The following is a 57671-nucleotide window of genomic DNA, read 5'->3' as shown; positions in this document are numbered from 1 at the left end:
CCGTTGTTTATTGACGAGGAAGATTTCCGTGCGGTACACGCGTGCTGGGATGGTGAACTCATCGAACAATTCAAACAGGTGCAGGGCGGTGCCTGTATCGATGAGGACTTTCTTCACGCCTCTGCCGCCATTGATTCTTTCGCGGGGCAGGTCATGGATACGCTGTTAAGGGGCACAGATTTGCGCCTTCCTCAGGGTATGAAAATCGAAGGACGCGACGGCTATGTTCGTGAGTTTTTCCGCACCAAGTTCTGGGCGGATAACCCCCACTCCTACGCCGATGTGGTTTTTCAGCCAGACCCCTTGCCTCCAGAGGTGGCGAGCAGAGCGCTCACTGCGGAGGATCGCAAGCAGCTGATCAGTTATCCGCTGGATGCACCTCCTGTGTTCGTTGGCCACTACTGGATGGACAGCGAGCCGGCCCCGCTGAGATCCAACGTTGCCTGCATTGATTTCAGTGCCGTCAAATACGGCAGGTTGGTGGCGTACCGGATGGACGGGGAGAAGGTACTTTCCCGCGATAAATTTGTCTGGGTTAACGTGGCTCGTGATCACCACGATTCCCCGGATTACCCTACCAGCGAAGACAGCGTCGCTCGCTAGTGCAGCTGTGTGAACGAGCGTCTGAATTTTCCACGAGGCAAGGTCGATTGTGTACCGAGTAAAGCAATTGGATGCGAGTTTGGATCTTGGCGGTTTTAGCCAGTGGTTAAGAAGCCAAGGCGTTCCTCACAGAATCAGTGAGGAGGGCGATTTCCAGGTGTTGTGGCTGGAAAATCAGGAACATGCCGAGCCGGTTCTGGAAGCCCTGGATCGGTTCCTTGCCGAGCCCGAGATCCGTCAAGCGGTTGAGAATCAAAATCGCTCGCCGGTTTTCGTGACGGGGCGCTGGCAGCCCTCTCCGCGCCACGCGCCGCTGGTGTTGGGAATTATTGTGCTGGGCGTCCTGATGGCCTGGTTTACCAGTCTGGGCAGCAATCAGTTCACTGCTAACTTGCTGATCATTGATCCCCGGGCTTACGGCTGGGGCAGCATGGCAGAGCGCCTTGATGCGCTCTCTGCAACACTTGCCAGCGGCCAGGTCTGGCGGCTGTTTACGCCCGATTTTCTGCACTTCAGCTGGACTCACATTATTTTTAATTCCGTGATGCTGTGGTTCCTGGGCAGCCAGATTGAATGGTTTGATGGCCGTACCCGGCTGGTTGTGCTTTTTATCGTTACCAGCCTGGTCTCCAATGGCTTGCAATATATGGTCTCCGGGCCTTTTTTTGGCGGCCTTTCCGGGGTCGTTTATGGCATTCTTGGCTATTGTTGGCTGAGCCAGCGAACGCTTCCCCGATTCCAGTTCCCGCCAGCGCTCGTTACCTTTGCAGTGGTGTGGATGGTGATCGGGTTTACGCCTGTGCCGGAAATGCTGGGGCTGGGGCGTATGGCAAACGAAGCACACCTGGGCGGGTTCGTCGCCGGCCTTGCGCTGGCAGCCATTTTGCCGGCTCGCAGAATACCGCAGGCATAAAAAAACCCCACCAGAGGTGGGGTATAAAGGAAGCAGAATATGCTTCTGATGAGAGAGACCAAACGACACGACCGTCGTCATTTGGTGAGGCAATGATAATCATTATCGTTTATGTCTGTCAAACGATTCACCCTATTTTTTATGAAGGTTTTTTCAGGAGAACCGGATGACTTACGAAGAACTTATCGAGCAGCTGGATCCTAACGTCTACCAGAACCTGCGCCAGTCTATTGCGCTCGGGAAATGGCCGGATGGCCGAAAGCTCACACCGCAGCAGCGTGAGATCAGCCTGGAGGCGGTTATCTATTACGAGAATCTGCATGGCATTCCAGAGCAGGAGCGGGTGGGTTACCTCGACCGGGGCGCCAAAGCCGGTACCGCATGCGATCCTTCCGTGCGTCGTGACCAGTCAGGCAATAATGATGTTGATCCCGACCAGTTTGTTGAGGTCAAGTCTTGAGCAACTTTGCTGATGTAACCGGACGCCTGAGAAAAATGCCCGCAGACGCCGGCAATCCCGTGTCTTATGTACTGGCGGTGGGCGATACTCGTGTGCCTCTGAACGAACTTATTGGCAAGCCATTGCGCTTCGATTTTGAAGGCGTGATCCGTTGTATTCATTGCGACCGGACAACGAAAAAGAGCTTTAACCAAGGGTTTTGTTATCCCTGTTTCCGCAAGCTGGCCGCCTGCGACAGCTGCATCATGAGCCCGGAGAAGTGTCATTACCATCTGGGTACCTGCCGTGAGCCAGAGTGGGGTGAGACCCACTGCATGATTGAGCATGTGGTCTATCTGGCCAACTCATCAGGCCTGAAGGTAGGCATCACTCGTGGCTCTCAGGTGCCAACACGCTGGATTGATCAGGGTGCGGTGGACGCCATTCCCATGCTGAGAGTAGCGACCCGTTATCTTTCCGGTCTGGTTGAAGTGGCCTGCAAAGCACACGTTGCCGACCGCACTAACTGGCGCGCCATGCTCAAAGGCGATGTTCCCGAGCTGGATCTCGTGCAGGAACGCCAGCGGATCCTGGCGCTGATCGCAGACGATATTAGCGCGCTGCGGCAAGAGCATGGGCAGAATGCCATCCGTGAGGTGGACGAGCAGGGGCTTGACCTGAGTTATCCCGTCCAAACCTGGCCGGAAAAAATCAAAACCCATAACCTGGATAAAACGCCGCAAGTGGAAGGGGTCCTCGAAGGCATCAAGGGCCAGTATCTGATCCTTGATACCGGGGTGATCAATATTCGAAAGTTCACCGGCTATGAAGTCCGTTTCCGGGTAATGGGTGACTAATTCACCCGTTTCCGTCCGATCTTATATTGCCTTTACAGCCTGCCTTCGACGAGTTGCAGGCTGAGAAATCTGGAGACAATCAATGCGCACCAATCAGCCCCAAACGATCTACCTGAGCGAATACAAAGTACCTGCATACCTGGTGGATACTGTCGAGCTTCGTTTTGAGCTCTTTGAAGATGGCGCAAGGGTGCATAGCACACTTTTCGTGCGTCGGAATCCGAAGTCCGCCGAGGGGGTCGCGCCTTTAGCGCTGGACGGCGACAGCCTGAAGCTGGAGCGTGTTGCACTGAATGGCGAAGAACTGGCTGAGGGTAATGACTTTGAAGAGATCGGCGAGCAGCTTGTTATTGCCAATGTGCCTGCCCAGTTCGAGTTAACGGTCGTGACCTGGATTGAACCCCAGAACAATACCCGCCTTGAAGGTCTGTATAAATCCTCGGGTATGTTTTGTACCCAGTGTGAAGCGGAAAGCTTCCGCTGTATCACCTATTTTCCGGATCGACCGGACGTGATGGCTCGTTACCGCACCCGTATTGAAGCGGATAAGGCCAGTTGCCCGGTGTTGCTGTCCAACGGCAACGACGTGGAGAGAGGCGATCTTGAGAATGGGCGCCACTTCGTCACTTGGGAAGATCCGTTCCCCAAGCCCAGTTACCTCTTTGCCCTGGTGGCAGGCGATCTGGTCGAAAAACAGGATACCTTCATAACCTGTTCCGGTCGGGATATTGATTTGCGCATCTACGTTGAGCCCCGGAACGCTACCAAATGCGAGCATGCGATGGATTCCCTCAAGCGATCCATGCGCTGGGATGAGGAAGTCTATGGTCGCGAATACGATCTCGACATCTTCATGATCGTCGCCGTCGACGACTTCAATATGGGCGCCATGGAAAACAAGGGACTGAATATCTTCAACTCTTCCTGCGTTTTGGCCAGCCAGGAGACAGCCACCGACCTTGCGTTCCAGCGCATTGAGGCCATTGTCGCGCATGAGTACTTCCATAACTGGTCCGGCAACCGGGTAACCTGTCGGGACTGGTTTCAACTGAGCCTGAAAGAAGGGTTTACGGTATTCCGGGATTCCACTTTCTCGGCCGATATGGGCTCACCAACGGTGAAGCGTATTGAAGATGTCACACTGCTTCGCACGGCGCAGTTCGCCGAAGATGCCGGCCCTATGGCGCATCCGGTCCGCCCGGCGTCTTATATGGAAATTACGAATTTTTACACGCTGACTATCTATGAAAAAGGTGCGGAAGTTGTACGCATGATTCATACATTGCTTGGGCCGGACCTGTTCCGCAAAGGCAGTGATCTGTATTTCGAGCGTCACGATGGTCAGGCAGTCACCACAGACGACTTTGTAAAAGCGATGGAAGACGCGTCCGGCAGGGATCTTACACAGTTCCGCTTGTGGTACGACCAGGCGGGCACACCGGTGCTGACGGTCTCGGATGCCTACAATTCAGCGCAAGGTAAATACTGCCTGACGATTCAGCAGTCTGTTCCGGATACGCCAGGACAAACTGGCAAAAAACCTCAACATATTCCGTTTTCCCTGGGCTTGTTGGGCGCCGATGGCGAGGCTTTGCCTCTCATGCTTGAAAGCGGCGGGAATGTTACGGGCGCGCCAACCGAACGTGTTCTTGAGTTGACTGAAGCGAGCCATACCTTCGAGTTCCACGGACTGACCCGGAAGCCGGCGCCCTCGCTGCTGCGCCATTTTTCAGCGCCCGTGCGGGTGGTTTATCCCTGGAGTCGCGAGCAGTTGGTGTTTTTGATGAGCCACGACCCTGATGGTTTCAATCGTTGGGATGCCGGTCAACGCCTCGCTGTTGATGTGATTCAGTCGCTGGTTGGCTCCTCTGATGCTGCGGAAATTGAGCCGCGTCTGGTTCAGGCATACCGTGCCCTGCTTGGTGACTCGACGCTTGATCAGGCATTGGTGGCAAAAATGCTGCAGTTGCCTTCCGAAGCTTATCTGATTGAGCTGGCGGATAGTCCTGATGTCGCGGCCATTCACCGTGCCCGTGAGCAAGTGTTAAACCACCTGGCAATGTCGTTGCGTGAGGAACTCATCACTTGCTATCACCGGAATTCGGAAACGGGTAGCTATGAGGTTACACCCGAGTCCATTGCCCGCCGCAGCCTGAGAAACACCGCGTTGGCGTGGTTGTTGATGATCAACGACGACACCGGTCGCGATCTGGCTCTGCATCAGCTCCGTGATGCCGATAACATGACAGATCGCATGGGTGCGCTGCGTGCTTTGGTCAACTCCGATTACGCGGCTGAACGAAGCAAGGCACTGGGCGACTTCTATGAGCGGTTCCAGGATGATCCTCAAGTAGTAGAGCAATGGTTTGCGGTTCAATCGTCCAGCGATCGCGCAGGTCAGTTGCCACAGATTCAGGCTTTGCTTGCGCACCCGGCATTTGACTGGAAAAACCCCAACAAAATACGCTCGGTTGTTGGTGTGTTTGCCGGCCAGAATCTGGCGGCATTTCATAACCCTGACGGCTCAGGCTATGTATTTTTGGCAGGCCAGGTGTGCCGCCTGGATGACAGTAATCCACAGATTGCGGCTCGTCTGGTGAGCCCACTTACGCGCTGGAAAAAGTTTGCGCCCGCCTACAGCTCTCTGATGCGGTCGGCTCTGGAGCGAGTTCGGGACAAGCCCGGGCTTTCCGCTGATTTGTACGAGGTGGTACATAAAAGCCTGGAAGGCTGACAGCTGGTAACAAAATCGCACTTTCGGTCGATAGACAACCTTGACGGATCGGTTAGTCTGGCGGGGAGCCTGGCTCTCTAGTCAGTTAATAATAAAAGCCTTCCCACAGGCATCCAGTCGAATTCAGGGTTATACAATGAACTATAAAAAGAGTGTGATACTCGGAGGGTTGTTCGCCCTCTCGATAGCATCCTCCTCTTCCTGGGCAGCGGTTTCTTCGGGTGAAGCTTCACGTCTCGGCCGGGATCTTACCCCGTTTGGCTCGGTCAAGGCCGGAAACGATTCAGGTACTATTCCTGCCTGGACCGGGGGGCTTACAGAGTCTCCCGCCGGCTATGTGGGTGCAGGCCAACACCATATCAATCCGTTTCCGACGGACGAGGTGCTGTTCACAATCAATGCCTCTAACAAAGACCAGTATACGGAGCACCTCACGGATGGCGTGCGGGCTATGCTTGAGACCTACCCCACCAGCTTCCGTTTGCCGATCTACCAATCCCGCCGCACTCATGCGGTCCCTGACTGGGTCGCCGTGAATACCCGTGAGAATGCTGTAAGCGCAGAAATTGTCGGCAAGGGCGAGGGCTTGAAGGGTGCTTATGGTGGTTACCCCTTTCCGATCCTCAGCGGGAATGACGAACAGAAAGCATGGCAGGTGATCTGGAATCATCTGACACGCTGGCGCGGTGTTTCAGGCACTCGTCGATCCAGTGAAGTGGCTGTACAGAGCAATGGTGATTACTCGCTGGTGACCTCTCAGCAGGAGGTCTTTTTCAATTTTTACAGCCCCGGCGGCAGTGAAGATGATCTGGATAACATCATTTTCTATTACCTCTCGTTTACCCAGTCTCCGCCTCGCCTTGCGGGGGGTGCCATTCTTATCCATGAGACCCTGAATCAAATCATCAATCCGAGGAATGGGTGGGGCTACAATGCTGGGCAGCGACGTGTGCGCCGGGCACCAAACCTGGGTTATGATTCGCCGATTGCGGCTGCGGACAACCTCCGGACGGCGGACGACACCGACATCTTCAACGGTGCCCTGGATCGTTACAACTGGACTTATGAAGGCTTGAGGGAAATCTACGTTCCCTACAATAATTATCTTATTGGCGAAAAAGGTACGCCTTATTCCGAAATTCTTGGTATCTCTCATCTGAATCCAGAACTGACTCGATGGGAGCTCCATCGGGTGCATGTAGTTGAAGCCACATTAAAAGGGAGCGAGCGCCACATTTATCACAAGCGCCGTTTCTACGTAGATGAGGACAGCTGGAACACAATTTTGCTTGATCAGTATGACGGCCGTGGTGAGTTATGGCGCGTTACCATGGGCATCGCCAAAAATTATTATGAACTACCGGGTGTGTGGACCGTTCTTGACGTCTATCATGATTTGCAGGCACGTCGTTATCACGTGCTCGGTCTGGATACGGAAGAGCCTAATACCCGGGTCTTCACTGAAGATGTTCCGAACAAACGTTATTTTTCTCCGGCCTCCCTACGTCGCAGAAGTGTCCGCTAGGGCAGGCATCTATCAGTAGTGGGCTTACACAGCTGTCAGGCTGCTGACATACCGGAAACCAATGGTGCCGGTATGTTTGGTTAGTGCCGGGCACTGCTGGTCAGTGACAAACAGTTAAAACAACATAATAGGCAATCTGAATGGCTAAAAGGTTGACGTGCAAAACTCTGGGGGCTGTTTGCCTTGGGCTTTCCATGGTCTGCTCCGCGCCGGCGGCGTTTGCGCTTGCGGATATCATCGAAACTCCGGCCCGACAAACTGACCTGGCTCCCGCTAACCTCCTTAACGACGCAGTGCGGACAGGTGATCGCATCGTCGCCGTCGGAGAGAGGGGGCACATCATTTACTCGGATGATGACGGGCAAACGTGGGTGCAGGGCAGCGTTCCGGTCTCCGTAACACTGACCGCCGTGGATTTTGGATCCGAGACTCATGGCTGGGCCGTTGGCCACAGCGGGGTGGTGCTTCACACTGAAGATGCCGGGGAGAACTGGAGCTTGCAGTTAACCGGCATTGGTGCTGCCAAGCTGGCAATCGCCAGTAAGGAAGATCAGATTGCGGCGTTGGAAGAGCGCATCGAAGAGGCACCCGAGTCGGAAAAAAGCGATCTGGAATGGGCGCTGGATGATCTGTTTTTTACCATGGAAAATATGCAGTCAGATCTGGATATTGGCCCTGTAAACCCGCTGCTGGGTGTTTGGTTTGAGAATGACCAACACGGGTTTGTTGTGGGTGCCTACGGCATGATCTTGCGCACAGAAGACGGCGGGGACACATGGTATGACTGGGCGCCAAAGATTGAAAATGCCCAGAACTTCCACCTGAACAGTATCACCCGTATAACCGGTGGTGGGCTCGTTATTGTGGGCGAGGCTGGGCAAATCCACGTTTCAGTAGATAACGGCGATACCTGGGAGCGGCGGGAAAGCCCTTATCAGGGTTCTTTGTTCGGGGTAATCGGAACGGGGGAGGTCAACGAGATTCTTGCCTTTGGTTTGCGGGGCAACATGTTGTTTTCAAACGACCTCGGGAAAAGCTGGCGCCTGGTTCCCAACAGTGCGGGAGCGACTCTTAATGACGGTGCTGTGGCTGATGACGGCCGGATAACCCTGGTTGGCAATGGCGGAACGGTTCTTATGAGTAGCAACGGCGCAGATTCGTTCCGGGAATATTTCCGCAATGATCGGGACGGTGTCATGAGCGTGATTCCGGTTTCGGGAACCAACCTTCTTATCGTAGGTGAAGGCGGCGTAAAAATTACAGACGCTCGCGGAAAGAACCTTCAATAACGCCCTGATGTGGCAACAACTGAAAAATAATAGAGGGGCTTTTGAATGTCCAACCCGAACCATGACAAGGGTGAGCACTACCTGACAACGCCCAAGGCAGAACCGTTTCTGGAACGTCTGATTTTTAACAATCGGGTCGTTATCCTGATCGGCTTTCTGCTGCTGACGGCGTTTCTGGGCTATAACGCTGTAAAGATCCAGCCAGATGCCAGCTTTGAGCGAATGATTCCGCTTGAGCATCCATACGTTATCAATATGTTGGATCATCGTAATGACCTGGAGAATCTTGGCAACTTTGTGCGTATTGCCGTGGAAACCAAAACCGGTGATATTTTCTCGCCCGAGTACATGGAGACGCTAAAGCAGGTCACCGATGAGGTTTTCTATCTTAATGGCGTCGATCGTTCTGGCCTGAAAACCCTGTGGACATCAAACGTTCGGTGGGTGGAAGTAACCGAGCAGGGCTTCCAGGGTGGTACGGTCATTCCGGATGGCTATGATGGCTCTCCTGCAAGTCTTGAGAAGTTGCGTCAGAACATTCTTCGTTCCAACGAAGTAGGGCGACTGGTTTCTGACAACTTCAAATCCACGATTGTGTATGCCCCGCTCTATGAAAAGAATCCGGAGACAGGCGAGCCATTGGACTACGGCACGTTCTCTCGACAGCTGGAAGAGAAAATCCGGGATAAATATGAAGCCCAGAATCCCAATATCGATATTCACATTGTTGGTTTCGCGAAAAAAGTTGGCGACCTTATTGAGGGTATTGGCTCTATTGCCTGGTTTGCGGGCATCACGATTCTGCTGACGACTCTGTTACTGTTCTGGTACTCCCGATGCATTACCGGCACGCTGGTGCCTGTATTTACCTCCATTGTTGCGGTATTCCTGCAGTTGGGCGCACTAAGACTGTTGGGTTATGGCCTGGATCCCTACTCGGTATTGGTGCCTTTCCTGGTCTTTGCTATTGGTATCAGCCACGGCGTACAGATTGTTAACGCCATGGCGGTCGAAGCCGGAAAAGGTTTTGATGCGGAGACCGCTGCCCGCCTTGCATTCCGCGCTTTGTATATTCCGGGCATGTTGGCTCTGATCTCTGATGCTTTCGGTTTCCTCACGCTATTCTTTATCGAGATCGACGTTATCCGGGATCTGGCCATAGCGGCTGGTTTGGGTGTGGCGTTCGTTATCCTCACCAATCTGGTGCTTCATGTCCTGATTATGTCCTACCTTGGTATTTCCAAGGGTGGTGTTCGTCATGTGCAGAATCTGGGTGAAAAGCAGGACCGCAAATGGCGTGTGATGTCTTACTTCGCGCACCCCGGGGTTGCTCCGATCTCGCTGCTCATTGCCGTGATCGGGTTGGGTCTTGGTCTTTACTACAAGCAGGGCCTGAAGGTAGGGGATCTCGACCAGGGCGCGCCGGAGCTTCGTGCCGACTCGCGCTATAACCTGGATAACGCCTATATCATCGATAATTACTCCACAAGCGCCGATGTGCTGGTTGTGATGGTCAAGACGCCGGAAGAGCAATGTACCCAGTACAATGTTCTGCGAGCCATGGATTCCTTGCAGTGGGAGCTGCAGAACACGCCGGGTGTTCAATCCTCCGCTTCGCTTGCCGACGTCTCCAAGATCGTGACCAAGGCTCTGAACGAGGGCAACTGGAAGTGGTATGAGATTTCCCGCAACCAGACCATTATCAACGCATCCATCCGTGAGGCCCCGACGGGCCTTATCAACACCAACTGTAGCCTGACCCCGGTTCTGGTGTTCCTCGAGGATCACAAGGCAGAAACGCTGCAAGCTGTGGTCGAGAGGGTTGAAATGTTCGCTGAGGCTAACAGCGATGAAAATCACACATTCCTGTTGGCAGCTGGTAATGCCGGTGTTGAAGCGGCGACCAATGAGGTTATCGCCAACGCCAAGGATATGATGCTTATTCTGGTTTACAGTGTGGTGAGCCTGCTGTGCTTTGCGACTTTCCGCTCCATTCGGGCTGTACTGTGTATTGTGGTCCCGCTCGGCCTGACGTCGATTCTCTGCGAGGCGATCATGGCCATGTCGGGTATCGGTATCAAGGTAGCAACTTTGCCGGTTATTGCACTTGGTGTAGGTATTGGTGTTGATTACGGCATCTATATCTACAGTAAGCTGGAAAAATACCTGCTGGAAGGCAAAACCCTTCAGGATGCCTATTTTGAGACCCTGCGCTCAACGGGTAAAGCTGTCATGTTTACCGGTGTGACACTTGGGCTTGGTGTGGTGACCTGGATATTCTCGCCAATCAAGTTCCAGGCAGATATGGGCTTCCTGCTGTTCTTCATGTTCCTCTGGAATATGGTTGGGGCAATCTGGCTGTTGCCGGCACTTGCGCGGTTCCTGCTGCGACCGGATCAGATGATTGCCAAAGCGCGGGCTGCCAAATAGAAATTGCAGTCAGCCACAAAAAAGCCCGCATTTCGGGCTTTTTTGTTTCTTACTCAATTGGTTAGCGACCTACTCCATACTTTATTTATCGTGTGAAGTGGTCTATGTTCTACTATGAGGGCGATGTTTGCCCGCGTGCTCAGGCGGGCAGTTGATTCCAACGATGAAAATAAGGAATGATTCACATGACACTGAAACTTAAAGCCTCCGCATTTGCAGTCGCTGCGGCTGTCAGCCTGGGTGCTGCCTCTACCGCTGTTTCTGCGCAGGAACAACGCTTTGTTACTATTGGAACCGGTGGCGTTACCGGTGTTTATTATCCTGCAGGTGGTGCTATTTGCCGCTTGGTCAACATGGACCGCAAAGAACACGGGATCCGTTGCTCTGTAGAGAGTACGGGCGGCTCCGTATACAACCTGAACGCAATCCGACAGGGTGAGCTCGATCTCGCGGTTGCCCAGTCTGACTGGCAATATCACGCCTACAACGGCACCAGCCAGTTCAAGGACGACGGCCCGAACGAAAAACTGCGAGCCGTATTCTCCCTGCACCCCGAGCCGTTTACCGTAGTGGCAAGCAAAGGCTCAGGCATCAAGAACTTCGAAGACCTTGCAGGCAAGCGTGTTTCTGTGGGTAACCCGGGTTCTGGCCAGCGCGCTACTGCCGAAGTGCTGATGAATGAAATGGGCTGGACCATGGACAAGTTCTCGCTGGCTGCCGAGCTGAAGGCTGCAGAGCAATCGCAAGCTTTGTGCGATGGCAACATTGACGCCTTCTTCTACACCGTGGGTCACCCATCCGGTGCCATCAAGGAAGCGACGACTTCTTGTGACAGCGTTCTTGTAAACGTCAATAACAAGTCAGCCAAAAAACTGATTGATGAGAACCCGTACTACCGGAAAGCGGTCATTCCCGGTGGCATGTACCGTGGTTCCGACGACGATGTGACCACTTTTGGTGTGGCAGCGACGTTTGTATCGTCTACCGATGTGCCTGACGAAGTGGTATACGAAGTGGTCAAGGCAGTGTTTGAGAACTTTGACAGCTTCAAGCGTCTGCACCCGGCTTTCGCCAACCTGAAGAAAGAAGAGATGGTGTCTGATGCCTTGAGTGCGCCACTGCACCCCGGCGCAGCCAAGTACTACAAGGAAGCTGGGCTGATCAAGTAAGTTTTACCCCGCCGCCGGCGCATCCCTCGGTGCCCGGCGGTCATTTCGCTTTCCCCATTATTCATTAACAGGATTATGCTATGACCGATAGCGAACCGAAAGGCGGGGGTGCCATCGACCAACAGGGCGTGGAACAATTCCTTCAAACCGAAACCGGGGGAAGGGCGGCCACTGGGTCGGCCGCCGTTATTCTGTTCACGGTGCCGTTGCTGTGGTCTCTTTTTCAGCTGTGGATAGCCTCCCCGCTGCCCTTTATTCTGGAATTCGGGGTCTTCAATTCTACCGAAGCCCGCTCTATTCACCTTGCCTTTGCGTCCTTTTTAGCATTTTCTGCGTTCCCCATGTTCAAGGGTCGGCACACCAATCACGTGCCCGTTTACGACTGGATCCTGGCTCTGGGCGCGGCGTTTACTGCCTCTTATTTGTATGTATTCTATGACCAGCTCGCAACTCGTCCTGGCGCACCCGAAACCCAGGATCTGATTGTTGCCCTGACGGGGCTGGTGTTACTGCTGGAAGCCACAAGACGCTCATTGGGCCTGCCGCTGGCGGTAGTCGCTGCGGTGTTTGTCATTTACGCCCTGGGCGGGCCATTCATGCCAGAGGTTATTGCCCACAAGGGTGCGAGCCTTAGCAAGCTGGCTTCGCATATGTGGCTTGGCACCGAAGGCGTATTTGGTGTGGCACTTGGTGTGTCCACCAGTTTTGTATTCCTGTTCGTGCTGTTTGGCGCACTGCTTGAGCGTGCCGGCGCCGGCAATTACTTTATAAAAGTCGCTTACGCCATGCTTGGTCACATGCGCGGTGGCCCTGCCAAAGCAGCCGTGGTGGCCAGTGGCCTTAGTGGTATTATTTCCGGTTCTTCCATCGCTAACGTTGTCACCACCGGCACGTTCACTATCCCGCTAATGAAGAAAGTAGGTTTTCCGGCAACGAAAGCCGGTGCCGTGGAAGTTGCAGCCTCGACCAACGGTCAGCTGACACCGCCGATCATGGGTGCCGCCGCGTTTTTGATGGTCGAATATGTCGGTATCTCTTACCTCGAAGTGATCAAGCACGCCATTTTGCCGGCGATGATTTCTTACGTGGCGCTGATTTATATCGTGCACCTGGAAGCCTGCAAGATGAACATGAAAGGCGTTGAGCGGCTCAACAAGCCGACCCTGGCTCAGCGCATGCTGGTGTGGGTGATGCTTTTGTTGGGGCTGAGTGCGCTTACCCTGGCGGTATACTACGGCGTTGGCTGGACGAAAGATGTCTTCGGCAGCGCGGCCATGTGGGTACTTACGCCACTCATGGTGGCGATCTACATTGCGCTTGTAGGTTATGGTTCGCGCTTCCCGGATCTGGAAGAAGACGATCCGGACTCGCTTATGGACAAGTTGCCCCCGGTGGGGGATACCGTGAAAACCGGCCTGTATTTTCTGCTGCCAGTGGTGGTTCTGGTGTGGTGCCTCACAGTAGAGCGTTTCTCACCGCAGCTGTCGGCCTTCTGGGCCACGGTGTTTATGTTATTTATCATCGTTACCCAGCGTCCGCTGAAAGCGTTCTTCAAAAACAGCGGTAATTACGTGAGCGGCCTGAAGCAGGGCGGAGCAGATCTGACCCAGTCTCTGGTTATCGGCGCCCGCAACATGGTAGGTATTGGTGTAGCCACCGCCACCGCTGGCATTGTGGTTGGTACGGTTACGCTGACAGGCATCGGCCTGGTGATGACTCAGTTTGTGGAGTTTATCTCCGGCGGTAACCTGCTGTTGATGTTGGGCTTCACTGCCATCATCAGCCTGATACTGGGCATGGGCTTGCCAACGACTGCCAACTACATTGTGGTGTCTACTTTGATGGCCCCGGTCATCGTCACCCTGGGTGCGGAAAACGGTCTGCTGGTGCCGTTGATTGCGGTGCATTTGTTCGTGTTCTATTTCGGCATCCTGGCGGATGACACGCCACCGGTGGGTCTGGCAGCCTACGCCGCTGCGGCGATTTCGGGGGCTGATCCGATACGAACGGGTATTCAGGGTTTCACCTACGATATACGAACCGCCATTCTGCCATTCATGTTCATCTTCAACACCCAGTTGTTGCTGATCGGGCTGACCGGCTGGTTCGACCTGCTGGTCACCGTGTTCAGTGCGGTAACCGCCATGCTGGTGTTCTCCGCCGCAACCCAGGGTTTCTGGTTTACCAAAACCCGCTGGTGGGAAACCATCGGTTTGTTGCTGATTACCTTCACCCTGTTTCGTCCGGGCTTCTGGTGGGACGAAATCTACCCGCCTACCAATGACCGCCCCGGCGTGGAGCTGCTGCAACACGTGGATGAAGTAGCGGCAGACCAGCCCATCGTTCTTCAGGCCTCGGGTATGTCGTTGTCTGGCGACGACACATCGAAGTATCTGCAGTTGCCCCTGCCAGCGGGCGATACGCCTGAGCAGCGGTTGGCCGCAGCCGGCTTGGAAGTTTCCGAGGCAGGAGAGGTGATGAACGTCGAGTTCGTCAACTTTGGCAGCGATGCGGAAAAAGCCGGGCTGAGCTTTGGCTGGACTATCGATACCGTGCAGGTAGCGAATCCGCGACCGCCGAAAGAGCTGATGTTCATTCCAGCACTGCTGTTGCTGGGTTTGCTTGCTTTCTTGCAGTTGCGTCGCAGGGCTGGTGAGCCCGAGCGACCGGACTTTGTGCCCTCGCGTTAAGCGGTGGGCACAGATATCGGTTCAGGCAAAACTCAAAGCAAAACCCGGCATTAACCCGCCGGGTTTTTTTCTGTTAAACTGCCTCCCTTCTTTGGCACCGTGGTTTGTATCGCGGCGGCTATTAACACAAGTGGTCTTTGGTATAGATCACCGCTGAGTTCTTTCCAGAGCACTCTCTGGAACACTCTTTTGGAGCGCACCATGCCCGTAGTAACCCTGCCTGATGGCAGTCATCGCAGTTTTGCCCAACCTGTCACCGTACACGATGTGGCAGCCGATATCGGTGCCGGTCTGGCCAAGGCCGCCCTGGCCGGTAAAGTCGATGGCAGCCTGGTCGATACCAGTCACCTGATCGAACAAGACGCAGAGCTCGCCATCATCACAGAGCGCGACCCTGACGGCCTTGAGGTTATTCGTCACTCTACGGCCCACCTGCTGGCCATGGCGGTCAAAGAGTTGTTTCCGGAAGCTCAGGTCACTATAGGCCCAGTGATAGATGACGGTTTTTACTACGATTTCAAATACGACCGCCCTTTCACCAATGAAGATCTGGCGCGTATCGAAAAGCGCATGGCGGAACTTGCCAAGCAGGATCTGCCTGTTTCCCGCTCCGTGATGTCCCGCAGCGAAGCCGTTGCGTTATTTACTGAAATGGGTGAAGAGTACAAAGTTCGCATTATTGAGGACATTCCCGGCGAAGAGGATCTGTCGTTCTACCGCCAGGGTGATTTTATTGATCTGTGCCGCGGCCCGCACGTGCCTAGCACCGGTAAAATGAAGGCTTTCAAGCTCACCAAGGTTGCCGGGGCTTACTGGCGTGGCGACACCGGCAACGAACAGTTGCAGCGGGTGTACGGCACTGCCTGGGCCAACAAGAAGGATCTGAAAGCCTACTTGCATCGCATCGAAGAAGCCGAAAAGCGTGACCATCGCAAAGTGGGCAAGAAGCTTGGCCTGTTTCATATGCAGGAAGAAGCTCCCGGCATGGTGTTCTGGCATCCGGATGGCTGGGCTGTGTACCAGGAGATTGAGCAGTACATGCGCGATATTCTGCGCCGCCACGGGTACCAGGAAATAAAGACACCTCAGATCGTGTCCCGCTCACTTTGGGAAAAATCCGGCCATTGGGACAAGTTCAAAGAGGGCATGTTCACCACTGAGTCGGAAAAACATGACTTCGCCATCAAGCCGATGAACTGCCCGTGCCATATCCAGGTGTTCAATCAGGGCCTGAAAAGCTACAAGGACTTGCCGCTGCGGTTGGCGGAATTCGGCTCCTGTCACCGCAACGAAGCCTCCGGTGCATTGCACGGGTTGATGCGGGTGCGTGGTTTTACCCAGGATGACGCCCACATCTTCTGTGAGGAAAATGCGATTCAGAAGGAAGTGTCCAGGTTTATTGACCTGCTGCATGAGGTTTACAAGGATTTTGGTTTTACCGAAATTTTGTACAAGCTGTCTACCCGCCCGGAAAAGCGCGTAGGCTCTGATGAAGTTTGGGACAAGTCCGAGGCTGCATTAGAGGAAGCTCTGAACCGTGAAGGCGTCGACTGGGAGCTTTTACCGGGCGAAGGTGCTTTTTATGGCCCGAAAATCGAGTTTTCTCTCAAGGATTGTATCGGTCGGGTATGGCAATGTGGCACCATCCAGGTAGATTTCTCCATGCCTGGGCGCCTGGGCGCGCAATATGTCGCTGACAATTCAGAGCGTAAAACGCCGGTGATGTTGCATCGCGCAGTGCTGGGCTCGTTCGAGAGGTTTATTGGTATTCTGATTGAGGAGTACGAGGGCGCATTCCCGACATGGCTGGCTCCGACTCAGGTGGCAATTCTCAATATTACCGATAATCAGCGTGATTATTGTCAGAATCTGGCGAAAAAGTTCGATTCTTTAGGCTTTAGGGTTAATGCTGACTTGAGAAACGAGAAGATCGGCTTTAAAATCCGCGAGCATACTATTAACAAAGTTCCCTACCTTGTCGTTGTCGGCGATAAAGAAGTCGAAAACAACGCCGTTGCGGTGAGAACCCGCAAAGGTGAAGATTTGGGAACCCTATCGCTCGAAGCGTTTGAGCAGCTTCTGCAGGAAGATGTTGAGCGCAAGGGCAGAATCAAGACGGAGAATTGACTATTAAACAGCGAACGAATCGGGGTGGGCGTACTCCAAAGGCGCCGATCAATGAGAATATTGATGCAACTGAAGTCCGCCTGATCGATGCCGAAGGCAATCAGGTTGGTGTGGTATCGATCGAAGACGCCCTCAAGATGGCAGAGGAGGCGACCCTGGATCTGGTACAGGTTACAGATTCCGATCCGATCGTCTGTAAAATAATGGACTATGGTAAAAAAGTCTTCGACGAGAAAAAGGCGAAGGCTGCTGCCAAGAAGAAACAGAAACAGACGCAAGTCAAAGAGCTTAAGTTCCGACCAGGAACTGAAGAAGGGGATTATCAGGTAAAACTACGCAACCTGGTACGTTTCCTTGAAGGCGGGGACCGCGGCAAAATCACTATCCGCTTCCGTGGCCGTGAGATGGCACACCAGGAAATTGGTATGAAGCTCATGGAACGCATTGAAGCAGATATTGACGCGCTGGCTCAGGTTGAAATGCGGCCGAAAATGGAAGGCCGCCAGATGACCATGATTGTGGCTCCCCGCAAAAAGAAGTGAATCTGACTCAATGATTTGTCCCCTGCACCAAGCGGGGGATTTGTCGTTCAGGTTCACATTGATGCACTAAAAACAGAATGCGGAGTTTTAAAAAATGCCTAAGATGAAAACCAAAAGTGGAGCGGCCAAGCGGTTCAAGAAGACTGCTACCGGCTTCAAGCACAAGTCAGCCTTCACCAGTCACATTCTGACCAAGAAGAGTCCCAAGCGTAAGCGTCAGCTGCGTGGTACTTCATTGGTTGTCAAATCTGATGTGGCTTCCGTAAAGCGTATGCTCGGTAAGTAACGCAGCAATACACTCACAACGGTTTTAAGGTAGAAGGATTAAAGTATGGCTCGTGTTAAGCGTGGCGTGGTTGCACGTCGTCGTCATAAGAAGATTTTAAAGCAGGCCAAGGGTTACTACGGTGCCCGTAGCCGTGTGTTCCGCGTTGCCAAGCAAGCGGTTATTAAAGCCGGTCAGTACGCATATCGCGACCGTCGTAACCGTAAGCGTTCATTCCGCGCTCTGTGGATTGCACGTATTAACGCCGGTGCCCGCGCTAACGGTCTGTCATACAGCCGTTTGATCGCTGGTCTGAAAAAGGCAAACGTTGAGATCGATCGTAAGGTTCTGGCTGATCTGGCCATGAACGAGCAGCAGGCATTTGCCGCTGTTGTTGATACAGCCAAAGCATCTCTCTGATCGCTTAGCTCTTTCATCGATTGCGAATCGATCCGGTGTCAGGCGCCTATCCATTAAGCGCAACAGACATTGTTTAATAGGGGAAGGGCACGCTCTTCCCCTATTTTTGTTTCAAGATTTCAATTTTTTGAAATCCTCACTTCTGGTTTGGAGCAGGGTCAATGGAAAACCTGGAGCAACTGGTTCAGGGCGGTTTGGCAGCAGTAGAACAAGCCGGCAGCTTGCAGGCGCTTGATCAAATTCGTGTGGAATACCTCGGCAAGAAAGGCGTAATTACCCAGCAAGCGAAAACTCTGGGCAAACTCTCTGCAGAGGAACGTCCCGCGGCCGGCCAGAAGATAAATGAGGCAAAAGGGCAGGTTGAGCAAGCGATTAATGCGCGACGCAGTGACCTTGAGCGGGTCGCCATTGAGCAGAAGCTCGCCGGTGAATCCATAGACGTAAGCCTGCCTGGTCGCGGTCAGGATCTTGGTGGATTGCACCCGGTTACCCGAACTCTCCAACGTATTGAAGACTTCTTTTCCCGTGCCGGCTACACCGTAGAGCAGGGCCCGGAAATTGAAGACGACTACCACAACTTCGAAGCTCTCAACATTCCGGGCCACCATCCCGCCCGGGCTATGCATGATACCTTCTATTTTAATCCCGGCACCTTGCTGCGCACCCACACGTCCCCGGTGCAGATTCGTACCATGGAAGCCGGAAAGCCCCCATTTCGCATGATCTGCCCAGGGCGGGTTTATCGTTGTGATTCGGATATGACCCATACCCCGATGTTCCATCAGGTTGAAGGGTTGCTGATCGAAAAAAATGTCAGTTTCGCCGATCTGAAAAGTACGGTAGAAGAGTTTCTGCGGGTGTTTTTTGAGCGTGACCTTCAAGTGCGCTTTCGTCCGTCCTACTTCCCGTTCACTGAGCCCTCCGCCGAGGTGGATATCGAGTGGGGTCGGGAAGCCGATGGCAGCATCAAATGGCTGGAAATTATGGGTTGCGGCATGGTGCACCCCAAGGTATTCGGGTATTGCGGCATTGATGCCGAGGAGTACCGGGGCTTTGCATTCGGTATGGGCGTAGAGCGTCTGGCCATGCTCCGTTATGGCGTGAACGACTTGCGGATGTTCTTTGAGAACGATCTGCGTTTTCTGCGTCAGTTCCGTTAATACGGCGCTTTACGGCATCCAAATCAACAGTCGAAACCGCATCAGGATAAGGCAATAACCATGAAATTCAGTGAGCAGTGGCTGCGCGAGTGGGTTAACCCGGAGATCAGCTCTCAGGAGTTGATGGACCAGATTACAATGGCAGGGCTGGAAGTCGATGGCTTCGAGCCCGTAGCCGGTAAGTTTCAAGGGGTGGTGGTTGGAGAGGTTCTGTCTGTAGAGCCCCACCCGGATGCCGACAAACTTCGTGTATGCCAAGTGAGTGATGGCGGCCAGACAGTCCAGGTTGTGTGTGGCGCTCCGAATGTGCGCCAGGGGTTGAAGGTGCCTTTTGCTGTGATTGGCGCAGTGCTGCCCGGTGATTTCAAAATCCGGAAAGCAAAACTTCGTGGCCAGCCGTCTGAAGGAATGTTGTGCTCAGGATCCGAGCTGGGGCTGTCTGAAGATCACGACGGCATCATGGAACTGCCCGCCGATGCGCCGGTAGGGGCAGCGGTAAGTGATTATCTCAAGCTAAATGACGTAGCCATCGATGTGGATCTGACGCCTAACCGCAGTGACTGCCTCTCTATCAAAGGCATTGCTCGCGAAGTGGGCGTGCTGAACAGCATGGTTCAGCAATCACCGCAGATTGATCCGGTTGAGGCGGTACATTCTGAGGTTCCTGGCATCCGCGTTGATGCTCCTGAGGGTTGTCCGCGTTACCTGGGCCGCATTCTTCGCAATGTGAACCTTCAGGCCGAGACGCCCTTGTGGATGCGGGAGAAACTCCGGCGATCCGGCGTTCGTTCAATTGATGCAGCTGTGGATGTGACCAACTACGTGATGTTGGAACAGGGGCAGCCACTGCACGCATTTGATCGTGATGAGATCAGCGAAGGGATTGTTGTGCGCATGGCACTTCCGGCAGAGAAACTGGTGCTGCTGGACGGACAGGAAGTTGAGCTGACGGAGCAGACGCTCGTTATCGCAGATCACGAAAAACCCATTGCTATCGCTGGCATTATGGGTGGCGAGCACTCAGGTGTGAACTCCAAAACCCGTGATCTGGTACTTGAAGCGGCCTACTTTGACCCGATCACCCTCGCGGGCAAGGCCCGTCATTACGGCCTGCATACGGATGCGTCGCACCGCTTCGAGCGCGGCGTCGATTATGAACTTGCCCGTGACGCCATGGAGCGTGCAACCCATCTGCTCATGGGTATCGTAGGCGGCGAGCCTGGCGAGATTGTTGAGGTGGCCAGTGCAGAGCACCTGCCAAAGGGGCGCACTATTGATCTTCGTTCACAGCGGCTGGCTGACGTGTTGGGTCTTGAAATCGATCGCACCACGGTTGAGCAAATCCTGATCCGGCTTGGCCTGGGCATTGGAAAATTACTGAAGAATGGTTGGCGCATTACTGTGCCCAGTTTTCGCCCCGATATTTCGATCGAGGAAGATCTAATCGAAGAAGTGGGGCGCATCTATGGCTACAACAACCTGCCGGTTACCGAGCCGACAGGCTCCCTTGGCCTGAGAGTGAACGAAGAAGCGACTCGCCCGGTTTCGGCCATACGTGATTACTTTGTTTCTCATGGTTATCAGGAGGCGATCACTTACAGCTTTGTAGACCCCAAGGTGCAGGCGCAGATAGATCCCGAGCATGAAGGCATTGCGCTGGCAAATCCGATTTCATCGGACTTGTCTGTGATGCGAACCAGCCTCTGGAGTGGTTTGCTGAAAACAGTTGCCCACAACCAGAACCGACAGCAGTCGCGTATCCGCCTGTTCGAGACAGGTTTGCGTTTTCTGCAGGACGGTCAGCGCATTGATCAGCACCCCATGCTGGCAGGGGTTGTTGTTGGTTCACAATACCCCGAAAACTGGGTAAACGGTCGCAGAACGGCGGACTTCTTTGATGTAAAAGGAGAGTTGGAAGGACTGTTCAGTTTGCTGGGTATCGAGATCGGGTTTCTGGGTAGCCAGCACCCGGCTCTGCACCCGGGCCAGACGGCAGAACTCCTCCGGGATGGCGAACATGTCGGTTGGCTGGGCACATTGCACCCACAAGTTCAGAAAAATCTTGAACTTAATGGCACGATTCTGATGTTTGAGCTATCCTTGAATTCGATCATTACCGGATATGTGCCTAATTTCAAAGAAATTTCAAAATTCCCGGAAGTTCGCCGGGATTTGGCTATCATTATCAGTAGTGAAGTTGCGTTTGCCGATGTTGAGCGTGTAGCCAGAAAGCATGCCGGCGAGCGACTTACGGCGTTGCGTGCGTTTGATGTATACGAAGGAGAGAGTCTGGGTGAGGGCAACCGAAGCCTGGCGTTAAGTCTGTTCTGGCAGCATCCTGAGCGCACGTTGAATGAAGATGAGGTGCATTCGCTCTTCAACGGTGTCATCGACGCATTGAAGGAAGAGTTGGAGGCAACACTGAGGAGTTGAGAGATGGCGGCTTTGACGAAAGCGGAAATGGCGGAGCGCTTGTATGAGGAGTTGGGCCTGAACAAACGCGAAGCCAAGGAAATGGTGGAAGCTTTTTTCGACGAGATCAGAGGCGCGCTCAGCCACAACGAACAGGTAAAACTGTCGGGTTTCGGGAACTTTGACCTGCGTGATAAAAAGCAGCGTCCTGGACGAAACCCGAAAACCGGTGAAGAGATTCCTATAAGCGCCCGACGTGTTGTTACGTTTCGCCCGGGACAGAAACTGAAACAGAAAGTAGAAGCGTATGTTGGAACCCAGTCATAACAACGAACTCCCTGCTATTCCCGGGAAGCGTTATTTCACGATCGGTGAGGTAGCGGATCTGTGCGCGGTGAAAGCCCACGTACTGCGCTATTGGGAGCAGGAGTTCCCCCAGCTGTCACCCGTAAAGCGACGGGGTAATCGCCGGTATTATCAGCGAGCCGACGTTATTACCATTCGTCAGATACGCAGTTTGCTGTACGAGCAGGGTTACACGATTGGCGGTGCCAAGCAGAAGCTTAGCAGCCATGAGGTGAAAGACGATACCACTCAGTACAAGCAGCTTATTCGACAGATGATATCCGAGCTGGAAGAGGTGCTGGACGTACTCAATGCACCCGTAAAATAACCAGACTCCTCAAACAAAAAAGCCGAAGTGATTCCCCGTCACTTCGGCTTTTTTGTATCAGGCTTAATTTACTGCTTTTTGCAGGTTTTTATACCCAGCAGTGAATACGCCGGGCAGTTGCCGATCAGCGCGGTCGCCAGCGACACGATACCAATCCAGCCCCAGGGTGTTTGTGGCCCGACAAACACCAGTGCCAGAAGTATAATTCCGACAAGGGCGCGAATAATCCGGTCTGCAGAACCCATATTAACGCTCATGATTCATTCTCCTGTGTTGGTATGAGGCTACGATTCTTACTTTAGCGCTCACGGCGAGCCAGTTCAGTGATAAAGTCACACTGTCGCTGTCCGTATTAAAAGCTCAGGGAAGACTCATGTTGCGTCACAGTATTCTGGAAACCCTGCCTCGAGAGCTTCAAAAGGAAGCTGTTGAAAGTATTAAGGTTATGCGCTTTCTTCCGGGGCAAATCCTGTTCCACGCGGGTGAGCATTGCAAGGGCTTGCCGCTAATGCTTAGTGGTGCGGTCAAGGTTCAGATGACAGGCGTGTCCGGCAACAGTATCGTGCTGTACCGCATGGGCGCTGATGATATTTGTACCTTGTCTATTGGCTGCCTGATGACGGGCTATGGATACCGCGCAGAGGCCTTTGTGGAAGAGGAGTCCGAAGCTGCCATGGTTCCCCGGGGTCTGTTTGACCGGCTGATGGATCAGTCGGCCGCTTTTCGCCTCGGTATTATGGAATCCTATGGGCGCCGCCTGGATGACCTGATGCTGTTGGTTGAAGAGGTGGCTTTTCGCCGAATGGATGAACGCCTTGAGGAATGGTTAGGCGCCCGGCGCAGTCCCATCCACATTACTCATCAAGAGCTCGCCGTCGAGCTGGGGACCGCCAGAGAGGTTGTCAGTCGGTTGTTGAAAGAGCTTGAGCGAAAGGGCAGGGTGCAATTGTCACGTGGCAGAATTGATGTAAAAGGCGTGTAAGGCAATCGCCCCAGAGATCCCTCTCGGGCTCCGGGGCGATTGGCCAACCTTTTAGAAACGGTGGTAAACGTTACCAGTCGGTGACGGATTTAACTTCCAGGAACTCTTCCAGGCCCCATACGCCACCTTCGCGGCTGCCATTACCGGACTGCTTCATACCGCCGAATGGAAAGCCTGCCGATCCGGATTTGCCGTTAATTTCCACCATGCCCGACCTGACCTGCCTGGCGACTCTGCGGGCTTTGTCTTTGTCGGAGGTCTGGATATAGTTGGTAAGCCCGTAGAGCGTATCGTTTGCCAGCTCTATCGCTTCCTCTTCCGTTTCAAAAGGCGTGATAGCCAGAACCGGGCCGAAAATTTCTTCACTCCATATGGTCATGTTGGGTGTAACATCCGCGAACACGGTTGGTTTCACGAAATAGCCTGCCTCAAAACCTTCTGGCCTGCCTTCACCGCCAGCTACCAGCGTAGCACCTTCCTCTATACCTTTTTTGATCAACGCCTGAACCTTCAGGAACTGCTGCCCGGACACTACCGGCCCGATATGCCGACCTTCATTACCTGCGAGACCTACGTCGGTTTTACCAGCAATCATCGCTGCGGTTTCAACGGCCTGTTTGTAAAGAGACTTTTCCACCAGCATTCGCGTAGGAGCGTTGCAGGACTGGCCCGAGTTAGCGAAGCAGTGGCGTACACCACGGGTCACTGCCTTTTCGTCAGCGTCAGCAAAGATGATGTTGGCGCCTTTGCCCCCCAGCTCCAGGCCGACTCGCTTCATGGTGTCTGCTGCAGCAATTGTGATTGCTTTGCCGGCACGGGTGGAGCCGGTAAAGCTGACCAGATCAACATCCGGGTGCTCGGACAGTTGCGAACCAACGCCTGCGCCATCGCCGTTAATAAGGTTGAAAACGCCTTCCGGGAAGCCCGAGCTATCAATCATTTCGGCAAGAAGCATCGCCGACAGAGGCGAGATCTCAGACGGCTTGATAACCACCGTGCAGCCTGCGGCGAGGGCTGGAGCGACCTTCAGCATCACCTGGTTCATCGGCCAGTTCCAAGGTGTGATCAGCGCACAGACACCTACCGCCTCGTGCAAAATGATGTTGTCCGGTGCGTGCTCACCGAGAGGGTGTTCAAAGTTGAAAGACTTCAGGGCACGGATGGTGTTCTTCAGGTGTGCGGCGCCGGCGCCAACCTGTGCGCTTCGTGCAAGGTCAATGGGCGCGCCCATTTCCTGGCTGATGGTTTGGGCCATCTCTTCTGCGCGTTCCTTGTAGGTCTCAAACAAGCGTTCCAGCAGCTCAATACGTTGTTCTTTGGTAGACGCCGACCAGGCCGGAAATGCTTTCTTTGCAGCACTGACAGCTTTGTCCGTATCAGCCTGCGAGCCTAGCGTTATCTTGGAAAATCCCTTTTCATCAGAAGGGTTTATAACGTCCAGGTGTTGGGTTCCCTCAGGGGTAACCCACTTCCCATTAATGTAAAACTTGGTTGCATCCATCGTGGTTCAGCTCTTTGTTGGGAGTTTGGACCATGGTATCAGATTGGTCGGCTGCGGGGCCTGAGGCGCTGGCAAAATTGTAACGCGCACCAAGTTGCCAAGGGCACCGGGTGAAGTGTCATTGCAGAAGAAATCGGTCATTCAACACACAGGCTCCCCAAAAGAAGCCTGTGCTCGTCGCATTTAAGGTTCAGAAGTTAAAACCAATACCGGCACTGTACGCCCAGGCACCGTCGTCGAAGTTATCGTTGGCGTCGCTCGCACTATCAAAGAATACCTGATACTCCGTCTGAAACGTGATGAAGGTTTTTGGTTTGACGTAGTACTTCACGCCGACCTCAGGCCCTGCGAAGAAGGTCTCATCAACATCGTCCCCATAGATGCCACCAATGTTTGCACCAATAAATGGCCGCCATTTCCCGGCATCAAAATGATAATCCCCGAACACCCGGGTCGCACCACTCCAGTTTGAGTCATTTTCGCTATCGGCAAAGCCAATACTTTGGCGAATACCAAAAACTGTGCTTTCAGAGTAAAACTGGCCAAGATCAAAGCTGAGACTGCCAGTGCTGTTATCGAAGCCAGAGTCGCTCGCTCCGGAACCCGAAAGGGTAAAGAGCCGATCGCCGGCCTCAGGTTCAGCTAATGCAAGCGCTGGCGACATAGTCAGGCACAAAACGGCCAAAGAATTTTTCCACTGCATAGCACTTTCTCCTACATGATTCGGCAGCATGCAAGCCAAAATGCTGTGCCACCGAACGTTGATTAACACCATAAAGCGTAGAGCAGGCTCGAACGTTTGGTGATCACCTACCAGAATTTGTAATGTTCCGCAGCGACGCTCCTCACAAATATGCGTGTCCAAGGTGACAATTGGTTGGCACTTGCTACTCACACTAAACACCCGCTTTGTGGACTGAAAAGCTGCCACCTCCATCTCTATTAATAGCTTGATTTTATGGTTTTTTCTGTCATTTCTGGTACTTAAACTGAAGGCTGGTGTCATGAAAAGCGACGTATTATTAGCGGGTTACAGGCGGTTCTTTAGGCGATCCCTGGCATATTTTATGGTCCACTTTTACAGTGAAAATGGGCCATAAAACATGAACAAAGTTTAACCAAAAAGACGGTAACTGCATCGCAACTTCCAGCATTAGCCAGCAATCAATGGCGAATACGCTGGCGTGTGCCGACCTCGGCAACCGGTCAGTGATGGCGCGATGGCTTTGGCTTTTAGGGTTGCCAGCGATCCAGGAACCGCTGTGAATGCAGAGAATCCGGCGATTGGGTTCTGATCCAGGTGCTATCACCCATTTCCCCTTGGGCCCGCCGTTAGCATTGAACAACCGTTACTGGTTGAAGCAAAAATCTTTGGCTTAACGTATTGAAGCCTTTCGTGAAATTGCAGGGGTAGGCAGAAAGTCGTGAGACCCTGAAAGTTGCCCGTCAGGCCATTGTAGAAAAGTTTAGCGGGAAATTTTTGGCTAGAAACGAAAAAGAGCACATCCAAAGATGTGCCCTAAGCCGTTGAAATATGGTCGGGACGGTAGGATTTGAACCTACGACCCCTTGCACCCCATGCAAGTGCGCTACCAAGCTGCGCTACGCCCCGATACGCTATATGCCGTCGTTTCGAAGCCGGGCTTTGATACCAAGCTTTGCTGACATGCGCCAAAGAGACTTAAAGAGGAATCTCAGTGGCTTAGCGGGAGCGAAGTCTACACTAGCCCAAAGCAAAAATAAACAGACTTTGTAGGTTTCGCTCCCGGATTTCCCGGATTTTTAGCGGAGCTTGGTTTCTCTGAGCTTCTGCACGAACTCTGGCGGATCAAAGCTGTCTGGTTGCGATACAGCCCAGTATTTATCGAAGACCGCCATGCCGGTTTTACCCTCTAGCAGTGCGCCGGGCGCCAGGAAGGGGAACAGGTCGATGTACGAGTGTACTTTCGTTTTCGACACCCGGCGAACAATGTGCTCGGGTCCCAGCTCGCCGGGGTGGCGCAGGCCGGAGGCCTCCAGCAGATTTTGCAGCGCATCCAGAGTGTTTTTGTGGAAGTTGTACACCCTCTTGCTTTTGTCTTCTACATCCAGCTTGTTGCTTCTTCTGGGGTCCTGAGTGGCAACACCGCTGGGGCAGCGACCAGTATGGCAATTCAGGGCCTGGATGCAGCCCAGTGAAAACATGTAGCCGCGGGCCGCGTTGCACCAGTCAGCTCCCAAGGCGAGCGTACGTGCAATATTGAAAGCAGAGGTGATTTTCCCGGCAGCACCAATGGCGATATCTTCCCTTAGATTGGTGCCCACCAGAGTGTTGTGAACCAGAAGGAGCGCCTCTGTCATGGGCGTGCCAATACGATTGATGAACTCCAGGGGCGCCGCGCCAGTGCCACCTTCGCCGCCGTCTACAACAATAAAGTCGGGCTTGCGCCCGGTCTCGAGCATCGCTTTAACAATAGCGAACCATTCCCAGGGGTGGCCGATAGCCAGCTTGAAACCCACTGGTTTACCTCCGGACAGTTCGCGGAGCTGGTCCAGAAACTCAAGCATTTCAATGGGCGTTGAAAAGGCCGAGTGCTGTGCGGGCGAGATGCAGTCTTCGCCAACCGATACACCTCGGGCTTCTGCAATTTCCGGTGTTACTTTGGCGCCGGGGAGAATACCTCCGTGGCCGGGTTTTGCACCCTGAGATAGTTTGACCTCTATCATTTTTACCTGATCGATCGTCGCATTTCTTGCAAACTGTTCAGGGCTGAATGTGCCGTCTTTGTTTCGACAACCGAAGTAGCCGGAACCGATTTCCCAGACCAGGTCGCCCCCGGGCTCCTTGTGATAGCGGGAGATAGAGCCTTCGCCTGTGTCGTGATAAAAGTCGCCCATTTTGGCGCCCGTGTTCAGACTCAGAATCGCGTTTGCAGACAGCGAGCCAAAGCTCACGGCAGAGATATTGAAAACGCTTGCGTTATAGGGCTTGGCGCAGCGCGAGCCAATCTGCACGCGGAAGTTGCTATTCGCGATTTTTGATGGTTTAAGGGAGTGATTTATCCATTCGAAACCGTCGTCATACATTTTCAGTTGCGAGCCAAAGGGGCGCTTGTCCAGCACATTTTTGGCGCGTTGATAGATGAGGGTGCGCTGATCCCTTGAAAAGGGCTGCTCGTCGTTATCAGACTGAATAAAGTACTGGCGGATCTCGGGCCCTATGGACTCAAAAAGATAACGGAAGTGCACCATAATGGGGTAGTTGCGGCTGATCGTGCGCGATTTCTGCAGCAAGTCGTAGGTGCCAAGAATCGCCAGGGCACCGAATATACCCGTGAAAATATACCCCCCCTCAAACTGCAGACTGAGTGCCAGAGAGACAATAAAGCCTGAAATGCTCATCACATAGGCTGAGTAGCGCATTGGGAAGGTAGTTGTTTTCTCCATGAATATCTGGCCTGGCTATATGGGTGCTTTTGGTGGCTTGTATCGGATGGCTTGCTTCATTTTGACAGGGCCAAGTATATCGATACGGCGCCTGAGTGATATCCGATTGATGAAGCTTTCAGCTGTGGTGTTCTGAATTTGGTCTATTCTGACAGTTGGTGTCTCCATTTCGACGTTTTTGATGTTTTGAACTCAAAACATTAGTATGGCGCGCCTGTAACGTTTTAATCCGGATTATGACGGGTATTCGTTACCAAACTCAGGATCAGGAGGCGCCAAACGTGGGCGACGTAGTTAAAGACGAGTATCAAACGGATTACGTAGCCGGCCAGGATAATATCAAACCATTTGGGCTTGATCTGCACGCACCGGTATTTCCGATCACCGCAATACTGGTGGTTCTTTTTGTCATGGGAACGCTGATGTTTCCGGAGGCCGCCAAGGAATTGCTGGACGGCGCCAAACTGGACATCATTGCAACCTTTGACTGGTTTTTCCTGCTAAGCGCCAACATTTTTGTCATCGTGTGTATTGCGTTGATTTTCATGCCTGTGGGGAAAATCCGCCTGGGTGGAATGGATTCCAAGCCCGAGTTCTCAACCATATCCTGGTTTTCCATGCTTTTTGCGGCTGGCATGGGTATCGGCCTGATGTTCTGGGCCGTTGCAGAGCCCGTGGCCTATTACACTGGTTGGTACGGGACTCCTTTTGACGTGGTTGCCAACACACCTGAAGCCCGTGATCTTGCCATGGGCGCCACCATGTATCATTGGGGTCTTCATCCTTGGGCGGTTTACTCTATTGTTGCGCTCTCGTTAGCGTTCTTTTCGTTCAATAAGGGTATGCCACTGACCATCCGTTCTGCCTTTTTTCCTCTGCTGAAGGACAAAGTGTGGGGCTGGCCCGGCCATATTATTGATATCCTGGCAGTTGTTGCGACCATTTTCGGCCTGGCGACGTCTCTTGGTTTCGGTGCACAACAAGCGGCCTCCGGCTTGAGCTACCTGTTTGGAATGGGCTCTGGCATCAACGTTCAAATGGCTATCATCGTTGGTGTGACCGCTGTTGCGCTTATGTCTGTGCTGCGTGGTCTTGACGGCGGGGTTAAGGTGCTAAGTAACATCAACATGGCCTTGGCGGGCATCTTGCTGTTCTTCATTATTTTTGCCGGCCCAACCATGAGCATTCTCGAAAACATATGGGCGACCAGTGTCAGCTATGTGACCAACATCGTGCCATTGAGCAACCCGTTTGGGCGTGAAGACGAAACCTGGTTGCGTGGCTGGACGGTATTCTACTGGGCCTGGTGGATTTCCTGGTCACCTTTCGTAGGTATGTTTATTGCGCGGGTTTCCAAAGGCCGGACTGTTCGTGAATTTGTGACAGCTGTTTTGATCATACCGACAGTGATTACCACGGTGTGGATGAGCTCCTTTGGTGGCTCAGCGTTGGAGCAGATTGATAAAGGTATCGGTGTGCTTGCAGAAAAGGGCATTACTGAGGTTTCTCTGGCCACATTCCAGATGTTTGAACACCTGCCGTTCACAGGCATCCTTTCGTTTATCGGCATTGTGTTGGTGCTCGTGTTCTTTATAACGTCGTCGGACTCCGGCTCACTGGTTATCGACAGCATAACCGCTGGTGGTAAAACCGATGCACCCACAGCACAGCGTGTGTTCTGGGTGGTGATGGAAGGGGCCATTGCAGCGGCCTTGATCTTTGGCGGCGGTGCAGATGCGCTGGGTGCTATCCAGGCAACGGCGATCAGTGCGGGCTTACCCTTCACGGTGATTCTGCTGATCATGACCTGGGGCCTGTTGAAAGGCCTGACCCATGAGCGCAAGTTGCTGATCGCCAGAGGCGAGATGACATAATAATGTAAGCAACGAAGCGTAAAAAAACCGGAGCCCAGGCTTCGGTTTTTTTACGCTTGTCAGTCAGAAAATGCGATGGGAATGATGTGCTTGTGGCTTAGAGGCTGGCGAAGGTTTCCATCACGTAGTTTGCACGTTCTCTGGGCGTAAAGTGAGGACGTTTCAGGCTTTCAATAGCTCTTAGCCTTGGCAGCAATCCGCGTCCGTTTGCCATTTGAATTGCCAGGCCGGGTCGAGCGTTGAGTTCAAGCAGTAAGGGGCCTTCGTTGGCGTCTACCACAAGATCAACACCCATATAGCCCAGGCCGGTTGCCTCATAACAGCGTGAGGCCATTTCGAGCATCTCTCCCCAGTCTTCAATGTTGATGTTTTCCAATGCCAGGCCGGTGTCGGGATGAAGCGTAATGGGACGGTTGAACTGCACCGCATTCAGGCTTTTACCTGTGCCTATGTCCAGGCCCACGCCTACAGCGCCTTGGTGCAGGTTGGCTTTGCCATCAGATGCAGTGGTTGCAAGCCGCAGCATGGCCATAACCGGGTAACCCTGAAACACGACTATCCGTATGTCAGGAACGCCCTGGTGAGAGTATCGGGCCAGAGAAGGGGCCGACTCCACCAGATTTTCAACAATGGCGACATCGGGCGTGCCTGCAAGCGAATAGAGACCCGCCAGAATATTGGTCAGGTGCCGCTCCAGCACAGGTGCGCCCACACGGGTTCCGGATGCTTTTACAAAGTAATCCCCGTCCCGGCCTGTAATCACCGTAATACCTTTGCCGCCAGAGCCTTTTGCGGGCTTGATGGCAAAACCTGTGAGACCTTCAGCCATTTCCCTGAAATGGGATATCTCATGCTGTTGCTTTACAACCTGCAGGAGTTTCGGCGTTTTTACACCATACTCGGCAACAACCAGCTTGGTTTTGAGCTTGTTGTCTACCAGCGGATAGGACGAGCGCTCGTTGTAACGCGCGATATAGTCCACGTTGCGCCGATTCATGTTCAGTATGCCTAGCCGGTTCAACGAGCGCGGGGAGATCCAGTCCATATCAGTCGTACACCTTCATTGGCGTAAAGCGTCTAAGCTCGCTGAGCTTGTGGCCGGTGTATTGACCCATCAGAAGGATCAGGCCCAGAATCGCAAAGTGCAGCTCGGGGAAGTTGAACGTCAGGTGGCCTGCCAAAGGTGCACTCATCAGCAAATAGGCACAGATCGCAACGAACAGGCTGCCGGACCCCTGAACCAGGACTTCCTGGCCGCCTTCTTCCTCCCAGAGGATCGACATGCGCTCAATCGTCCAGGCGATGATGACCATGGGAAAGAAGGTTACGGTCATGCCCGTATTGAAGCCCATCTGGTACCCCAAAATGCTTAAGCCTGCCGTAATGAAAATGACCAGAATGATCAGCGCAGATATCCGCGATACAAGCAGGAGGTTCAAGCTGGAGAGATATCCCCGCATTGCCAGGCCAATGGAAACCACCGACAGGAAGGCAATAAGGCCGGGTATAAGTGTGGTTTGAACAAAGGCGACGGCAATCAGTACCGGCATGAAGGTGCCTGAGGTACGAATACCGATCACGATACGCATGAATGCAACCACCAGTGCTCCGAGCGGCAGGAGAAGGAGCATGCGGAACATGCTCTGCTCCTCAATCGGGAGTTCATAGAAGCTCAGAAAGCCGAGACCATTGCCCTCGGACTGCATGGCGGCAAGCTGGAGGGCTGGTATGGTTTGCCGAAGCATGGAAAAGCTGATCTCGGAGTTGTCGCCGCCGACAACATCCAGCAGGGACTCGGAACCTTGCCGCCAAAGCAGCAGGTCTTCGGGAACGCCCTGAGCAGCGGTTTTAGGATTAAGCGTGAGCCAGCGTTCGCCGTTATAGATTTGCAGGAAGGGGATCAGTTGCTGTCTCCGACGTGCATCTTCAAGCTTGAGGCCATCGGCTGTCCTGGCAGGAATGCCGGAGTGGTTGAGCATGTTAACCAGCAATTGAAGGTAGTTTTCCTCGGACACGAGCAGAGTGGTGTTCTGAACGCGGGTGTCTGGCTGCATCAGCCGAATCAGTTCCCGCGTCATACTCTCCGGTGTGCTTGAACGCTCTTTCGCCTGGGCCAGAATTTCCCGGACAGCCGTCGCTTGGGGTTCTTCCCAGAACAACTGTTTGGTTTTAGGTGGCTGAGCGGGTGGTTCAGACTCGGCGCCCGGGTCGGGTATGAACTGGGCCTTGAAATACAGGGTTTGTGGCCCCGTTACTTCACGTTTGGTCCATTCCGCACGACGGCTTCCGGGCTTGTCGATGATTGAGAAGCCATAGCCAGGAGAAGCTGCCTGTTCTGTCAGAATCTGGAACCCGGGTGGTTGCGCAGGAACGTTCAGGCTGGCCACAACCGAGTCGTTGGCTCCATCAAAATCAACACGGGCTTCCACCATCCAGACGGGGCGTTGCTCGCCGGTTAGCCAGGGAATTCCAAGCTCTATGTGTCGCCATACAGCTAAAGAAATACCTGCGCTGATAAGCAGGAAAACGGCAATATAAAACGGTAAGCGGGAGGGGCTAGTCACTATTTTTTCCCGTTGTCATTATCGTTACGGATTGATTCGGGCAGTTCCGTTGCATACTCCTTGCCGACATCAATCAGCATGACATCCCGGAGCACGTTCCGGCCGATAAGAGCCTGATAAGTAAGATTGCTTCGGTCTGCGAGCGTGAATTCTGCAACCTGTTGGTGGTCGCCGATAGAGAACTGAAGTTCAACAACAACGCGCCGCTCCGCTTCATCGGCGCTGGCCTGGATGACTTTCACGCGGCGAGAGATCTCTTTTTCGAGGGTGACAAAGTCTTCTGTGCCTGGCACAGGAACATCAAAGCGAACCCAGTTGCTTCCGTCGCGCTCAAAGCGGGTGATATTCCGTGCGTCAATCGAAGAGGTTTCAGCTCCGCTGTCAATCCGGGCTTTGTAGATCAGTTCCGGGCCAGCCAGATGAAAATTCTCAACCTCACCAACCACCACTTTTCCCTTGAGCCGGTCAGCGTGGCCTTTTACTTTATCGGAGGCGGGACAGACCTTCTGAGCCGGGATCGGAGGACAGGAGGGCTTCGCAACCTGAGTCGCAATTGCCTCCAGCACTTTTTGCGTGGCAACTTCGTTGCTCTCTAAAACCTTCTCATGACGAACCGTTGCGTTCTGCTCCATGGTTACCAGAGTGGCACGCTGGCTTTGAACTGAGGCATTCATATCGCCCAGATCAGATTTAGGAACCATGAAATACCTGTCTGCCGAACATCCCGTCAGCAGAACAGTGCCTGCAAGAACTGCAACGGAGAACGTCGATAGACCAGCTCGCAATCGTTTAGAAGACATGAAAAACCCCTGAGCCGGTTGCCGGTCACACGCGGAATACCACGAGTATGACGGTCTGAAAGTGTGGAACTGAGAATATCTGGAGCGGAAGTATACAACAACCGACCTGTGTATTTGCTTTACAGTTGGTTAAGGGGAGAAAAAATGACGAGTGCCGAGCACCTCGTCAGAACGCAGGTACTCTTGGATAACCGGGGAGCAATTCAGATAAAACAACAGCAGTTCGCGCTGAATGTCCTGATCCTGCACTCGCGCAGCATAAGTGATCAGGTCGCGTATGGCATCGTCACTGTTGGTTTCAGCATTGGCAGGGCTTTTGCCGTACCGGCTGTTCAGCAGGGAGGTCAGCCGTTCAAGGTGGAACTCAGCGGTGTGAGTGATGTGAGGAAGGATGCGAAACTCGCTTGCGCCAGAGTTCTTTCAGCATGTTGGTTTATCCATTTTGGTTCTGACTCTGAGTGTGCCCGAATGCCGTTAAAAAAGCGTAATGCCACTAACTGCAGGCTACGTTTATCTTTCTAATGGATATTAGGTCCCGCGTCCAGAGACGCATTCAGCTGTATTATCACATTGCCAAACAGTCGTGATGCAGGCCGTGCGCCCGCCACAGCCGAAGACCGGCAAAGAAAACCCCGTTATGTTCCGATAGAATGTAATACGTGCGTAAGCTAACGTTAATCCGGATAAACACTTAAAACTCAGAGGAGTCTTGTCTGTGCCTGAGGCCGTCAGTGAATTTGTGATATCCCAGCCGGGATTGGTGGCGGCATTTGTGACTCTGCTGTTGGCAACCACCGTTATTGTTGCCGTGTTTCTGGCGAAGGCGAGGGCGGAAAACCGGGCTGCCGGCCTTCAAGCTGACGTCGCAGCTCAAAACCGCCGGATCGAAGAACTGGTGGAGGAACGCCAAAGCCAGCGAGTGAAGATTGATGGGCTTGCGAGCGAGCTGAGCGAAGCTCGAGCAGTTCTCCGAGAGCAGCAAGTCGTGCTGAAAGAAGAGCGGCGTTCGGCTACAGAGAAACTTGCGCTGCTGGAGCGCAATCGGGATGCCCTGAAGCAGGAATTCGAAAATCTCGCCAACAGGATTTTTGAGCAGAAAAGCGAGCGTTTCACCCAACAAACACGCACAAGCCTCGATACCTTGCTTAACCCCTTTCGGGATCAGTTGCAGGATTTCCGCAAGCGGGTGGAAGATGTATACACCTCAGAAACCCGGGATCGGCAGGCTCTGCGTAGCGAGATAAAATCCCTTCAGGATCTCAATCGACAAATTACCGAAGAGGCTGCCAACCTGACCCGGGCTTTAAAAGGCGATAAAAAGATTCAGGGTAACTGGGGTGAATTGATCCTTGAGCGCGTTCTGGAGAAGTCCGGGCTACGCAAGGGCGTTGAATATGAAACCCAAGGCAGCTACCGAGACGGCGATAACCAATTGTTGAGGCCAGACGTGGTGGTGCACCTTCCGGATAACCGGAACCTGGTTATCGACTCCAAGGTATCTCTTCTGGATTATCAGAAGTGGGTGACGGAGGAGGGCGACAGCGCTCGGGAGGAAGCACTGAAAAATCACGTGGAAGCGGTGCGCAACCACATCCGTACCCTCAGTGAGAAAGACTATAGCCAGCTTGGTGGCCTGCACTCGCCTGACTTTGTTCTGCTTTTTATGCCCATAGAACCGGCATTTGTAGCGGCTTTTCAGCAGGACGAGAACCTTTTCTCGGAAGCGTTTGAGCGAAAGATTATTGTAGTAACACCCACAACACTGCTCGCTACGCTGCGCACGATCGAAAACATCTGGCGGTATGAGCGCCAAAGCCAGAACGCACGATTGATTGCTGAGCGCGCGGGCGCAGTTTATGACAAACTCAGGGTGTTTGTGGAAGCCATGGAACGCCTTGGCGGGCAACTTCATACCGCACAGGTTACTTACGATTCGGCCATGAACACGTTAACCAGAGGGCGGGGTAACCTTATTTCCCAGGCAAACCGGTTTGTTGAGCTTGGAGTGCGGGTTAAAAGGGAACTGCCGAAAGCAATTACGGATCAGGCCGAGGTCGATTCCGAGCAGGAAGCACATCGCGGCCAGCCGGATTCAGAAAAACAGACAATTGGTGCAGATAACGAATAGGAGTAAGGACCATGGCGGTAGGGTTTGGGAATATCCATATTTCAGTCTTGAGAATAAAAAGCAAGCAGCTGGCAGGAGTTGTGGCTATCACCTTGGCACTGTTGGCGGGTCAGGCTGCTGCACTGGCGCCAGAGCACGAAACTCGCAGACTGCTGCTGGCGATCGAAGAATCGGTAGCCGCTGAAAATTGGGGCGAAGCCGGTGAATACCTCAATCGCTTGCAGCTTCTGGATGCGGAAAAGCCGATCGATTACAATTACTACCGTGGCAGAGTAATGCTGCAGTCTTCTCACTTCAACGAAGCCCAATCAGCGCTTGAAGCCTACGTGACCAAAGCGGGTACTGAAGGCAGCCATTATCAGGATGCTCTGAAACTGATCACCGGGATTGAGCGCGCAAGAAAAGAGAAGTCTCAGGTGACAAAGGTTGGTGGTGAATCCCGAATCGCTGTGATTGAGCCTGCTGGCGACAAGCGAAGTGCGTCTCTGCGCAAGCTGTACCTGGCAGACTCTGACCGCGAAGCGCTTGTTTTACACCTCAACAGTCTGCTGGGTGTTGCCGGGTGGCGACAGGACCAGGCGATTGTGCGTCTCGACCGGCCAGCGGATATTGAATACCGGCTGAGCAGCGGAGATGACGCCATCTCCGTTCAGCAACTGCGGCGTAACAGCTCCGGAGGCGTTGCACGGACAACCAGCCGGATTCCGGTGTTTGGTGTAAGTCCCCAAGTAGAATGGGGATGTGAACCTGCGGTGGCTACCTGCTGGGTATACGATCCGAGAGACGGCTCGCGTTTGCTTCAGCTTTCGCCAAACCGCAGCCAGGTTGAGGAAATTGCGCAGACTCTGGGTAAACTGATCCGCAATCTGCAGACTCCTTCGGGTTCCTAGTGCTCAATCCTGGGGTTGTCCCGCTCGCCTTCACGATAGGCGCCCGGGGTAACACCTGTCCACTTCTTGAATGCCCGGTGAAAGGTTGAGGGCTCCGTAAACCCGACTTTTTCCGCGATGTCATTAATTGAGAGCTCCTGTCGGCTCAGGTAGTAAATTGCCGTATCCCTGCGCAGCAAATCCTTGATCTCCTGGAATGATGTGTTTTCCTGCTTCAGCCTGCGGCGCAGTGTTTGTGGGCTGGTGTGCAGTTCAGTCGCAATCCATTCAAAGTCGGGCAGAGGTTTTGAAAAATCCCGGCCGATGAGCGCTCTGATCTTGCCTGTAAAGGTATTGCTCTCGTCCGGTCGGGATAACAGATCCGCCGGTGAGGTTTTCAGGAACTGACGGATCTCCGGTTTGTCTCGGATGACCGGGGCAGATAGGAAACGTTTATCGAACGTCAGGGCGGTGCAGTCAGACTCAAATTCCAGAGGGCAATGAAAAATATGGCGGTACTCATCACCATGAGGCGGCCTTGGGTAGTCGAACTCGGCTTTCTCAAGCTCCACCGGCTGCCCGATCAGCCAGCTACCTAACCGGTGCCAGATAACCAGTATGCTCTCCCGCAGAAAGTAATGAGGATCGTGGATCTCGCCTTCCATATGAGTAACCAGTCGAACCTTCTGCTTATCGATTTCCAGTTTCATGGCAACCATAGGATCAAACAGCCGGGAAAACTGGTATGCCCGGTGGTAAACAGCCTCCAGCGTAGGGCAGTCAATAACCAGCGCACACATAGTGGCGAACGTGCCAACCCGGGCCCGCCGTGGACCCATACCCATGAATTCATCATCCATGCGGTTCCAGGCAGTCTGTAACAACAAACTGAACTGATTGCTGCTAACCCTCGCCATCTCGATACGCAGAAGATCCGGGGATATGTCCGCTTCCCGGAGCATTTCTCCGGTATCAAACCCCAAATGCTTAGCGCCGGCCAGGGCGGCCTGCACAAAGTGCCGTGAAACTGTCAGATCAGACATCTAACTCGCCAATTCATGAAAACGAGACCTATCATAAAACCCCCCAGCTACAATGCAACCGAAGCGGCTGTAACAATCGGCTAATGGGAATGGTGCAACAGGCAGTTGGCCTTAACAGCAAAAGCGTGCAGCATGGAGTGACTCTCAAAAAACAAACAGAACAACACATTACAGAGAAGGAGAACACCATGGCAGGTCCGTTGACCTCGATGAAAGTTCTGGATTTCAGCACCCTGCTGCCCGGGCCATACGCCACAATGCTGTTGGCAGATATGGGCGCGGAAGTACTGAGGGTTGAGGCTCCAGACAGGGTAGACCTTACCCGTGTAATGCCGCCCCACGATGCGGGTGTGAGCACCGCTCATGGGTTTCTGAACCGGGGCAAGCAGTCTCTTGCGCTTAACCTGAAAAAAGAAGGCAGCAAGGAAAAGGTTCTGGAGCTGGTCAAGGAATACGACATTGTGATTGAGCAGTTCCGGCCCGGCGTGATGGATCGCCTTGGTATTGGTTACGAAACTCTGAAAGCGATCAACCCCGGGCTTATCTACTGCGCCATTACCGGATACGGCCAAACGGGTCCTTACAAAGACCGGGCAGGGCACGACATCAACTACCTCGCCCTTGCCGGCGTAAGTAGCCATTGTGGCCGTGAAGACAGCGGCCCCCCACCGATGGGTATCCAGATAGCGGACGTAGCAGGCGGCTCCCACCACGCGGTAATGGGCATACTGGCCGCCGTGGTTCATCGCCAGCAAACCGGAGAAGGGCAGTTTGTTGATATCAGCATGACCGATGCCGCCTTTGCACTCAACGGCATGGCCGGCGCTGCCTGCCTGGCCGGCGGTCAGGAGCAGAAGCCGGAAACCAGCTTGCTGAACGGTGGGTCCTTCTACGATTACTACCAGACTCAGGACAACCGCTGGCTCTCTGTGGGAAGCCTGGAGCCCCAGTTCTCCGCACGGCTGTGCGACATACTGGAACTGGCCGATATGAAAAGCTTGGCCCTGAGCCAGAAGCCGGAACACCAGAAAGCCTTCAAAGCCGCGCTCGGTGAAAAGATACAGCAGAAAACACTGGCGCAATGGCAGACTGTTTTTGCCGATATAGACGCTTGTGTGGAGCCGGTTTTGACCATTTCCGAAGCCGCTGAACATCCGCAGCTGAAAGCACGGGATATGGTAATTGGTGTTGATCGCGGTGATGGTACTTTGCAGAGGCAGATCGGGTTTCCGATCAAGTTTGAGAAAACGCCAGCGGCGACAACACTCATTGGACAGCCGATGGGAGGGAAGTAGTCAGAAAGTATGATTTGTTGCGAAATAGCCTGAATATAAATTCAGTTTTCTCGACCTTCTGCTAGCTTTAATAGTGTCGCCGATGACGGCGAATCCTTTATGCAACAATTATAAGGGTGACACTATGCAAACCTGGAACAAACGGGTCGCGCGAACAGCGCGCGGCGCAGTGCTGGTGCTATTGGGTAGCACCATGCTAACTGGCTGTTTCGATGGCAGTAGCTCATCGTCTCAGTCTGATCTGAATACCAACTTGTTTCCTGCAGATGGCAAGTTGGAAGCAACCATCAGGAGAACGGGTGAGGGCGTGCCCCACATAAAAGCCGATAACCTGAAGTCTGTGGCATTCGGGCATGGTTATGCTCAGGCTCAAGACAATGTTTGCCTGTTAGCAGAGGCCATTGTTAAAGCGCGTAGTGAGCGTGCCAGGTACTTTGGGCCTGGGCCAGGTAATATTAATATCATCAATGATTTCAGTTATAAGGCTCAGAAAATTCTAAGCGGTGCTGAAGAGGAATACCCACAGCTTAGCCCTGAAACAGAAGCAATGATTGAAGGTTTTACCGCAGGCTACAACAAATACGTGAGCGAGACGGCACCAGCGGATTGGCCACTGGAGTGCAAGGACCAGCCTTGGGTAAAGGCAATTACCCCGGTTGACCTGTTCGCGCACTACCGAATCGTGGGTCAGTTTGCCAGTGGTGCACTGTTTGCGACCGGCGCCGTTTTTGTTGCCGTTCCGGATGGCGAATCGCCGCAGCCGACGCCGGTTGTGAACGTGACAGGTGACGCAGATGATGCGCTAAGCAAAGAGCTGAAGCGCGTTGTTGCAAACGCCCGTGTGAACGCGGGTGCCCAGACAGACTATCAGGACATCGGCTTGGGCAGTAACGCCTGGGGCATTGGCGGCGACATGTCGGAGCAAGGCAGAGGTGCGCTGTTGGCCAACCCACACTTCCCCTACACCGGCCACCGCCGGCTGTATCAGGTTCAGCTGACGGTTCCGGGATACCTGAACACCAACGGTGCCGGCCTGTTGGGCACGGCGATCCCGCTGATCAATTTCAACGAGAATCTGGCGTGGTCCCATACGGTCACCACCAGCCGCCGCTTTACCCTCTATGAACTGACCCTGAAAGACGGTGACAACTTTACCTATATAAAAGACGGTAAAGAGAAACCCATCACCTCGGAAACCTATCAGATCGAAGTGAACAACGGCTCGCCGACGCCAACGGTGCTTGAGAAGACCTTCTACTTCTCCGAGTATGGCCCGATGTTGGCGGCAGATGCCGTTACCGGCGGCGGGTTAAAAGCGTGGGGGGTGAACGGCAAGGCCTATAGTTACCGCGATGCCAATGCTAGCACCAAAAACCTGCTCGATACCTGGCTGAAAATGAGCCGTGCATCTGATCTGGAAGAATTCCAGGCGGTTTTCCAGAGCTGTGGCAGCACACTTTGGACCAACTCGACCTACGCCGATGATCAAGGCAACGCCTACTACATAGACAGTAGTTCCGTGCCCAATCTGTCAGACGCGACGCTCGCAGTGATTGACTTCAAGCGCGCGGTAAACGCCGACTACAACGCCTTGTTTGAGGGCGGTCTCACCCTCCTGGACGGCAGCAAATCGCGGGATGATTGGGTTGAAGGCCAGTGCAACGGGCTTGTGCCTTTTGATCAACGCCCCCAGTTGACCCGCAAAGACTGGGTTCAGAACTCCAATGACAGCTACTGGGCAACAAACCCGAATCAGTTTCTGACCGGATTTTCGCCCATGTTCGGCTCGGAGCAAACGCCGCTGAACCCGCGCACGCGCATTGGCATTACCATGCTACAGAACCCGATGGAGTTGGGTTTTGCAGACCGCGCACCAGCCGGTCAGGACGCCAAGTTTGGTGCGATTGACCTGATAGAAGTCATCTACAACAACCGCACCTGGTACACCGACATGTTCCTGAGTGAGCTCAGAGCCCGGTGCACCGCTATCGGCAGTGATCCGGTTAACCTGTCAGGCGGAGGTACGCGTGGTGTGGACGAAGCCTGCGGTGTCTTGCAAAGCTGGGACGGCGTTTACAATACCGACAGTGTTGGCGCTCACGTATTTCGCGTGTTCATCGCCAACTACCGCAATGATTTCGGCACAGACTTGACGGTACCGTTTGATGCGAAGAGCCCTGTGACCACACCATCCACACCGTCGCAGACCGAGTCCGGAACCGCAAGCGATGTTATGTTGGTGGCGCTGGCCGATGGACTGCAGGCGCTGGACTCCGTGAATATTCCTTACAATGCCGCTCTTGGCGATGTTCAGTACTATCAGCCTTCGGGTGGCGTGCCCCCGGGAGGAACGCCGGTCGAGCTGAGTAGCCCAATTGCCTGGCACGGCGGCGATGGTTCTGTGGACGGTGCTTTTAATGCCATTGGTGTTGTTACCAGCCCGGTTGCCGAGGACACCGTGCTTCCGAGAATTGCGCCGACAACCCTGCCCAATACGGCAGGCCTGTCTGATCAGGCCGGCAGCGGATGGCAGATGGCCCGAGGAACCAGTTGGCACTTTGGTCTGGAATTTACGGACCAGGGCCCGGCTGCCTACGGGCTAACCAGCTACTCCCAGTCATCAGACTCTGATTCACCTTACTTCACGGACCAGAGCCAGCGCTTCTCAGATGAGAATTATCGCCAGTTCTGGTTCACCGAGGCAGACATTGAGGCGAATCTTCTGGTGAATGGCGAAGTAACCATCAGCCAGTAATCCGGTGCTGCGCAATAACTAAAAAGGGGTGGCCGAAGCCACCCCTTTTTGTTGAGATTGAAAATACTCAGTCTTGCTGGACAATCTCGGTGATGTCCGGATCAGCACTCAGGGCGTTCGGAATAACGGCGGTGCCCATTGTTGCAATGATGCTGGCTGTCTCCGTTACCATTTCTGTGAACACCCTTACGTCGTTTTCCCCACCTTGTGGAAGAACCGGCGTGCCGTGAGTACCGGCGAGATAACGGGTGATAGCCGCGTTATTCAGAGGCACCGGTGTTCCGCTTCCCGTAACGGCGACTGCACCGAGCAGTTCCGCGAATGGCTCTGTACCGGAAAGGTACGCGTCAAACGCCTGCCCCAACGGATTGGCGAGCGGGTCGTTCGGGATGACCGTATCACCGTTAACCTGGGACAGGGCAACCGGCGTGGCAGACGCATTCAGGCTGGCGGCAAAGCTGATCGGGTCTGCCGAATCCAGCGCTGCCTGGAACACGTTGAAATAGGTTTCCAGGTTGGCATCGCCTTGTGCCAGGCCTGCTGCTGCTTGAAGACCACCGAGAATTCTCGGCGCAAAGGACGGCGAGTTCTCCAACAACCTTATGATGCCAGCGCCCGGCGTCAGAAGCTGAGCGGCAACGATGTCGTCATCCGCATTGCTGCTTTCGTTGGCGACCGCTACAAACGGCGCGCCGACGATGGTGCCAAGGGAGTGGCCTGTGAAGTAAACGCTGTCGGCGTCAAGGTCCGCGCCAGCCGTGCCGTCGAAGTCCAGACCACCGAGAGAGGCCCGCACGTTCAGCAGGTCGACAATGGCTTGACGGTTGTTGTCCCTGGAAGTTGTAAAGCTGGTCAGGTTAATGAATAGACTACCTGAGGCTCCATTGGCTGCTGTCATGGCCGTTGGCATATTCGCAGCGTTCGCGGTGAAGTCAAAGTGGCGTTCATTCTCGGTCTTCGCAATACCGGGAACGGTTGAGCCTGCGTTTGCAACGGTATTTTCAAATGAGCGCAGTGAGCGTATGGCAGCGTCGAGAACTGGTGCCTGAGCTGGAGGTGCTCCAGAATCCTGGGTGGAGGCGCCACTGGCGACCGCGGTTACAACGTCCGCCGCTGTGGCAGCGTCCACACCGAGGGCGCCAGCCGCGAAGCCAATGGCAATTTGCCCGCCGATGACGGCATCAATGTTAGCTTCATTCGCTGCAAGAGAGGCGGGTAGACCACCGGCCTGACCGCTATCGAGCAGTTGCTCTGCCAGCGCGCGCTGTGCGGCCGGGCTGACCGGCGTTACTCCGTGCAGTGGCTGGTCGATAACCACCACAGCTACCTGTGAGGCATTGGCCAATGCACTACCGAACGTCAGCGCAGCGCTTCGATCGGTGGTGATGCCATGCATATACATAACGGTTTCCAGTCGCGTGATGCCATCGTAGCTTGCCGGATAGAAAACCATGATGGGTACGGTTACGTCCTGGGTTTTGGCAGGGAACGGGAACCGGTAGTTGACTACCTTGCTGACGGCAGGGCTGGACTGAGCCAGTTCAACGCCCAACTGATCGCCTGCTGCGGCCGCCAAAGCTGCGTTAGCAGTCCAACTCTCGGTGTTGATCACGGAACCTTCTGCGTCGGAGGAGCCGGTTGGTACTCCGAGATAATAAGGAAGGTCGATGGTGCCCTGAACCAGATTCACCTGGCCGAAATCAACAAACTGGCTGGCAACAGCCGAGACTTGGGTTACGTCTTGTGGGGTGCCGAATGTAGCGGTTGAGCTTTGATCCGTAGGCGTAGGTAGAAGACTTGCCGCAGTAAAGGCGTTTACAAGGCCAGCAGCCTGGCCGTTGGCGACAGGTTCTGCATCTGCAACAGCATTATTGCCAACTGTATTCAGAGCGAAGAAGTCAGTTGTACCGCCTTCCCGAGCGCTCGAAACCGCTTCGAAGCGCGTTGAACCAAGGATGGTTTCCTTGAAGAAGGCTGTTGGGTCAGCAATGTACTGGAGAACACGCTGGTCGTTGGATGTGGTGAAACTATAGGAAATCGCAATGTTGCCCTCGGTAAGGGCGTTACCGGGGCGCGCTTGATTTGGAACGCCGAAGAAGCTCGCGGCCACTTTTTCCCAGAACGTATCAACAATTTGGCGAACCGGGGCCAGGGCTGTCGGGTTACCCAGAGGGCGTTCCGGATTGGCGACGTCACGATACACCGGGTCCTGAACAATCGGGTCTCCGTTGATATCCAGCACTTCGTTGGTGACGACGACCAGATAGCGTGTGAACGGGTTCAGCGGTTTGGTCGGGTTGATACGAATAGCGGAGGTGCCATCAAGGGTTACAACTTCAGCAACGTAATCCGGTGACTGGGCAAGGCCTCCGAGGTATGCGCCCGCCTGAGCCTGATTCCTGCCGCTGAGATCCTGAGGTGCTGCGCCCGCAGCTACTTGAGCCGTGATCGCAAGAGGGATTGTTGGCGATTCGCCAGCGCCAAGCCCGCGCACAGGGTCGCCGCCGGCGTATTTCAGTTCAATCAGGAACACCGTTTGACTCGGGTTTGGAATGAGACTGGTGGGGTCCGTTGGGTCTGCAAAGATAAAGGCTCGAGAATCTACGGATTCCGGATCGATTTGCCCGTTAAAACGCACGACGGCCGGAGCAATGGAAGACGCACCGCTGAGCTGGTTCAGTGCTGTTGTTACCGGTGGCGACGAATCCGGAACTTTAAAAGAGCCATCCGCCTCGTTGATCGTAGTGTTTGGATCATCCGAACGGAAAATTAGGTCGTTAGGCAGGGGCAGGTTGCTGGTCACAGGGTTAAAGAACGGCCAGGTTTTTCCATCCAGTTCTGGATTGGAAATCTTGTAATCCGGATTAGCATTCGCCCCATCGTCGCCGCTACTAAAGCAGCCTGTTAGCCCAAGGGAAGACGCCACGGCAAGACTTATTAGAGTTTTCTTGAACATGGGTGGAACCTTTTCCTGTTGTTGTATCGTTATGTTCGGCAACTAACGGGGCCGGTCTGATGCGGTAAACCCGATGTCAGTGGCCTGTTCTGCTTAAACGGTTGTCTGAAATTGTAGCCAGCGCTTCAAGCCAATTTCTATACCTATGACTATAGCGCCACTATAGCCAGTGTTGATCAGCCAAAAGTGTGATTCTTGCTGTTTGGGTCTTCCTCGCACAAAGGGGAGCTTGGCTTTACTGAAAAATAGTAGGCTGTACGCTGTTTGTCGAGCCTAAGCGGGGGATATGCAGGGGTTTTCAAAAATTGTATCAATTGCCCGCCAGAGTATGTGTTCTGGCGGGCAAGCGGGTTATTTGAAACCCGAGAAGTCTGGCTTGCGTTTTTGCATAAATGCGCGAAAAGCTTCAGCCGCCTCCGGCGATTTCAGGCGTTCCCCAAACAGCTCACCCTCAGCCAGCATGGTGGCTTTGAGTTCTGCCTGAGTGGGGCCGCCAAGGAGCTTTTTGGTAGCGCGTATGGCGGCAGGTGGCTGGCTGGCGAGTTGCTGGCAAGCTTCGAGAGCTGCTGCTTCGGTGTCGGCAGAATCACACACCCGGTTAATCAGCCCAAGGCGATAGGCATCGTCTGCACTGAAAGCCCCGCCCAGCATCAGCAACTCGGCGGCGCGCACCCGGCCAATCCAGGAGGGCAGCAGCAGGCTGGAGCCACCTTCAGGGCACAGGCCCAGGCTGGCAAATGGCATCTGGAAGCGGGTATTGGTGCCGGCGAATACCATATCGCAATGCAGGAGCATGGTGGTGCCAATGCCCACCGCTGCCCCGTTTACCGCCGCCACTACCGGTTTGGTGGCGTTGGCCAGAAGAAAGAGAAAGCGGCCTACAGGTGTTTCTTCGAAGCTACCGGGTAACCCGCTGGCAAATTCGCCCAGATCGTTGCCGGCGGTAAAGCACTCATCGCTGCCGGTAAACAGTATGCAGCGAATATCAGAATCGGAGTTGGACTGTTCAATTGCATCTCCCAGCGCTGTATACATGGCATGGGTGAGAGCATTCTTGCGGTCCGGGCGGTTAATGCGAACGGTCAGAATCCGGTTGTTGATCTCGGTACGAACAAAGTCTGTCACGGTCTCTCCTGGGGTGCTTTCTGAAGTCTTTTTGTCATTTGATTAGGATGATACCTTTTTTGAGGCGTTTGTTAAGAAAAGCTTCGCCTTCTGTCTGGTGCCGCGCTCTTGCGAATTTCTGGTAAACTGTGCCTCCTGTTTTTCGACGATACGATCATAACGAGACGAACCTGATGAGGCGCCTATGACCACCGTAATCCGCCAGGATGACCTGATTGAAAGCGTAGCGGACGCGCTGCAATTTATTTCCTACTATCACCCGAAAGATTTTATACAGGCTGTGCACGAGGCCTATCAGCGGGAAGAGTCGCAGGCGGCCAAGGATGCCATGGCGCAGATTCTGATCAACTCGCGTATGTGCGCCGAGGGCCACCGGCCGCTGTGTCAGGACACCGGGATTGTTACGGTATTCGTGAATGTCGGCATGAACATTCAGTGGGATTGTGAGATGTCGTTGGACGACGTGATCAATGAAGGCGTCCGTCGTGCCTATACCCAGCCGGACAACGTGCTGCGGGCATCGATTCTGGCTGATCCGGATGGTAAGCGTCAGAACACCGGAGACAACACGCCGGCAATCATTCACTACAAGATTGTTCCGGGCGATACGGTTGAAGTACACGTGGCAGCCAAAGGTGGCGGTTCTGAAGCCAAATCCAAATTTGCCATGCTGAACCCTTCGGATTCCGTGGTCGACTGGGTCCTGAAAATGATCCCTCAGATGGGTGCTGGCTGGTGCCCGCCCGGAATGTTGGGCATTGGTATTGGCGGCACGGCTGAGAAGGCGATGCAACTGGCGAAAGAGTCGCTTCTGGATCCGATTGATATCCACGATCTGCAGGCACGCGGTGCATCCAATCGTGCGGAAGAGCTGCGCCTTGAGCTGTTCGATAAGGTGAATGATCTGGGTATTGGTGCTCAGGGCCTTGGTGGCCTGACAACCGTGCTGGATGTGAAGATAAAAGACTATCCAACTCACGCCGCGAACAAGCCGGTTGCGATTATTCCGAACTGTGCCGCTACCCGGCATGCACACTTTACGCTCGATGGCACTGGGCCGTCTCTGCAAACGCCGCCGAGCCTGGAAGACTGGCCGGAAATCACCTGGGAAGTAGGTGAGAACGTGCGCCGCGTGAACCTGGATACGGTTACGCCAGAAGATGTAAAAGACTGGCAGCCGGGCGAGACCGTGTTGCTGTCTGGGAAGATGCTGACCGGCCGCGACGCAGCGCACAAGAAAATGGTCGATATGATCAACAACGGCGAAGAGCTGCCGGTGGATCTGAAGGGCCGCTTCATATATTACGTAGGCCCGGTTGATCCGGTGCGTGAAGAAGTGGTCGGCCCCGCAGGCCCCACCACTGCAACACGTATGGACAAGTTTACCCACACGATGCTGGCGAAAACCGGCCTCACCGGCATGATCGGCAAAGCCGAGCGCGGTCAGGCGGGCATTGACGCCATTCGCGAATTTGGTGCGGTGTATCTGATGGCAGTGGGCGGTGCTGCGTACCTGGTGTCAAAAGCCATCAAGCACGCCGAGGTGGTGGCCTTCCCGGAACTGGGTATGGAAGCCATTTACGAGTTTGATGTGGAAGACATGCCAGTAACGGTCGCGGTGGATTCCCGTGGTTCTTCTGTGCACCAGACTGGCCCGGCTGAGTGGCACGAGAAAATCATTGCTGCCAAGGCGGTCTGAGATTAAGTAAGTCGGTAAAACGAGGGGCCGGAATTTCAACTCTGGCCCCTCGCTTCAGGTTTCTGCCCTTTCTCCTCTAGCTCGAACAGCTGATATTCAGGTGCTTGCCCCAGTTTGGCGGCAGTGCTGCGTATTTTTCATGTTCCGGCTGCTCGTCATACGGCCGCTCCAGAACCTTTATCAGCTCTTTCATGGGCTCGTAATCGCCGTTCTGTGCTTCCAGAATCACTTGCTGCGCCAGATAGTTCCGCAAGATGTATTTGGGGTTTACCCTGCGCATCTCGTATTCACGCTCGTCGTGGGCACGGGTTTCTTGTTCAAGCCGCTGCTCGTAGCGTTCCAGCCAGTTATCTGCCACTTCGCGATCCACAAACAAGTCTCGCACAGGTGCATGGCCGTGAGCTTGCAGGTTTGAAAGTGCCCGGAAGAAAGCCGTGTAGTCCGTATGGTGTTCCTGCAGCATGCTGAAGGTATCCATAATCAGGCTGAGGTCGGCTTCGTCTTCCTGTACCAGGCCGAGTTTGTCTCGCATGTTCTGTAAAAAACGCCCGTTGTAGGCAGCTTCGTAGCGTTGCAAACCGTTGCCGATGGTGCCTTCATCCATTACTGGCAGCAGGGCGTTGGCAAGGTACTGACAATTCGCAAAGCCTACCTGAGGTTGGCGGTTGTAGGCGTAACGGCCGCCTTGGTCGGTGTGGTTGCAGATGTAACCGGCATCAAAGTCGTCCAGGAATGCAAAGGGTCCGTAATCGAAGGTGTCGCCGATAATAGACATGTTGTCGCTGTTCATAACGCCATGGCAGAAGCCTACAGCCTGCCAGTCTGCAATCAGGTGAGCGGTGCGTTCCACTACTTCTTCAAACCACCGGGCGTGGCGTTCCTCATCTGCCAATTTGATGAGGTGTGGGAAGTGAAGCGCTATAACGTGCTCAAGCAGTGTTTTTACCGCTTCCGGCCCTTCATGGTGTGCGGCAAATTCAAAATGCCCAAAGCGGATATGGCTCTGGGCAACGCGCACCAGTGCTGCAGCGGTTTCAATGGATTCTCTGCGAATCGGGTCCCGGGCGCTGACCATAAACAGGGCGCGAGTGGTTGGAATGCCGAGCCCGTTCATGGCTTCGCTGCACAGGTATTCGCGAATGGTTGAGCGCAGAACCGCCCGGCCATCCCCGAAGCGGGAGTAGGGCGTCATGCCGGCGCCTTTGAGGTGCCAGTCCCAACGGCGGCCATCGGGGCCTACCGTTTCCCATAAAAGAAGGCCACGGCCATCTCCCAGTTCCGGGTTGTACATGCCAAACTGGTGGCCGGTGTATTTCATGGCGACCGGGTCCATGCCCTCAAGTAACTCCGTGCCTCCACCGATTTTGGCCCAGTCGGCTTCGTTGGTGACATGAAACCCCATTTCCTGCGCCAGTTTGTGGTTGAAGCACACCATTTTTACGTCTTTAAGTGGAGTGGGCTGAACGCGAGTGTAGAAGCTGTCCGGGAGTTCGAGGTAGCGGTGCTCTACACGAAAATCGTTGCTACTCATAAAAACCTATACTCCCATATGGTACGAATTCTGCTGAATGCTTAATTAACCGATCCATCAAAGACGGGAACCTTAACGTGACCGACAGTGAACTCAAAACAACCATCGACACCCTGATTGAGAAAGAAGGGCTTCCTCAAAATTACGCTACTACCGTAAAACAGACCATCCTGCCTCTGATAGAACAAATTGTCTCGTTAAGGAACGCGAAGAAGAGGACCGTTGTTGTGGGGATTCACGGCGCCCAGGGCACCGGGAAGTCCACTTTGGCATTGTTTCTGACCAGGCTGCTTTGCGATCACTGGCAATACCCCACAGCGAGCTTTTCGCTGGACGATCTTTACCTTACCAGAGCCGAGCGGCGGGCACTTGCTGAGCAGGTACACCCCCTGTTTATGACCCGGGGTGTGCCCGGAACACATGATGTAGAGCTTGGCGAGTGGGTTATTGATCAGCTTCGAACCGCCGGCCCAGGCGATCACACCCGTATTCCTGCGTTCGACAAGTCTCATGACGACCGTGTCCCATCGAGCGGGTGGCCCGTTTTCGACGGCAGGGCAGAGGTTATTCTGGTTGAGGGCTGGTGTCTTGGCGCTCTCCCTGAAGAAGAGAACGCTCTGGCCGACCCCCTCAATGCACTGGAAGCGGAGGAGGATCCCTCGGGCACCTGGCGAAGGTATGTAAATCAGTGCCTTAAAGGCAAGTATCAAGAGTTTTTCAGCGAGCTGGATAGTCTGATTATGTTGAAGGCTCCGTCGATGTCGCGGGTTCTGGAATGGCGCACTCTGCAGGAACACAAACTCGCGGAAAAAGTAAATAGTGCACTAAATGAGCGCACCTCTGCGAACGCTGCGCAGGATTTGCGCATCATGAGTGATCAGGAGGTGATCCGCTTCATCATGCACTACGAGCGGGTTACCCGGTCCTGCCTAAAGCAACTACCAAGCCGGGCGGATGCGCTGATTGAGGTCTCAGGAGACCATGCCTTGAGCCGCCCTCATTTTCGGACCCAATCATAAAGGGGTTTCCCATGGCCAAACCGCGCCTGCTCATATTTACAGATCTGGATGGAACCTTGCTCAACCATGAAAGCTATCGTTGGCAGCAAGCGAGGCCGGCATTGCAGAGGGTTGCAGAGGCAGGCATTCCGCTGATCCTGAATTCCAGCAAAACCGCTGCGGAAGTCCGGATACTCCGTGAGCAATTGGGAAACACCGATCCTTTCATCGTAGAAAACGGTGCAGCTGTCGTTATTCCTGCAAATGCTTTTGGAAATGAAGGCGAGCAAGTTGTGCATTTTGGGGCACCCCGGGATGAAGTGCTGCAAGTGCTGGTGACACAAAGAGCAAGTGGTGCACGTTTTCGGGGCTTTGCGGATATGTCAGATGACGAATTGGCGGAATACTCCGGGCTGGATTCTGCTTCGGCTGCACGGGCCCGGCAGCGCCTGGGAACGGAGCCGCTGTTGTGGGAGGGAAGCGAGGACGAGCGGGTATGTTTTGAAGCTGCCCTGGCGGCTGAAAACCTGCGACTTGTTAAAGGCGGCCGGTTCTATCACGCCATGGGCATTTTTGATAAAGCCGATGGGGCCCGTTTTTTGCTAAATAAATACAGAGAACAATACCGGGAGCGCTATGGCGACCAGCGAGTGATAGCCATTGCTTTGGGGGACAGCCCCAACGATCAGCAAATGCTGGAAGAGGCCGACATTCCGGTCGTCATCCGTGGGGTGAATAGCAACGAGGTGCAATTGCCCTCAGGGAAACACGCTATGCGCTCTCTCAAGCCTGGCCCTGAAGGCTGGAACGAGTGTGTACTCAATCTCCTGTTTGAGTATGGATATTAGTACCGCAAAGGAGAATCGCCATGGGCGACTTTTATCAGAACGGCATCGTTACCACACTGCACAACCTTGTTCGCCGGCCGGTGGAGGATCTGGAAGCCGAGTTGATGACATTTCGCAAGTCCCGGCCTATGTCACTCGTACTGCCGTCACTCTACTCCGAACTGGAAGGGCCGGCGTTAAAGCACATAGTGCATGAACTTACGAAAGTGCCGTATCTGGATGAGATTATTGTTGGCCTGGACCGGGCCGATGAAGAGCAATATCGCCATGCGCTTGAATATTTTTCCGAACTTCCACAAAACTTCAAAGTGCTCTGGAATGATGGCCCGCGTCTCCGCGCTATTGACCTGAAACTTCGAGAGCAGAATCTGGCGCCGACGGAAATGGGCAAGGGCCGCAATGTCTGGTATTGCTTCGGCTATGTGTTGGCCTCCGGCGTCAGTGAATCGGTCGCATTGCATGATTGTGACATCCTCACTTATTCGCGAGACCTGGTGGCGCGTTTAATCTATCCGGTGGCTAACCCCGGTTTTAGTTATATGTTCTGCAAGGGTTACTACGCCCGGGTGGCGGATGGACAGATGAACGGGCGAGTCAGTCGCCTTCTGGTGACGCCTCTGATTCGTGCTTTGAAAAAAGTGTGTGGTCCGAGTGATTTCCTGGATTACCTGGACAGTTACCGCTACCCCCTGGCTGGAGAGTTCTCCTTCCGCACGGATGTGATTAATGATCTTCGCATTCCCAGCGACTGGGGCCTGGAGATCGGTGTGCTCTCGGAAATGAAGCGGAACTATGCCACCAACCGGCTCTGCCAAGTGGACATTGCTGATCTCTACGATCATAAACATCAAGAGCTCTCACCAGAGGATGTCAACCAGGGACTGTCCAAGATGAGTGTGGATATTTCCAAGGCGCTGTTCAGGAAACTGGCAACGAATGGAGAGATATTCTCAAGCGAGAAATTCCGGACCATCAAGGCTACCTATTTCCGTATTGCCCTGGATTTTGTGGAGACCTATCAGAATGATGCCATCATCAACGGTCTTGGGTTTGATCGCCATAAGGAGGAGAAGGCCGTTGAACTGTTCGCTCAGAACGTGATGAGTGCAGGTGCGTACTTTCTTGAGAATCCAATGGATACCCCCTTTATTCCAAGCTGGAACCGGGTAACCAGTGCGATTCCGGATATCAAGGAGCAACTGCTCGAGGCTGTGGATCTGGACAATGAGGAATACCGTCCGTGAGCCAGGTACTGAGGGCTAAACTGGTCAGTATGCTAGAAACGGTCTATCCGGCGCTGGATTGTGACTTCCTCGCCGGTCAGCTTCTGACAACAATGGGGTTGCCGCCGGATCAGCCTCCGCCGCCTGCGCATCAGAACCACTGGGCTGAGTCTGATGTCGTTCTGATCACCTATGCGGACACGGTTCAGCAAGCGGATGAAAAGCCTTTGGCCACACTGCATAAATTTCTGAGTCGGTGCTTTTCCGATAGCATTTCCGCCGTTCATATCCTGCCTTTCTTTCCCTACAGTTCCGATGACGGTTTCTCGGTAATGGATTACCTTGCAGTCAACGAATCCCATGGTCGGTGGGAGGATGTTGAGGCCATCGCGCGGGACTTCAAGCTCATGGCTGATTTGGTGATCAACCATATGTCAGCTCGTAGCCGTTGGTTTGAGAATTTTCGGAAGCGGATTGATCCGGGCAAGGACTATTTCTTCGAGGGGAACCCCCGGGACGATCTGAGCGCGGTGGTAAGGCCGCGCACGTCACCATTACTTACGCCGGTGCAGACCGACGATGGCGAGCGTTATCTCTGGTGTACCTTCAGTGAAGACCAGGTTGATCTTAACTTCGCCAATCCTCAGGTGTTGATCGAGTTCGCTGCCATTATCCGGTACTACCTTGAGCGTGGCGTGATTATTTTCCGGTTGGATGCTGTTGCATTCCTGTGGAAGGAGCCCGGGACCCCGAGTATCCATCTGCAACAGACCCATGAGCTGATCAAGATTTTGCGCCTGCTTATAGAGCACCACAGCTCCGATGCAGTGGTCATTACAGAAACCAACGTGCCCAACCGGGAAAACCTGACCTATTTCGGCAACGCCAACGAAGCCCACGTAATCTACAACTTCTCTCTACCACCACTACTGATCAATACGCTGGTTACTGGCGACTGCAAGCACCTGAAAACCTGGCTTATGAGCATGCCGCCGGCACAAATGGGAACTACCTATCTCAACTTTATTGCCTCCCACGATGGCATTGGCATGCGACCCACGGACGGGCTGCTGTCTGAAGAGGAAAAACAGCGACTGGTCAACACCATGGATTCATTCGGCGGTAAAGTGTCGTTCCGGCGCACGCCAGATGGCCGGGACCAGCCTTATGAAATCAACATCGCTCTTTATGATGCGCTGAAAGGTACGGCAGAGAATGGCGCGGACCATTGGCAACTGCAGAGGTTCATTTGTGCGCACACGGTGATGCTCGCACTGGAAGGCATACCCGCTTTTTACATACACAGCCTGCTGGCTACGGAAAACGATACCGCTCGGATGGAACATACCGGCCGCCTACGCTCTATCAATCGCGGCCAGTGGCAGCTTGCGGATCTGGAAAAGGACCTGGAGAACCCGTTGAGCCACCACAGCAAAGTCTATCAAGAGTTGAAACGCCTGATTACGATTCGTCGCAAACAGCCAGCTTTTCATCCTAATGCGACCCAGTTCACCTTGCATCTGGGGCTAAAGTTGTTCGGCTTCTGGCGCCAGAGCATGCGGCGGGACCAGTCTATTTTCTGCATTCATAACATCAGTGACGAAGTGCAGCAGGTGGTATTGAGCGACATCAACCTGATCGGCACGGATCGCTGGCACGATCTTATCGCGGGTACGGCGATCGAGGATCTTTCAGGTGCTATTACCTTGAAGCCTTATCAGAGCGTCTGGTTGTCCAATCGGGAGTAGGGCAAAATGCCTGAGTGCCCAAAACGTCAGCCTTCCGAAAAACCAGAATACTCCTGCTCTCCGCCTATGACGCAGGCAGCCATTGTCGCTGGCGAGAGCAGCTGGTGCACAGCCAGCCGGCATCTGATGATCAGCACAACAGCATCGACCCCCAAATGGTAAATCTGTACAGCGCTATTGCAGCCGATAGTGTGCTGTTCAACAGTGACTGGAACCGGCGGAGCTTTCTTGATGGTGTTGATGCACTCTTCCGACGATTACCTGATGGCATCCCGGAGGGAACGTTCGAACTCCTTGCCGCGAAATCCTGTGTTCTGCCGGTTCCTATCGATGACCACGTATTCATCAACAACGAAGGATGCCGGAACCCTGAGGTGGGAGAGTGTTTATGGAGCAATGGTCGTGAGCTCAGACCTTGTTCATCGCGGCTAAGGATTGTGTGGGCGGCCCGCTGGGAATATGACAAGGGCCCTGACCGGCTGCTCGCGATTCTGCAGGAACTCGATCGCAGAGCGGTGAATTATCAAGTGTGCATTCTTGGTGAGAGCTTCCGAAAAGTACCCGAAGCGCTGGTGACGATATTTCGGCTGAGGCTGCCCACGCAGCGGCACTGATTGAAAACCAGTCTGTGGATAGCCACCATGAGCGATCAACGGTGCCAGACGTGAAGCGTTTCAGTCGTGACGCATTGACGCCGGTATACAAGACGCTGCTTTCGAAAACTATTGCAGGCAGCGCCTGATATCAGACCCGGGTACAAGGTACAGACGGTAACCGGATTATGAAAACATACTCATTACAACCACCCAGCCACATGGGGTATCCTGACGTGATATTCCGGACTGGTCACTCGATTCATGACTGGACACTCAAAAGTGCCGAGATTCGATACATGATGAAAGCAATCAAGATAAACGGCGACTCCCTGGTATGGGAAGACTGCGCGAGCATTGAAGAGCTGCCGGCAGATCACGTAGAAATAAACGTTGTCTGGACTGCGGTTAACCGTGCCGACCTGTCGCAACGGGCCGGGGTTTATCCCCCACCTCCGGGTGCGTCTGACATTCTTGGGCTGGAAGTGAGTGGTCGCATCTCAGCAGTTGGCAAATCCGTGACAACGTTCAAACCGGGCGATGAAGTGTGCGCATTGCTTACAGGTGGTGGTTACGCGACCAAGGTTGCTGTTCCTGCGGTTCAGGTGCTGCCGATTCCGAAGGGATTCACGCTGAAAAAAGCAGCGGCTATTCCGGAAGTGTTTGCGACGGCCTGGCTGAACCTGTATCAGGAAGCTGATCTGAAGCCTGGTGAAAGGGTGCTCTTGCACGCGGCCGCTAGTGGCCTGGGCACAGCCGTTATTCAGATTGCCACAGCATTTGGCAACCCGGTATTTGCAACAGCCGGCGATGAAGAAAAGCTGGAGGTTTGTCGTAATCTTGGTGCAACGGGCACCTGGAACCGGAAAGACGGTTCTTTTGTGGATGCCGTGAAAAGCTGGGGCGGTGTCGATATGGTGCTGGACCCGGTCGGGGGAAGCTACATCAAAGAGGATCAGAAAGTTCTGAGCGCCGATGGCAGGATTATTCTGATTGGCCTCATGGGTGGTCGGTCTGCAGAAGTTGACCTGGGCCTTATGTTAATGAAACGTCACAGGTTGATAGGCTCTACATTGCGGTCCCGCTCAGTCGCAGACAAGGGGCGTGTAATGCAGGCGCTGTATCGTCACGTCTGGCCGTTGCTGGTTGCAGGGCAGATTGAGCCGATGATCGACAGCACTTGGCCCATTGAACAGGTTGAAGAGGCCATGGCGCACGTGGCGGCCAACAAAAATACCGGGAAGGTACTCCTCAAAATAGGAGCATAGCCTTCCCTGCGTTGAGGCCGCTTTGTTTTAGTCGGCAATATGAACCAGTTGCTTACCGAAGTTCTTGCCCTTCAGCATACCCTTGAAGGCCTCAACTGCGTTTTCGAGGCCTTCGGCAACCGTTTCACGGTATTTGATCTGGCCTGAAGCGATACGGCTTGTAACGATATCGGTAATCTCCTGATGCTTGTCCTGCCACTCGGTTACCAGGAAAAAACGGTGCTCGGGAACCGGGTCGAGGCGCTTGAGAATATCGAACGGCGTCTCTACCTTGTCTGTGCTCTTGGCATTGTACGCTGAGACATAACCGCAAATGGGTACCCGTGCCCCTGGGTTCAGCAGCGGAGCAACGGCTCTGGTAACGTCACCACCTACGTTCTCGTAGTAGATGTCGATGCCGTCCGGGCAGGCGGCTTTCAAATCGGCTTCCAGATTGCCTGCTTTGTAATCCACGCAGGCATCAAACCCCAGCTCATCAACCACATAGCTGCATTTTTCCGGACCGCCGGCAACACCCACTACCCGACAACCGTTTGTTTTGGCGGTTTGGCCAACAACCGTGCCCACTGGGCCAGATGCCGCAGAAACTACGACGGTTTCACCGGCTTTGGGCTTGCCCACGTAGGTTAGGCCGCAGTAGCCGGTGCGACCTGGCATGCCGGCAACGCCAAGATATGTCTGCAGCGGAACGCCTTCTTTCTGGTGGATTTTGTAAACCATCGGCGCGTCTGCCGGGAAGGTTACGTATTCCTGCCAGCCTGAATAGCAAGTGACCAGATCACCGACTTTAAGCTTGTCTGACCGGGACTCCACAATCCGCGCCACGCTCTCGCCGGTGATGGGTTCATCAATGGCGATCGGGTCCATGTACCCTTTTGCATCGTTCATGCGCGGGCGCATGTACGGATCCAGAGACAGCCAAAGAATCTGCGCAACGACTTCACCCTCTTTGGGTTCGCGCACCGGGCGCTCTTCCATGACCAGATCACCCTTCTGGATTTCTCCGTTGGGGCGCTGCTTCAGCACAATGGCATGATTTTGATATTGGCTCATGGTGTTTCTCTCTACCTGAAGTTGGGTGGTGCTATATGTTGGGTGGTACTACGCTACCTGAAGTGAGGTAATTCGGAGCGATCTTGCTCCTTGGGTTGCGTAATGAAACCAGATTAGCGTGCAGCAGAATGATGTTGTGGTCAACCTCTCATGTTTTCTGCGGCCTCAGCGCTGCGGGGTTACATTACGGAATCTGAAGGTTATAATCGGACACCGGCTCAGGATGAGCACGAAAAAGACACCAATCTTCAGGGATCGAAGATATGCCCCATGCAAACGGATTGCAGTTTACCGCCCGTGTTGGCGAACTCTCCTCTGATCTATTTTCTGTTGTCGGCTTTACGCTGACCGAACGGTTATCCGAACTGTTTCACGGCTGCCTTGAGCTGGCCAGTACCGATCCTGACATTGGTGCGAGTGAGGTTCTGGAACAGCAGGTGGATCTGGTGGTCTGGCAGGATGGCGTGCCGCTTCGCCGCTTTACCGGCGTGGTCAACGAGTTTGCCCGGGGTGATTCCGGCCACCGTCGCACCCGCTACGAGTTCATCATCCAGCCGCCCCTATGGCGTTTGGGGCTGATGCACAACAGCCGCATCTTCCAGACTCAAACCACCGACACCATCGTGCGCACCCTGCTGGAAGAGCGGGGCATTGCGAACTCGGTGTTTGATCTCAAGCGAAATCCCCAGGAGCGCGAGTACTGCGTTCAGCACCGGGAAAGCGATCTGGCGTTTGTTGAACGCATGGCCGCAGAGGAAGGCTGGCATTACCGCTACCAGCACGGCAGCGTAGACGGAAGCGAGCAGCAGGGCCTGATCCTTGCCGACCACCACGGCGATGCACCAAGGTTGGAACCTGCCGAATACAACGGCAAGGCCGGTGGAAGCACCCAACAGCCGGCTGTGTTCCGCTTCCGTTACGAAGAACGGGTGCGTGTCGCCTCGGTCGCCATGAAGGACTACACCTTCAAAAATCCTGCTTATGCCTTAATGCACGAACAGAGCGCCGCCAGTGCAAACCAACGCCAGGATTATCAGCACTTCGACTACCCGGGCCGGTTCAAAGCTGACGCCAGCGGCCAGCCGTTTACCGAAGCCCGCCTGGACGCCCTCAGAAACGACGCCAGCACCGCCAGCGGCGAAAG

General features: G+C 54.0%; 45 protein-coding genes and 1 tRNA gene (1 of these 46 running past the window's edge). 33 read left to right on the top strand and 13 right to left on the bottom strand.

All coding sequences use genetic code 11. The annotated features are described in order from the left end of the window. The 18 genes from ACN0V1_RS14875 to ACN0V1_RS14790 form a co-directional block, all read left to right on the top strand. On the top strand, positions 1-603 hold the 3' portion of the coding sequence (locus ACN0V1_RS14875; protein ID WP_417545740.1) for a metallophosphoesterase. The gene continues 417 nt to the left of window position 1, outside the view; the window shows 603 of its 1020 coding nt (coding positions 418-1020); its start codon lies off the left edge, out of view; its stop codon occupies positions 601-603. Between the two features lie 49 nt (positions 604-652). Beyond that, positions 653-1516 (top strand): rhomboid family intramembrane serine protease, encoded by an 864-nt coding sequence (locus ACN0V1_RS14870; RefSeq protein ID WP_417545739.1) that lies wholly within the window; start codon positions 653-655, stop codon positions 1514-1516. Positions 1517-1682: 166 nt separating this feature from the next. After that, complete coding sequence (locus ACN0V1_RS14865) at positions 1683-1976, top strand: YeaC family protein (protein WP_417545738.1); 294 nt, start codon at positions 1683-1685, stop codon at positions 1974-1976. Continuing rightward, positions 1973-2812: a DUF2797 domain-containing protein gene (locus ACN0V1_RS14860; protein WP_417545737.1), complete on the top strand. Its 840-nt coding sequence runs from the start codon at positions 1973-1975 to the stop codon at positions 2810-2812. The genes ACN0V1_RS14865 and ACN0V1_RS14860 overlap by 4 nt, the downstream gene beginning before the upstream one ends. A gap of 82 nt (positions 2813-2894) precedes the next feature. Beyond that, positions 2895-5546, top strand: coding sequence for an aminopeptidase N (gene pepN, locus ACN0V1_RS14855; protein WP_417545736.1), 2652 nt, complete (start codon positions 2895-2897; stop codon positions 5544-5546). 136 nt (positions 5547-5682) lie between these two features. Then, a complete protein-coding gene (locus ACN0V1_RS14850) occupies positions 5683-7071 on the top strand; it encodes a DUF1329 domain-containing protein (protein WP_417545735.1) in 1389 nt (462 codons plus the stop codon). A gap of 140 nt (positions 7072-7211) precedes the next feature. Continuing rightward, the gene (locus tag ACN0V1_RS14845) at positions 7212-8360 is read left to right on the top strand and encodes a WD40/YVTN/BNR-like repeat-containing protein (RefSeq protein WP_417545734.1); all 1149 of its coding nucleotides are present in this window, start codon (positions 7212-7214) and stop codon (positions 8358-8360) included. Between the two features lie 45 nt (positions 8361-8405). Further along, positions 8406-10790: an efflux RND transporter permease subunit gene (locus ACN0V1_RS14840; RefSeq protein ID WP_417545733.1), complete on the top strand. Its 2385-nt coding sequence runs from the start codon at positions 8406-8408 to the stop codon at positions 10788-10790. A gap of 185 nt (positions 10791-10975) precedes the next feature. Next, on the top strand, positions 10976-11959 hold the full coding sequence (locus ACN0V1_RS14835) for a TAXI family TRAP transporter solute-binding subunit (protein WP_417545732.1): 984 nt from the start codon (positions 10976-10978) through the stop codon (positions 11957-11959). Between the two features lie 80 nt (positions 11960-12039). Continuing rightward, positions 12040-14649 carry a TRAP transporter permease gene (locus ACN0V1_RS14830; RefSeq protein ID WP_417545731.1) on the top strand — a complete coding sequence of 870 codons (2610 nt, stop codon included), beginning with the start codon at positions 12040-12042 and terminating at the stop codon, positions 14647-14649. A gap of 201 nt (positions 14650-14850) precedes the next feature. Next, entirely contained in the window at positions 14851-16776 is a 1926-nt protein-coding gene (gene thrS / locus ACN0V1_RS14825) for a threonine--tRNA ligase (protein WP_417545730.1), read from the top strand. Then, positions 16773-17318 (top strand): translation initiation factor IF-3, encoded by a 546-nt coding sequence (gene infC / locus ACN0V1_RS14820; RefSeq protein ID WP_186318013.1) that lies wholly within the window; start codon positions 16773-16775, stop codon positions 17316-17318. The genes thrS and infC overlap by 4 nt, the downstream gene beginning before the upstream one ends. 94 nt (positions 17319-17412) lie before the next feature. After that, entirely contained in the window at positions 17413-17604 is a 192-nt protein-coding gene (gene rpmI, locus ACN0V1_RS14815; RefSeq protein ID WP_339781655.1) for a 50S ribosomal protein L35, read from the top strand. A gap of 45 nt (positions 17605-17649) precedes the next feature. Continuing rightward, positions 17650-18003, top strand: coding sequence for a 50S ribosomal protein L20 (gene rplT / locus ACN0V1_RS14810; RefSeq protein ID WP_144779867.1), 354 nt, complete (start codon positions 17650-17652; stop codon positions 18001-18003). A gap of 161 nt (positions 18004-18164) precedes the next feature. Next, positions 18165-19163 (top strand): phenylalanine--tRNA ligase subunit alpha, encoded by a 999-nt coding sequence (gene pheS / locus ACN0V1_RS14805; RefSeq protein ID WP_417545729.1) that lies wholly within the window; start codon positions 18165-18167, stop codon positions 19161-19163. Positions 19164-19223: 60 nt separating this feature from the next. Continuing rightward, positions 19224-21596 carry a phenylalanine--tRNA ligase subunit beta gene (pheT, locus tag ACN0V1_RS14800; RefSeq protein ID WP_417545728.1) on the top strand — a complete coding sequence of 791 codons (2373 nt, stop codon included), beginning with the start codon at positions 19224-19226 and terminating at the stop codon, positions 21594-21596. 3 nt (positions 21597-21599) lie between these two features. Further along, positions 21600-21902 (top strand): integration host factor subunit alpha, encoded by a 303-nt coding sequence (ihfA, locus tag ACN0V1_RS14795; protein WP_071264800.1) that lies wholly within the window; start codon positions 21600-21602, stop codon positions 21900-21902. Next, positions 21883-22248, top strand: a complete 366-nt coding sequence (locus ACN0V1_RS14790) for a MerR family transcriptional regulator (RefSeq protein WP_096783163.1) — start codon at positions 21883-21885, stop codon at positions 22246-22248. The genes ihfA and ACN0V1_RS14790 overlap by 20 nt, the downstream gene beginning before the upstream one ends. A gap of 68 nt (positions 22249-22316) precedes the next feature. Here the strand turns inward: ACN0V1_RS14790 and ACN0V1_RS14785 are convergent, their stop codons facing one another. Then, a complete protein-coding gene (locus tag ACN0V1_RS14785; RefSeq protein WP_417545727.1) occupies positions 22317-22505 on the bottom strand; it encodes a DUF2892 domain-containing protein in 189 nt (62 codons plus the stop codon). 116 nt (positions 22506-22621) lie between these two features. On the opposite strand from ACN0V1_RS14785, the gene ACN0V1_RS14780 reads away from it, so the two are divergent. Beyond that, positions 22622-23230, top strand: coding sequence for a Crp/Fnr family transcriptional regulator (locus tag ACN0V1_RS14780; RefSeq protein ID WP_417545726.1), 609 nt, complete (start codon positions 22622-22624; stop codon positions 23228-23230). 70 nt (positions 23231-23300) lie between these two features. Here the strand turns inward: ACN0V1_RS14780 and ACN0V1_RS14775 are convergent, their stop codons facing one another. The 4 genes from ACN0V1_RS14775 to ACN0V1_RS14760 form a co-directional block, all read right to left on the bottom strand. Continuing rightward, positions 23301-24731 carry an aldehyde dehydrogenase family protein gene (locus tag ACN0V1_RS14775; RefSeq protein ID WP_417545725.1) on the bottom strand — a complete coding sequence of 477 codons (1431 nt, stop codon included), beginning with the start codon at positions 24729-24731 and terminating at the stop codon, positions 23301-23303. Between the two features lie 190 nt (positions 24732-24921). Further along, on the bottom strand, positions 24922-25737 hold the full coding sequence (locus tag ACN0V1_RS14770; RefSeq protein WP_417545724.1) for a hypothetical protein: 816 nt from the start codon (positions 25735-25737) through the stop codon (positions 24922-24924). A gap of 529 nt (positions 25738-26266) precedes the next feature. After that, a tRNA-Pro gene (locus ACN0V1_RS14765) sits at positions 26267-26343 on the bottom strand. Between the two features lie 170 nt (positions 26344-26513). Beyond that, the gene (locus ACN0V1_RS14760) at positions 26514-28157 is read right to left on the bottom strand and encodes an FMN-binding glutamate synthase family protein (protein WP_417545723.1); all 1644 of its coding nucleotides are present in this window, start codon (positions 28155-28157) and stop codon (positions 26514-26516) included. 281 nt (positions 28158-28438) lie between these two features. Here ACN0V1_RS14760 and ACN0V1_RS14755 point away from each other — a divergent pair, with 281 nt between their 5' ends. After that, entirely contained in the window at positions 28439-30031 is a 1593-nt protein-coding gene (locus tag ACN0V1_RS14755; RefSeq protein WP_417545722.1) for a BCCT family transporter, read from the top strand. Positions 30032-30128: 97 nt separating this feature from the next. On the opposite strand, the gene ACN0V1_RS14750 is transcribed toward ACN0V1_RS14755, so the two are convergent. The 3 genes from ACN0V1_RS14750 to ACN0V1_RS14740 are packed head-to-tail and all read right to left on the bottom strand — an operon-like array spanning position 30129 to position 33395. Beyond that, a complete protein-coding gene (locus ACN0V1_RS14750; RefSeq protein WP_417545721.1) occupies positions 30129-31076 on the bottom strand; it encodes an alpha-L-glutamate ligase-like protein in 948 nt (315 codons plus the stop codon). Position 31077: 1 nt separating this feature from the next. Then, a complete protein-coding gene (locus tag ACN0V1_RS14745) occupies positions 31078-32595 on the bottom strand; it encodes an inactive transglutaminase family protein (RefSeq protein WP_417545720.1) in 1518 nt (505 codons plus the stop codon). Further along, on the bottom strand, positions 32595-33395 hold the full coding sequence (locus tag ACN0V1_RS14740) for an ATP-dependent zinc protease (protein WP_417545719.1): 801 nt from the start codon (positions 33393-33395) through the stop codon (positions 32595-32597). Before ACN0V1_RS14740 ends, ACN0V1_RS14745 begins: the two co-directional genes overlap by 1 nt. Positions 33396-33539: 144 nt before the next feature. Between ACN0V1_RS14740 and ACN0V1_RS14735 the strand changes: the two genes are divergently transcribed. From ACN0V1_RS14735 to ACN0V1_RS14725, 3 genes are all read left to right on the top strand, one after another. After that, positions 33540-33917: a hypothetical protein gene (locus tag ACN0V1_RS14735; protein ID WP_417545718.1), complete on the top strand. Its 378-nt coding sequence runs from the start codon at positions 33540-33542 to the stop codon at positions 33915-33917. Between the two features lie 193 nt (positions 33918-34110). Beyond that, positions 34111-35523 carry a DNA recombination protein RmuC gene (rmuC, locus tag ACN0V1_RS14730; RefSeq protein WP_417545717.1) on the top strand — a complete coding sequence of 471 codons (1413 nt, stop codon included), beginning with the start codon at positions 34111-34113 and terminating at the stop codon, positions 35521-35523. Between the two features lie 11 nt (positions 35524-35534). Beyond that, the gene (locus ACN0V1_RS14725) at positions 35535-36413 is read left to right on the top strand and encodes a hypothetical protein (protein WP_417545716.1); all 879 of its coding nucleotides are present in this window, start codon (positions 35535-35537) and stop codon (positions 36411-36413) included. Here the strand turns inward: ACN0V1_RS14725 and ACN0V1_RS14720 are convergent. Beyond that, complete coding sequence (locus ACN0V1_RS14720) at positions 36410-37435, bottom strand: AraC family transcriptional regulator (RefSeq protein WP_417545715.1); 1026 nt, start codon at positions 37433-37435, stop codon at positions 36410-36412. The genes ACN0V1_RS14725 and ACN0V1_RS14720 overlap by 4 nt on opposite strands. 188 nt (positions 37436-37623) lie before the next feature. Here ACN0V1_RS14720 and ACN0V1_RS14715 point away from each other — a divergent pair, with 188 nt between their 5' ends. Together ACN0V1_RS14715 and ACN0V1_RS14710 are read left to right on the top strand one after the other, a co-directional pair. Beyond that, positions 37624-38730, top strand: a complete 1107-nt coding sequence (locus ACN0V1_RS14715) for a CaiB/BaiF CoA transferase family protein (RefSeq protein ID WP_417545714.1) — start codon at positions 37624-37626, stop codon at positions 38728-38730. Between the two features lie 124 nt (positions 38731-38854). Then, positions 38855-41485: a penicillin acylase family protein gene (locus ACN0V1_RS14710; RefSeq protein WP_417545713.1), complete on the top strand. Its 2631-nt coding sequence runs from the start codon at positions 38855-38857 to the stop codon at positions 41483-41485. A 67-nt stretch (positions 41486-41552) separates the two neighbouring features. Here ACN0V1_RS14710 and ACN0V1_RS14705 read toward each other — a convergent pair whose 3' ends face one another. Both ACN0V1_RS14705 and ACN0V1_RS14700 read right to left on the bottom strand, forming a co-directional pair. Continuing rightward, entirely contained in the window at positions 41553-44441 is a 2889-nt protein-coding gene (locus ACN0V1_RS14705) for a hypothetical protein (RefSeq protein WP_417545712.1), read from the bottom strand. Between the two features lie 351 nt (positions 44442-44792). After that, positions 44793-45566: an enoyl-CoA hydratase gene (locus ACN0V1_RS14700; protein ID WP_417545711.1), complete on the bottom strand. Its 774-nt coding sequence runs from the start codon at positions 45564-45566 to the stop codon at positions 44793-44795. 184 nt (positions 45567-45750) lie between these two features. On the opposite strand from ACN0V1_RS14700, the gene ACN0V1_RS14695 reads away from it, so the two are divergent. Beyond that, complete coding sequence (locus tag ACN0V1_RS14695; RefSeq protein ID WP_417545710.1) at positions 45751-47265, top strand: fumarate hydratase; 1515 nt, start codon at positions 45751-45753, stop codon at positions 47263-47265. Between the two features lie 76 nt (positions 47266-47341). Here ACN0V1_RS14695 and ACN0V1_RS14690 read toward each other — a convergent pair whose 3' ends face one another. Beyond that, the gene (locus tag ACN0V1_RS14690) at positions 47342-48796 is read right to left on the bottom strand and encodes a protein adenylyltransferase SelO (protein ID WP_417545709.1); all 1455 of its coding nucleotides are present in this window, start codon (positions 48794-48796) and stop codon (positions 47342-47344) included. A 77-nt stretch (positions 48797-48873) separates the two neighbouring features. Between ACN0V1_RS14690 and ACN0V1_RS14685 the strand changes: the two genes are divergently transcribed. The 6 genes from ACN0V1_RS14685 (at position 48874) to ACN0V1_RS14660 (ending at position 55474) form a co-directional block, all read left to right on the top strand. Further along, positions 48874-49815, top strand: a complete 942-nt coding sequence (locus tag ACN0V1_RS14685) for a hypothetical protein (RefSeq protein ID WP_417545708.1) — start codon at positions 48874-48876, stop codon at positions 49813-49815. An 11-nt stretch (positions 49816-49826) separates the two neighbouring features. Continuing rightward, the gene (locus ACN0V1_RS14680) at positions 49827-50642 is read left to right on the top strand and encodes an HAD-IIB family hydrolase (RefSeq protein ID WP_417545707.1); all 816 of its coding nucleotides are present in this window, start codon (positions 49827-49829) and stop codon (positions 50640-50642) included. A 20-nt stretch (positions 50643-50662) separates the two neighbouring features. Beyond that, positions 50663-51886, top strand: a complete 1224-nt coding sequence (locus ACN0V1_RS14675; RefSeq protein WP_417545706.1) for a glycosyl transferase — start codon at positions 50663-50665, stop codon at positions 51884-51886. After that, a complete protein-coding gene (locus tag ACN0V1_RS14670; RefSeq protein WP_417545705.1) occupies positions 51883-53613 on the top strand; it encodes a sugar phosphorylase in 1731 nt (576 codons plus the stop codon). Before ACN0V1_RS14675 ends, ACN0V1_RS14670 begins: the two co-directional genes overlap by 4 nt. Positions 53614-53627: 14 nt before the next feature. Next, a complete protein-coding gene (locus ACN0V1_RS14665) occupies positions 53628-54227 on the top strand; it encodes a tRNA-queuosine alpha-mannosyltransferase domain-containing protein (RefSeq protein WP_417545704.1) in 600 nt (199 codons plus the stop codon). 281 nt (positions 54228-54508) lie between these two features. Beyond that, positions 54509-55474 (top strand): NAD(P)H-quinone oxidoreductase, encoded by a 966-nt coding sequence (locus ACN0V1_RS14660; protein WP_417545811.1) that lies wholly within the window; start codon positions 54509-54511, stop codon positions 55472-55474. A 27-nt stretch (positions 55475-55501) separates the two neighbouring features. Here the strand turns inward: ACN0V1_RS14660 and ACN0V1_RS14655 are convergent, their stop codons facing one another. Beyond that, a complete protein-coding gene (locus tag ACN0V1_RS14655; protein WP_417545703.1) occupies positions 55502-56527 on the bottom strand; it encodes an NADP-dependent oxidoreductase in 1026 nt (341 codons plus the stop codon). Positions 56528-56790: 263 nt separating this feature from the next. Here ACN0V1_RS14655 and tssI point away from each other — a divergent pair. After that, positions 56791-57671, top strand: an 881-nt coding sequence (gene tssI / locus ACN0V1_RS14650) for a type VI secretion system tip protein TssI/VgrG (protein ID WP_417545702.1), incomplete at its 3' end; no start/stop codon positions are given.

It is taken from the genome of Marinobacter sp. (assembly GCF_048266785.1).
Classification (GTDB): Bacteria; Pseudomonadota; Gammaproteobacteria; order Pseudomonadales; family Oleiphilaceae; genus Marinobacter.
Note: the sequence above shows the minus strand (reverse complement) of the source record. Positions and strands in the feature narration are given on the sequence as shown.

Bases quoted from the DNA above. Each gene is read 5' to 3' on its own strand.
- ACN0V1_RS14780 (WP_417545726.1), top strand. From the start codon at position 22,622: ATGTTGCGTCACAGTATTCTGGAAACCCTGCCTCGAGAGCTTCAAAAG.
- ACN0V1_RS14865 (WP_417545738.1), top strand. From the start codon at position 1,683: ATGACTTACGAAGAACTTATCGAGCAGCTGGATCCTAACGTCTACCAG.
- ACN0V1_RS14695 (WP_417545710.1), top strand. From the start codon at position 45,751: ATGACCACCGTAATCCGCCAGGATGACCTGATTGAAAGCGTAGCGGAC.
- ACN0V1_RS14655 (WP_417545703.1), bottom strand. From the start codon at position 56,527: ATGAGCCAATATCAAAATCATGCCATTGTGCTGAAGCAGCGCCCCAAC.
- ACN0V1_RS14835 (WP_417545732.1), top strand. From the start codon at position 10,976: ATGACACTGAAACTTAAAGCCTCCGCATTTGCAGTCGCTGCGGCTGTC.
- ACN0V1_RS14760 (WP_417545723.1), bottom strand. From the start codon at position 28,157: ATGGAGAAAACAACTACCTTCCCAATGCGCTACTCAGCCTATGTGATG.
- ACN0V1_RS14775 (WP_417545725.1), bottom strand. From the start codon at position 24,731: ATGGATGCAACCAAGTTTTACATTAATGGGAAGTGGGTTACCCCTGAG.
- ACN0V1_RS14690 (WP_417545709.1), bottom strand. From the start codon at position 48,796: ATGAGTAGCAACGATTTTCGTGTAGAGCACCGCTACCTCGAACTCCCG.
- ACN0V1_RS14740 (WP_417545719.1), bottom strand. From the start codon at position 33,395: ATGTCTTCTAAACGATTGCGAGCTGGTCTATCGACGTTCTCCGTTGCA.
- ACN0V1_RS14675 (WP_417545706.1), top strand. From the start codon at position 50,663: ATGGGCGACTTTTATCAGAACGGCATCGTTACCACACTGCACAACCTT.
- ACN0V1_RS14725 (WP_417545716.1), top strand. From the start codon at position 35,535: ATGGCGGTAGGGTTTGGGAATATCCATATTTCAGTCTTGAGAATAAAA.
- ACN0V1_RS14715 (WP_417545714.1), top strand. From the start codon at position 37,624: ATGGCAGGTCCGTTGACCTCGATGAAAGTTCTGGATTTCAGCACCCTG.
- pepN (WP_417545736.1), top strand. From the start codon at position 2,895: ATGCGCACCAATCAGCCCCAAACGATCTACCTGAGCGAATACAAAGTA.
- ihfA (WP_071264800.1), top strand. From the start codon at position 21,600: ATGGCGGCTTTGACGAAAGCGGAAATGGCGGAGCGCTTGTATGAGGAG.
- ACN0V1_RS14785 (WP_417545727.1), bottom strand. From the start codon at position 22,505: ATGAGCGTTAATATGGGTTCTGCAGACCGGATTATTCGCGCCCTTGTC.
- ACN0V1_RS14660 (WP_417545811.1), top strand. From the start codon at position 54,509: ATGAAAGCAATCAAGATAAACGGCGACTCCCTGGTATGGGAAGACTGC.
- ACN0V1_RS14840 (WP_417545733.1), top strand. From the start codon at position 8,406: ATGTCCAACCCGAACCATGACAAGGGTGAGCACTACCTGACAACGCCC.
- ACN0V1_RS14845 (WP_417545734.1), top strand. From the start codon at position 7,212: ATGGCTAAAAGGTTGACGTGCAAAACTCTGGGGGCTGTTTGCCTTGGG.
- thrS (WP_417545730.1), top strand. From the start codon at position 14,851: ATGCCCGTAGTAACCCTGCCTGATGGCAGTCATCGCAGTTTTGCCCAA.
- ACN0V1_RS14830 (WP_417545731.1), top strand. From the start codon at position 12,040: ATGACCGATAGCGAACCGAAAGGCGGGGGTGCCATCGACCAACAGGGC.
- ACN0V1_RS14720 (WP_417545715.1), bottom strand. From the start codon at position 37,435: ATGTCTGATCTGACAGTTTCACGGCACTTTGTGCAGGCCGCCCTGGCC.
- rpmI (WP_339781655.1), top strand. From the start codon at position 17,413: ATGCCTAAGATGAAAACCAAAAGTGGAGCGGCCAAGCGGTTCAAGAAG.
- ACN0V1_RS14680 (WP_417545707.1), top strand. From the start codon at position 49,827: ATGGCCAAACCGCGCCTGCTCATATTTACAGATCTGGATGGAACCTTG.
- ACN0V1_RS14750 (WP_417545721.1), bottom strand. From the start codon at position 31,076: ATGGACTGGATCTCCCCGCGCTCGTTGAACCGGCTAGGCATACTGAAC.
- ACN0V1_RS14850 (WP_417545735.1), top strand. From the start codon at position 5,683: ATGAACTATAAAAAGAGTGTGATACTCGGAGGGTTGTTCGCCCTCTCG.
- pheS (WP_417545729.1), top strand. From the start codon at position 18,165: ATGGAAAACCTGGAGCAACTGGTTCAGGGCGGTTTGGCAGCAGTAGAA.
- pheT (WP_417545728.1), top strand. From the start codon at position 19,224: ATGAAATTCAGTGAGCAGTGGCTGCGCGAGTGGGTTAACCCGGAGATC.
- ACN0V1_RS14710 (WP_417545713.1), top strand. From the start codon at position 38,855: ATGCAAACCTGGAACAAACGGGTCGCGCGAACAGCGCGCGGCGCAGTG.
- ACN0V1_RS14735 (WP_417545718.1), top strand. From the start codon at position 33,540: ATGACGAGTGCCGAGCACCTCGTCAGAACGCAGGTACTCTTGGATAAC.
- ACN0V1_RS14770 (WP_417545724.1), bottom strand. From the start codon at position 25,737: ATGACACCAGCCTTCAGTTTAAGTACCAGAAATGACAGAAAAAACCAT.
- rplT (WP_144779867.1), top strand. From the start codon at position 17,650: ATGGCTCGTGTTAAGCGTGGCGTGGTTGCACGTCGTCGTCATAAGAAG.
- ACN0V1_RS14705 (WP_417545712.1), bottom strand. From the start codon at position 44,441: ATGTTCAAGAAAACTCTAATAAGTCTTGCCGTGGCGTCTTCCCTTGGG.
- ACN0V1_RS14790 (WP_096783163.1), top strand. From the start codon at position 21,883: ATGTTGGAACCCAGTCATAACAACGAACTCCCTGCTATTCCCGGGAAG.